At 75.0% G+C, this 53,651-nt stretch carries 32 protein-coding genes and 2 pseudogenes; 16 read left to right on the forward strand and 18 right to left on the reverse strand.

The window, feature by feature from the left end; all coding sequences use genetic code 11:
- The first annotated feature begins 370 nt into the window (after positions 1-370).
- The gene (locus I5Q34_RS25495) at positions 371-1,195 is read left to right on the forward strand and encodes an AraC family transcriptional regulator (RefSeq protein WP_199894764.1); all 825 of its coding nucleotides are present in this window, start codon (positions 371-373) and stop codon (positions 1,193-1,195) included.
- 48 nt (positions 1,196-1,243) lie between these two features.
- Here I5Q34_RS25495 and I5Q34_RS25500 read toward each other — a convergent pair whose 3' ends face one another.
- On the reverse strand, positions 1,244-2,692 hold the full coding sequence (locus tag I5Q34_RS25500; RefSeq protein WP_199894765.1) for an amidase: 1,449 nt from the start codon (positions 2,690-2,692) through the stop codon (positions 1,244-1,246).
- Positions 2,693-3,481: 789 nt separating this feature from the next.
- Here I5Q34_RS25500 and I5Q34_RS25505 point away from each other — a divergent pair.
- The 3 genes from I5Q34_RS25505 to I5Q34_RS25515 all read left to right on the forward strand — a co-directional run bounded on the left by I5Q34_RS25505 (position 3,482) and on the right by I5Q34_RS25515 (position 16,148).
- Positions 3,482-5,506, forward strand: coding sequence for an AMP-binding protein (locus tag I5Q34_RS25505; RefSeq protein WP_199894766.1), 2,025 nt, complete (start codon positions 3,482-3,484; stop codon positions 5,504-5,506).
- Entirely contained in the window at positions 5,503-14,532 is a 9,030-nt protein-coding gene (locus I5Q34_RS25510) for a non-ribosomal peptide synthetase (protein ID WP_199894767.1), read from the forward strand. The genes I5Q34_RS25505 and I5Q34_RS25510 overlap by 4 nt, the downstream gene beginning before the upstream one ends.
- An 845-nt stretch (positions 14,533-15,377) precedes the next feature.
- The gene (locus tag I5Q34_RS25515) at positions 15,378-16,148 is read left to right on the forward strand and encodes an aminotransferase class IV family protein (RefSeq protein ID WP_199894917.1); all 771 of its coding nucleotides are present in this window, start codon (positions 15,378-15,380) and stop codon (positions 16,146-16,148) included.
- A gap of 6 nt (positions 16,149-16,154) precedes the next feature.
- Here I5Q34_RS25515 and I5Q34_RS25520 read toward each other — a convergent pair whose 3' ends face one another.
- The 6 genes from I5Q34_RS25520 to I5Q34_RS25545 all read right to left on the reverse strand — a co-directional run bounded on the left by I5Q34_RS25520 (position 16,155) and on the right by I5Q34_RS25545 (position 20,764).
- Positions 16,155-17,009 (reverse strand): alpha/beta fold hydrolase, encoded by an 855-nt coding sequence (locus I5Q34_RS25520; protein ID WP_199894768.1) that lies wholly within the window; start codon positions 17,007-17,009, stop codon positions 16,155-16,157.
- Between the two features lie 151 nt (positions 17,010-17,160).
- A complete protein-coding gene (locus I5Q34_RS25525) occupies positions 17,161-17,628 on the reverse strand; it encodes a hypothetical protein (RefSeq protein ID WP_199894769.1) in 468 nt (155 codons plus the stop codon).
- On the reverse strand, positions 17,625-17,972 hold the full coding sequence (locus I5Q34_RS25530; protein WP_199894770.1) for a DUF6415 family natural product biosynthesis protein: 348 nt from the start codon (positions 17,970-17,972) through the stop codon (positions 17,625-17,627). The genes I5Q34_RS25525 and I5Q34_RS25530 overlap by 4 nt, the downstream gene beginning before the upstream one ends.
- A gap of 12 nt (positions 17,973-17,984) precedes the next feature.
- Positions 17,985-18,422, reverse strand: a complete 438-nt coding sequence (locus tag I5Q34_RS25535) for a hypothetical protein (protein ID WP_199894771.1) — start codon at positions 18,420-18,422, stop codon at positions 17,985-17,987.
- A gap of 415 nt (positions 18,423-18,837) precedes the next feature.
- Positions 18,838-20,019, reverse strand: a complete 1,182-nt coding sequence (locus I5Q34_RS25540; RefSeq protein ID WP_199894772.1) for a helix-turn-helix transcriptional regulator — start codon at positions 20,017-20,019, stop codon at positions 18,838-18,840.
- A gap of 97 nt (positions 20,020-20,116) precedes the next feature.
- A complete protein-coding gene (locus I5Q34_RS25545; protein WP_199894773.1) occupies positions 20,117-20,764 on the reverse strand; it encodes an HAD family hydrolase in 648 nt (215 codons plus the stop codon).
- Positions 20,765-21,054: 290 nt separating this feature from the next.
- On the opposite strand from I5Q34_RS25545, the gene I5Q34_RS25550 reads away from it, so the two are divergent.
- Positions 21,055-21,945 carry a DUF4232 domain-containing protein gene (locus I5Q34_RS25550; RefSeq protein WP_199894774.1) on the forward strand — a complete coding sequence of 297 codons (891 nt, stop codon included), beginning with the start codon at positions 21,055-21,057 and terminating at the stop codon, positions 21,943-21,945.
- Here I5Q34_RS25550 and I5Q34_RS25555 read toward each other — a convergent pair.
- On the reverse strand, positions 21,914-23,314 hold the full coding sequence (locus tag I5Q34_RS25555; RefSeq protein ID WP_199894775.1) for a cytochrome P450: 1,401 nt from the start codon (positions 23,312-23,314) through the stop codon (positions 21,914-21,916). The genes I5Q34_RS25550 and I5Q34_RS25555 overlap by 32 nt on opposite strands.
- Positions 23,315-23,842: 528 nt before the next feature.
- Between I5Q34_RS25555 and I5Q34_RS25560 the strand changes: the two genes are divergently transcribed.
- The 6 genes from I5Q34_RS25560 (at position 23,843) to I5Q34_RS25585 (ending at position 39,033) form a co-directional block, all read left to right on the forward strand.
- The gene (locus I5Q34_RS25560; protein WP_277965727.1) at positions 23,843-30,685 is read left to right on the forward strand and encodes a type I polyketide synthase; all 6,843 of its coding nucleotides are present in this window, start codon (positions 23,843-23,845) and stop codon (positions 30,683-30,685) included.
- 7 nt (positions 30,686-30,692) lie between these two features.
- Positions 30,693-35,105 (forward strand): beta-ketoacyl synthase N-terminal-like domain-containing protein, encoded by a 4,413-nt coding sequence (locus I5Q34_RS25565; RefSeq protein WP_199894776.1) that lies wholly within the window; start codon positions 30,693-30,695, stop codon positions 35,103-35,105.
- The gene (locus I5Q34_RS25570; RefSeq protein ID WP_374193058.1) at positions 35,102-35,428 is read left to right on the forward strand and encodes an acyl carrier protein; all 327 of its coding nucleotides are present in this window, start codon (positions 35,102-35,104) and stop codon (positions 35,426-35,428) included. Before I5Q34_RS25565 ends, I5Q34_RS25570 begins: the two co-directional genes overlap by 4 nt.
- 3 nt (positions 35,429-35,431) lie before the next feature.
- Positions 35,432-36,250 (forward strand): alpha/beta fold hydrolase, encoded by an 819-nt coding sequence (locus I5Q34_RS25575; protein WP_199894777.1) that lies wholly within the window; start codon positions 35,432-35,434, stop codon positions 36,248-36,250.
- The gene (locus I5Q34_RS25580) at positions 36,247-37,431 is read left to right on the forward strand and encodes a glycosyltransferase (RefSeq protein WP_199894778.1); all 1,185 of its coding nucleotides are present in this window, start codon (positions 36,247-36,249) and stop codon (positions 37,429-37,431) included. The genes I5Q34_RS25575 and I5Q34_RS25580 overlap by 4 nt, the downstream gene beginning before the upstream one ends.
- A gap of 90 nt (positions 37,432-37,521) precedes the next feature.
- The gene (locus I5Q34_RS25585; RefSeq protein ID WP_199894779.1) at positions 37,522-39,033 is read left to right on the forward strand and encodes a hypothetical protein; all 1,512 of its coding nucleotides are present in this window, start codon (positions 37,522-37,524) and stop codon (positions 39,031-39,033) included.
- Between the two features lie 56 nt (positions 39,034-39,089).
- On the opposite strand, the gene I5Q34_RS25590 is transcribed toward I5Q34_RS25585, so the two are convergent.
- The 4 genes from I5Q34_RS25590 to polX form a co-directional block, all read right to left on the reverse strand.
- On the reverse strand, positions 39,090-40,274 hold the full coding sequence (locus I5Q34_RS25590; RefSeq protein ID WP_199894780.1) for a GDSL-type esterase/lipase family protein: 1,185 nt from the start codon (positions 40,272-40,274) through the stop codon (positions 39,090-39,092).
- 4 nt (positions 40,275-40,278) lie between these two features.
- Positions 40,279-40,875, reverse strand: coding sequence for a TetR/AcrR family transcriptional regulator (locus I5Q34_RS25595; RefSeq protein ID WP_199894781.1), 597 nt, complete (start codon positions 40,873-40,875; stop codon positions 40,279-40,281).
- An 88-nt stretch (positions 40,876-40,963) separates the two neighbouring features.
- Positions 40,964-41,794, reverse strand: coding sequence for a pentapeptide repeat-containing protein (locus I5Q34_RS25600; protein ID WP_277965726.1), 831 nt, complete (start codon positions 41,792-41,794; stop codon positions 40,964-40,966).
- 71 nt (positions 41,795-41,865) lie between these two features.
- Complete coding sequence (gene polX / locus I5Q34_RS25605; RefSeq protein WP_199894783.1) at positions 41,866-43,590, reverse strand: DNA polymerase/3'-5' exonuclease PolX; 1,725 nt, start codon at positions 43,588-43,590, stop codon at positions 41,866-41,868.
- A 75-nt stretch (positions 43,591-43,665) separates the two neighbouring features.
- Here polX and I5Q34_RS25610 point away from each other — a divergent pair, with 75 nt between their 5' ends.
- The gene (locus I5Q34_RS25610) at positions 43,666-45,336 is read left to right on the forward strand and encodes a bifunctional 3'-5' exonuclease/DNA polymerase (protein ID WP_199894784.1); all 1,671 of its coding nucleotides are present in this window, start codon (positions 43,666-43,668) and stop codon (positions 45,334-45,336) included.
- Between the two features lie 4 nt (positions 45,337-45,340).
- On the opposite strand, the gene I5Q34_RS25615 is transcribed toward I5Q34_RS25610, so the two are convergent.
- Complete coding sequence (locus tag I5Q34_RS25615; protein ID WP_199894785.1) at positions 45,341-46,246, reverse strand: squalene/phytoene synthase family protein; 906 nt, start codon at positions 46,244-46,246, stop codon at positions 45,341-45,343.
- A 185-nt stretch (positions 46,247-46,431) separates the two neighbouring features.
- Positions 46,432-47,022, reverse strand: coding sequence for a TetR/AcrR family transcriptional regulator (locus tag I5Q34_RS25620; protein WP_199894786.1), 591 nt, complete (start codon positions 47,020-47,022; stop codon positions 46,432-46,434).
- 128 nt (positions 47,023-47,150) lie between these two features.
- Here I5Q34_RS25620 and I5Q34_RS25625 point away from each other — a divergent pair.
- A pseudogene (locus I5Q34_RS25625) lies at positions 47,151-47,971 on the forward strand (NAD(P)-dependent oxidoreductase); the annotation flags it as partial.
- 36 nt (positions 47,972-48,007) lie between these two features.
- Here the strand turns inward: I5Q34_RS25625 and I5Q34_RS25630 are convergent.
- The 3 genes from I5Q34_RS25630 to I5Q34_RS25640 form a co-directional block, all read right to left on the reverse strand.
- Positions 48,008-48,628 (reverse strand): CBS domain-containing protein, encoded by a 621-nt coding sequence (locus I5Q34_RS25630; RefSeq protein ID WP_199894920.1) that lies wholly within the window; start codon positions 48,626-48,628, stop codon positions 48,008-48,010.
- Between the two features lie 336 nt (positions 48,629-48,964).
- Entirely contained in the window at positions 48,965-49,909 is a 945-nt protein-coding gene (locus tag I5Q34_RS25635; protein WP_234429546.1) for an alpha/beta hydrolase, read from the reverse strand.
- Positions 49,910-49,996: 87 nt separating this feature from the next.
- On the reverse strand, positions 49,997-50,890 hold the full coding sequence (locus tag I5Q34_RS25640; RefSeq protein WP_199894787.1) for a LysR family transcriptional regulator: 894 nt from the start codon (positions 50,888-50,890) through the stop codon (positions 49,997-49,999).
- 85 nt (positions 50,891-50,975) lie between these two features.
- Between I5Q34_RS25640 and I5Q34_RS25645 the strand changes: the two genes are divergently transcribed.
- Positions 50,976-51,344: a nuclear transport factor 2 family protein gene (locus I5Q34_RS25645; RefSeq protein WP_199894788.1), complete on the forward strand. Its 369-nt coding sequence runs from the start codon at positions 50,976-50,978 to the stop codon at positions 51,342-51,344.
- Positions 51,341-52,540, forward strand: a complete 1,200-nt coding sequence (locus I5Q34_RS25650) for a flavin-dependent oxidoreductase (RefSeq protein ID WP_199894789.1) — start codon at positions 51,341-51,343, stop codon at positions 52,538-52,540. Before I5Q34_RS25645 ends, I5Q34_RS25650 begins: the two co-directional genes overlap by 4 nt.
- Before the next feature lie 42 nt (positions 52,541-52,582).
- Here I5Q34_RS25650 and I5Q34_RS25655 read toward each other — a convergent pair.
- Positions 52,583-52,961: pseudogene (locus I5Q34_RS25655) on the reverse strand (ArsC/Spx/MgsR family protein).
- A 121-nt stretch (positions 52,962-53,082) separates the two neighbouring features.
- On the opposite strand from I5Q34_RS25655, the gene I5Q34_RS25660 reads away from it, so the two are divergent.
- Positions 53,083-53,391, forward strand: a complete 309-nt coding sequence (locus I5Q34_RS25660) for a hypothetical protein (protein WP_199894790.1) — start codon at positions 53,083-53,085, stop codon at positions 53,389-53,391.
- The last annotated feature ends 260 nt before the right edge of the window (positions 53,392-53,651 follow it).

The following is a 53,651-nucleotide window of genomic DNA, read 5'->3' on the forward strand; positions in this document are numbered from 1 at the left end:
GGGGGGGGCGGGGGGCGCCGGCCGGGGCCGGCCCCCCCCGGGGGGGGCCCCCCCCCCCCCCCCCCGCCCCCGGGGCCCGGGGGGGGGCCCCCGGACTCCCGGGCCTCCGTCGAGCAGGCCCGCCGCACCGGAGTGCCGCTCGCCGGAGGCCCGCGGGCCTGACCCGGGAGGTGCCGGCCGATGAGGAGACCTCGGTCCCGGCACCTCCTCCGGTGCCCCCGCTCTCGACACCCCGTCCCCCGTACGGGGTGTCGAGATGCCATCCTGACGCGACGCCGGCCCCCAACGCTTGTAACCTCTTGCTCATTCGCTTTCGGCCCTGGCAAGCGTTTACTTAATTTTGGCGCATCAGCTGCGTACAGTGGCAGGTGTGGCACTGGAACGGCACAGTCATCTGAGCACGGACGACGTCTTCGTGGCGGACGTGCGGTGCGGCGATCCGCCTCACGGCTGGAGCGAGGTGCGCCCGGCCGCGGTCTTCGGGCTGCTGCTGGTCAGACGCGGGGTGGTGCGCGGACGCATCGAAGGCGTCGAGCAGTTGCTGGACCCGACGACCGTCTTCGTGGAGCGGCTGGGCAGCGAGCGGCAGTTCGCGCACCCGTGCTGCGGCGTCGCCTACACCGAGATCGTGCTGTCCGAGCCGAGCATGGCCGAGGTCCTGGGCGGCGACCCCGTCGTGCCCGAGGGGTCGGCGTACACGAGCACCCAAGTCGACGTGATGCACCGGCTGTTACTGGCCCGGATCCGCGCCGGGGACGGCGACCCCTTCGAACTCGCCGAGCGCACCGTCGAACTCGTCAGCACCGTCTTCGGGCAACTGGCCCCGGCCCGGGTGGCCAGCGGCCAGCCGACCACGGCCGCCGCCCGCAAACAGGTGGTGGACGACACCCGGGAAGTCCTGGGCAAGGACCCGCTCATCGGGCTCGAAGGGCTGAGCAGGGCGGTGGGTTGCTCGCCCCACCACCTCAGCCGGGTCTTCTCCGCCATCACCGGTACGACCCTCACCCACTACCGCAACCGGCTGCGCGTCGCCGGCGCCATGGACCGGCTCAGCGAGGGCGAGACCGATCTGCGCCTGCTGGCCAACGACCTCGGCTTCACCGACCAGGCCCACATGACGCACGTCGTGCGCAAGACCGCCGGGCTTCCCCCGGGCCGGCTGCGCTCCCTGCTCGGGACGGGCGCCGGCCGGTAGGCGGGGCACCGGGAGGGGCGGGGCACCGGCCCCGCCCCTCCCGGCGGTTCAGGCGGCGTCCGCGCCCGCCCACACCTCGGGTACGCGCCCGGACCACGGGCGCGCCCGCTCCAGCTGGCCGGCCAGCCGGAAGAGGACGTCGTCCTGCCCGTAGCCGGCGGCGAACTGCATGCCGACCGGCAGCCCGGTCACCGGGTCCGACTCCAGGGGGACGGACATGGCCGGCGTCCCCGCGATGTTGAACACCGCCGCGAACGGCGCCCGGTCGAAGAGCCGGTCCAGCCAGCCGGGGGCGTCCAGTTGCTCGATGCCGTCGTCGTACGAGCCGAGCGGCAGCGGGAGTTCGGGCAGCGTCGGGGTCAACAGGACGTCGTAGTCGGAGAAGTGCCGGCCCAGGCTGCGGGAGACCTTGTTGCGCAAGGCGAAGGCGTTGACCAGGTCCTCCGCGGTCATCCGCCGGCCGTAGGCGTAGCAGGCCAGGAGCACGGGTTCGAGGGTGCCGGCGTCGACGGTCCGGCCGAGGGCGGCGGCCAGGTCGTTCGCCATCGCGGTCAGGTGCGCGCACCACAGGCGGGCATTGCCGACGACGAACTCCTCCCAGCTCGCCCCGAGTTCGACCGTCGCCTCCTCCACCCGGTGGCCCAGCCGCTCCAGCAGCGCCACCGTGCGGGCGACGGCGTCCGCGACGGGCGCCGTCGTGGCGCGCCCGCCCCAGGGGCGGGTGAGGACGCCGATGCGCAGGGAGCCCGGGTGGCGGGACACCTCGTCGAGGTACGGGCGGACGGGCCGCGGGGCGACGTAGGCGTCGCCGGCCTCCGGGCCCTGGATCCGGTCGAGCAGCGCCGCGCTGTCGCGCACGGTGCGGCTGACGCTGCCGTGCACGGCCAGGCCGCTGTACGCCTCGTCCACGTCGGGGCCCGGGGAGACCCGGGCGCGGGTCGACTTGAGCCCGAACAGGCCGTTGTACGCGGCCGGTACGCGGATCGAGCCGCCGGCGTCGGTGGCGTGGGCGACCGGGACGATCCCGGCGGCGACGGCCGCCGCGGCGCCCCCGCTGGAGCCGCCCGCGCTGCGGGTGGTGTCCCAGGGGTTGAGGGTGGCTCCGTGGAGGACCGGCTCGGTGGTGAGGCTGAAACCCATCTCCGGCGAGGAGGTGCGGCCGAACGTCACCAGGCCGGCCCGGCGGAAGCGCCGCATCAGGGACGAGTCGGCGCGGGCGGGGACGCCGGCGGCGAGGCGGCTGCCGAGCTCGGCCCGCTTGCCCGCCATGGTGACGCCCAGGTCCTTGATGAGGAACGGCACTCCGGCCAGCGGCGTGCTGCCCGGGACGGGCACGTCCTCGCCCGGCCAGGTCTCGACGACGGCGTTGATCCGCGGGTTGACCGCGTCCGCCGCGGCGAGTGCCGCCTGTTCCAGTTCCGGGGGGCTCACCTCCCCGCGGGCGACCAGGTCGGCCAGGCCGACCGCATCGAAGCTCACGTACTCGGACCGTTTCATGACGCCCCCGTTGTCCTGGAGTTCCGTGTGGTGGGATCGGTATCGCACGGAATTCGGGGTGCCACAAGAAGTTGGCAGGATGATGCAGGGGAAAAGGAATTTGAAGCATCATCAAAATCGCCGGAAGAAGGCGGTCCGAATTACCCGTGCGCGGCGGTGACTTCGAGGAACGGGCGGAATTGGTAATTCATTTCGCGGTGTGTCGCAAGGGAATCCGACCGGTCGGTCCCGGTTGTGGGGGCAGGGGTGGCGGCTTCCGGCGGTGATCGGAGCAGGGGATTCCGGGAGGGCGTTCATGCGAGTTTGCCGGTGCCCGCCGCGGTGTTCCGGCGGCGGAATCCGCGGAGCGCGGACGAGGGGAGCGCCGGCGTCCGGCGGTGGGCATTCCGGTGTCGGGAGAAAAGGGGAAGCGGGGCCGGATCGCCGGGATTTCCGGTCCGGGGCGTCGCGTCGCCCGCGCCTGGCCGGAATGAGCGGTGAACGGTGGGTACTTCCTCACCTTCCGTACGGTTCTTCCGGTTTGTGCGGAGTGTGGGCGACGTCAATTGGCCATTGACACGGTTTGCCGCCTCAACAATGATCGATGTGTCGCACACGTGATCCGTGCGAGCAAGGAAGTGAGTGCGCGTCATGAACAGTTGAGGCGGTGGCGAACCGACGCCCGCCGATGACGACGCCGCCGCTGCCGCCGCGCGTGAGTCCGGCCTTCCGGCGCGCCCGCCCCTCCCGCCGAGCACCCCGTCGTCACCCGCACCACACGAAAGTCCCCCGCCGAGGGAAGGGCGAGCTTTGCCGGCCGATCCAGCGTTCCACCACTCCGCCCCCGAGCCGGCGGCCGACCGTACCGCGCAGCCCGCGGGCCTGGTCGGGCGCTTCGCCGTGCAGGTCCGCGAACGCCCCACGGCGCCCGCGCTCGTGTACGGCGACGAGTGGCTCGACTACGCCACGCTGGACCGGCACGCCAACCGGCTGGCCCACGCCCTGATCGCCCGCGGCGTCGCCCGCGGCCGGCTCGTCGGCCTGCACGCGGGCCGCTCGGCCGCGCTCGTCGTCGGCATCCTGGGCATCCTCAAGGCCGGGGCCGCCTACCTCCCGCTCGACCCCGCCCCGCCCGGCGCGCGGCCGGCGGACACGGCCGGGGACGCCGCGCCGGCCCTGGTGCTCAGCGACGCCTGCGAGCCGCCCGCCGGCTGGGTCCCGCTGTCCGCCGTCGCGGCCGAGGGCGCCTGTGAGGCGGACCCCGGCATCGAGGCGGACCCGGACGACCTCGCGTGCGTCATCCACACCTCGGGCTCCGCCGGCCGCCCCGAGAGCGTCATGGTCACCCACCGCGGCATCCTCGACCTGCTCGACGACTGGACCGCCCGCTTCGGCACCACGCCCGGCGAGGCGATGGCCATGTGGCCCGGCACCGGCTCCGACGCCTCGGTGCGGGAGCTCCTGCTGCCGCCCACCACCGGGGGCGTCCTGCACCTGGTGCCCGACGGGGTGCGCGACGACCCCCGGGCGCTGGCCGACTGGATGCGCGTCCACCACGTCGTCCGGATCCTGCTGCCCCCGGCCCACGTCCGCCGGCTCGCCGAGGCGCCCGGGGAACACCTGGCCGGACTGGCCCTGCGCCACCTGCTGACCGGCCGGGAGCCGCTGCCCGAGGACACCCTGCACCGCCTGGAGCGCGCCCTGCCCGGACTGCGCGTCCTCAACGGCTACTCGCCCACCGGGACGGCCCTGTACTGCACCGTCCACCTCGGCCCCCGGCCGCGCCGTGCCCCCGTCGACACCCGGGTTCATGTGCTCGACGAGCGGCTCCGGCCGGTGCCCGCCGGGGTGACGGGCGAGCTCTACGTGGGCGGCGCGGGCCTGGCCCGCGGCTACCTGGGGCGGCCGGGGCTCACCGCGACGCGCTTCGTGGCCGACCCCGCCGCGCCGGGGGAGCGGATGTACCGCACCGGCGACCTGGTCCGGCGGCTGCCCGACGGGAGCGTGCGGTTCGTCGGCCGCGGCGACGACCGGGCCGGGACGCTCGGCTTCCGCGGCGGACCCGGCGAGGCCGGGGACCCCGGCGGGCTCCCGCGCCGGGAGGCCCCCTCCGGCCCGGGCGGCAGCCTCATCACCTTCCGCGACGGCGAAGGCCGGGGCCAAGTGGTCTGCGTCCACCCGGCCGACGGCACCGTCTTTCGCTACCTCTCCCTGGCCGAGGCCCTGCCCGGCGGTTACGGCGTCCACGGCATCCGGTCGCCCGGCATCAACCCGGGGGAGGAGCTCCCGCCCACGGTGGAGGCCATGGCCGAGGCGTACCTGCGCCTCGTCGAGCCGCTGCCCGACGGGCCGTTGGTGCTCACCGGGCTCTCCCGCGGCGGCCTGGTCGCCCACGAGATGGGCCGCCGCCTGGCCGAGGAGGGCCGCACGGACCTGAGCGTGGTTCTCCTCGACGCCCCGGCGACCGGCGACGAGGACGGGCGCACGGACGTCGAACTCCGCGACAAGGGCGACCGGTTGGACGGTACGCCCCCGCCCTCCGTGCCCATGAACACCGACAAGGCCCGGGAACCCGCGACCGCGGCCCGGCTGGTGCTCGTGCAGGCTGTGGGCACCGGCGGGGACACCCCGCTCCTGCGCGGCATCCGGGACCACTGGCACCGCCGTGCCGGGAACGGACTCGTCGTCGAACCCGTCCCCTGCGCCCCGCGGGACATGCTCGGGAGCGAGCACGTCCGGCAAGTCGCCGCCCGCATCGAGGCCGAACTCACCTTCCTGGCCGACCGGTCCGGCCACCCGAACGACAACCCGGCCGCCGGGTTGGAGGCACGTTGAACACCGCACCCACCACCCTCGCCACGGCCGTCCTCGACCAGGCCCGCCGCACACCCGGAGCGACCGCCGTCCGCGACGGCGACCACAGCCTCGACTACGCCGCCCTCGACGCGGCCTCCGCCGCCGTCGCCCGCGCCCTGCGCCACCGGGGCGTCCGCCCCGGCCAGGCCGTGGCCGTGTGCCTGCCCCGCTCCCGGCACCTGGTCTGCGCCATGCTCGGCATCCTGCGGCTCGGCGCCGTCGTCGTCCCGCTCGACGCCCAGAGCCCGCCCGACCGCCGCGCCCACATCCTGGCCGACGCGGGCTGCACGGCCCTGCTCCACGACGGCACGCCGCCCGCCGAACTGCCCGGTGACATCGCGTCGTCGGCCGTCCCCGAGCTGATCGCGGCCGGGAGCGCGGACGACGCCCCGCTCCCGGAACCCGCTCGCGCCGACGTCTCCTTCGTCTTCTACACCTCCGGAACCACCGGCCGCCCCAAGGGCGTCGAGGTCCGCGACGTCGGCATCCTGCGCCTGGCCCGGCCGGGCCGGCTGCGCCCCGGCCCGCCGGCCCGCCACGCCTGCCTGTCCAACCCGGCGTTCGACGCCATCAGCTTCGAGGTCTGGGTGCCGCTGCTGACCGGCGGCTGCTGCGTCGTCCTCGGCGACGAGGACGCCCGGACGCCCGACCGGCTGGCCGCCGCGCTGCGACGCGAGCGCGTCGACACCGTCTTCATCACCGTCGCCCTCTTCAACGCGGTCGTCGACCAGGTGCCGGACTGCTTCGCCGACGCCGGCCAGGTGCTCATCGGAGGCGAACAGCTCAACGCCCCGGTCGTCCGCGCCTGGTACCGCCACAACGCCGGTGCCGCCACTCAGCTGTACAACGTCTACGGCCCCACCGAGGCCACCACCTTCGCCCTGATCCACCCCATCCCCCGCGACTTCGACGGCGACGTGGTGCCCATCGGGCGCGAACTGCCCGGCACCGAGGCGCTGTTGGTCGCCGACGGCGAGCGGGCCGCCGCCCCCGGCGAACTCGCCGAACTCCACCTCGCCGGCGAGGCGCTCGCCGCCGGCTACCGCAACCTGCCCGAGGAGACCGGACGCCGCTTCGTCCACCTGCCCTGGCACGACGGCGGCGACCGGCGCTGGTACCGCACCGGCGACCTCGTACGCCTGGACGCCGCCGGGCAGGTCGTCCACGTCGGACGCGCCGACCGGCAGGTCAAGGTCCGCGGCTTCCGCATCGAACCCGGCGAGCTCGAACGGCAGATCCTCACCCACCCCGCCGTCCGCCGGGCCCACGTCCGCGCCCACCGCGACGAGACGCACGGCGTCAACGAACTGGTGGCGTACGTCGTCCTCGGCGCAGACCTCGACCACGCGGAGTACGAGCGCCACCTGGCCGCCACCCTGCCCTCCTACATGCGCCCGCACCGCACCCACCTGGTCGGGGAACTGCCGCTCACCGCCAACGGCAAGGTCGACCAGAAGGCGCTGCTCGCCCGCGCCGGCGAACCCTGGCGGCCCGACGGCGCCGGCGGCCCGGCCGCCACCGACCTCCAGCGCGACCTGCTCGCCCTCGCCGGCGAGATCCTCGGCGGCGTCCGGCCCGGGCTCGGCGACCGCTGGATCGCCTGCGGCGGCGACTCGCTCAAGGCCCTGCGCCTGCGCTTCGAGGTGCGCCGCCGCTGGGGCCGCGACCTGCCCCACCACCTCGTCCTGGCAGCCGACTTCGCCCGCCTGGCCGAGGAGATCGAGACGGGCCGCGACGCCTCCGTCCACCCGCCGGTGCCCGCCCCCACGGGCGCCCGCACCGCGCCCGCCACCTCCGAGCAGCAGCGCCTCTGGCTCCTGCAGCAGCGCGCCCCGCACTCCCGCGCCTACAACGTCGGCCAGCCCTTCCGCATCGACGGCACCGTGGACACCGCCGCGCTGCGCGAGGCCCTCCGCCGGCTCGTGGCGCGCCACGCGGCGCTGCGCACCGGCTTCACGACCGGCCCCGAGGGCCTGCTCCAGACCGTCGGAGACCCCTACGACCCGTGGACGGGGGCCGAACCGGAGGACGGCGACTGGCGCGGGACCGCCGGGCGCTTCTTCGCCGAACCCTTCGACCTGGCGCGACCCCGGATGCTGCGCGCCCGCTGGCTGGAATCCCCCGACGGCGGCGGCCACCTGCTGCTGCACCTGCACCACATCGCCGTCGACGGCTGGTCGTTGAGTGTGCTGTTCCGTGAACTGTCCGCGGAATACGCGGCGTCGGTGAACGGCGACGAGGCGCCGGAGCACGCCCCCGCGCCGCCCACCCCGCTCGACCACGCGGCCTGGCAGCACGCCTGGTCCGGCCAACCCGCGTATGCGGAGCAACGCGCCGCGCTGCGCGACCACTTCGCCGGAGCCGGCGAACCGGACGCCCCTCTGGAGCCCGCCCGCCCCGGGGCCGGGCCCGAAGGGCGGCTGCTGCACGTCCCGCTCGACGCCGGCCTGCGCGTCACCCTCGACCGGCTCGGTGCCGAACTCGGCCTCACCCGCTTCCAGTTGCTGCTGGGCGTCTTCGCCTGGAGCCTGTACGGCGTCACCGGCCGCACCCGGCCGCGCGTCGCCGCCCCCGTGGCGGGACGGCCCGTGCGGGAATTCGAGGACAGCGTCGGCATGTTCGCCAACACCGTGCTGCTCCCGCTCGACCTGCGGCCCGACGAGGACCTGCGCGCCCAGTTGCTGCGCCTGGCCGACGGCACCCGCACGGTCCTGGACCGGCAGGACGTGGCGCTCGCCGACGTCCTCGCCGACCGCGCGTTCCCCGCCGGACGGACGCCGTTCGACGTCCTGTTCGTCCTGGAGAACACCGACTTCGCCGCCCTCGCCCTGCCCGGCTGCCGCACCCGCCCCGCCTGGCTCGCCCCGGCCGAGGCCAAGTGCCCGCTGACGCTCTCGGTGATCGAGCACGAGGACGGCCTCGACTGCCTGTGGGAGTACGCCGCCGACCACTTCGCGGCGGCCGACGCCGAGGCCCTGGCCGCCCTGTTCCGGCAGGGACTGGACCGCCTCGCCGACGGCGGCACCGCCACCCTGGCCGAGCTCGTCGCCCCCCACCGGGCCGCCCTGCCCGACCACGGCCGCGGCGCACCGGTGGAGCCCGCCTTCACCACCGTCGCCGAAGGCTTCGCCCGCCAGGTCCGGGCCACCCCCGACGCCCCGGCCGTCGCCTGGGACGACCGCACCCTCACCTACGCCGAACTCGACGCCCACGCCGCCGCGTTGGCCGACGGCATCAGCGTCCTCACGGCGGACGGCGGCGGCCCGCGCCGCGTCGCCCTGCTCCTGGAGCCCTCGCCCGAGCACGTGGTGGCCCTGCTCGCCCTGGCCCGGCTCAACCTCACGATCGTGCCACTCGACCCCGCCTACCCCCCGGCCCTGCTGCGGCAGATCCTCGACCGGGCCCGGCCGCTGTGCGTCCTGCTGCCCCCGGACGGCGCGGGCGTGCCCGAGGGTGAGGTCGTCCCCGACGGGCTGCCGCGCCACCGCGTCGTCCTCCCCGACGACCCGGCCCCCGCCCCCGGCTTCGTCCCGCACGACGCCACCGAGCCGCTCTACCTGCTGTTCACCTCCGGCTCCACCGGCACCCCCAAGGGCGTCCAGGTGCCCGACCGCACCCTGTGCGACCTGCTGCACTGGCAGACCGCGGACGGCGGTCTGGCGCCCGGCGCGGTCACCCAGCAGTTCTCCGCGCTCTCCTTCGACGTCTCCTTCCAGGAGATCTTCTCCACGCTGTGCGGCGGCGGCCGCCTCCACCTGGCCCGGCCCGGCTGGCGGCAGGACGCGCCCGCGCTCCTGGAACAGCTCGACACGGCCGGGATCGAACGGCTCCACCTGCCCTACGTCGCCCTGCAACTGCTCGCCGAGCACGCCGTGCGCATCGGCGCGTACCCCGCGAGGCTGCGCGAAGTGGTCACCGCGGGCGAGCAGTTGGTGTGTACCGACGCCATCCGCCGCTGGTTCGCCGGCCTGCCCGGGGCGCGGCTGTTCAACCACTACGGGCCGACCGAGACCCACGTCGTCAGCGGCCTGTGCCTGGACGGCGACCCGGCAGGCTGGCCGGAACGCCCGGCCATCGGCCGGCCCGCCGCCGGGGCCCACCTGCGCGTCGTCGACGGCACCGGACAGCCCGTCCCGCCCGGCTGCCCCGGCGACCTGATCGTCGGCGGACCCATGGCCGCACCCTGCTACGCGGACGACGAGGAGCTCAACCGCGCCCGGTTCACCGAACTCCCCGGCCTCGGGCTCTTCTACCGCACCGGCGACCGGGCCCGCTTCGGCCACGACGGGCTGCTGCACTTCCTCGGCCGCGACGACCAGCAGGTCAAACTCAGCGGCCACCGGCTGGAACTGGGCCAGATCGAGGCCGCCCTGCTGCGCCACCCCGCGATCGTCAACGCCGTGGTCGTCCTCGACGACGGCCTGCTGACCGCCTGCCTGGAATGCCCGGACACCGTTCCCGGAGCGGGTGAACTGGCCGCGCACCTGGCCGAGTTGCTCCCCGGTCACGTCCGCGTCGCCCGCTTCCGCCGCGTCGACGCCCTGCCGCTGACCCCCAGCGGCAAGCTCGACCGGCGGCGCGCCCCGGCCGCACCCGGCGAGGACCTGCGCCCGGACACCGCCGCGCCCGCCCTCACACCGCGCGAGGCGCGGCTGGCCGAGCTGTTCGCGGCGGTGACCGGCCGGCCCGTCGGCCCCGACGAGCGCTTCTTCGACGCGGGCGCCACCAGCCTGGACCTGATGCGCTTCCACCTGCGCTGTACCACCGAACTCGGCCTGGACATCGCCATACCCGACCTGTTCGAGCACGTCACCATCCGCCGCCTCGCCGCCTTCGCCGACCGGGGCTCCGCCCCCGAGCCGTCGGCCCCGGCCGTCGCGGCCGGACCGGCCGACGAGCCGATCGCCGTCGTCGGCATGGCCGTACGGCTGCCCGGCGCCGACGACCTCGCCGCCTTCTGGTCCCTCGTGGAATCCGGCGGCCGCGGCATCGAGCACTTCGACGCCGCCGACGGCCTGGTCGGCGCCCGCAGCCGGATGTCCGGCCTGCTCGCCTTCGACCCCGAGCACTTCGGCATCAGCCGCCACGAGGCCCGGCTCATGGACCCGCAGCAACGCCACCTGCTGATGACCTGCGTCCAGGCCCTGGCCCACGCCGGCATCGCCGACCCGGCCGGACGCCGCGTCGGACTGGTCGCCAGCTGCGGCGAGAACACCTACTTCCAGTCCATGCTGCGCGAGGCCGACCCGGACCGGCTGCCGGACTCCTTCCAGATGGCCCTCCACCACGACAAGGACTTCCTCGCCACCAAGGCCGCCTTCCACCTCGGCCTGACCGGACCGGCGTTCACCGTCCAGGCCGCCTGCGCCAGCTCCCTGGTGGCCGTCCACGTCGGCGCCGGACTGCTGCGCCAGGGCGACGCCGACGTCGTGCTCGCCGGCGGCGTCCTCGTCGACACCCTGCTGGGCGACGGCTACCGGTACCGGCCGCAGCACATCTTCTCCAAGGACGGCCACTGCCGGCCCTTCAGCGACGACGCCAGCGGCACCATCGGCGCCAGCGGCGTCGGCGCGGTCGTCCTCAAACCGCTGCGCCTGGCCCGGCGCGACGGCGACACCGTCTACGCCGTCGTCACCGGCTCGGCCCTCAACAACGACGGCGCCGGAAAGGCCGGTTACAGCGCGCCCTCCCTCGCCGGACAGCGCGAGGTCATCCGCACCGCGCTGCGCCGCAGCGGCCGCACCGCCGCCGACCTCGGCTACGTCGAGGCCCACGGCACCGGCACCCAGCTCGGCGACCCGGTCGAAGTCGCCGCCCTGCGCCAGGCGTTCGGCCCCGACACGCCCGGCGACTGCGCCCTGGCGTCGGTCAAGAGCCAGATCGGCCACCTGGGCGCGGCGGCGGGCGTCGTCGGCATGGTGCGGGCCGCCCTCGCCGTCCACCACGGCGTCGTCCCGCCCAACGTCGGCTTCCACCGGCTCAACCCCCGCATCGAAGCAGGGCCGTTCACCATCCCGGCCGAAGCCCGGCCCTGGCCGGCCGGCCGCCCCCGGGTGGCCGCGGTGAGCAGCTTCGGCATCGGCGGCACCAACGCCCACCTGGTGCTGGAGGCCGGGACGGAGCGTGCTGTCGCCGACGCGGCGGCCGTGCCCTGCCTGACCCTGTCGAGCAGCAGCGAACAGGCCCTGCGCACCGACGCCGCCCGCATCGCCGACTACCTGACCGCCCGCCCCGAGACGTACGGACAGGTGCTGCGGCACCTCCAGGCCGGGCGCCCGGCACGGCGCCGGCGCGCCGCCGCCGTGTGCGCCGACGCCGCCGCGGCGGTGGCCTGGCTGCGCGCGGTCGCCGGGACCGAGGTGACCCCGGTCGGGGAGGAGGTCGCGGCGGAGGGACGCACCGCCGCGGAGCTGGCGGCCGCCTTCACGGCCGGCCGCGCCGTCCGCTGGCCCGCCGGGCCCGCCCAGGCCCCGTGGGACTTCCCGCCGCCCGCCTTCGACCTGGCCGACTACGACTTCGAACGGGCCGCCCCGGAAAGGCAGTCGGACGATCGCCCCGAGCGGCTGCCCGAGACCGACTGGCTCCACCAGCCGCAGTGGGTACGGCTGCACCGCGCCGGCACCGGCGTCGTACGGCGGCCCGGGGTGCTCGTCGTCCTGACGGACGGGCCGCTGCCGGAGGCGGCCCTGCGCCCGCTGACGTCCGTGTGGGAACGGGTGGTGCGGGTCACCGCGGCGGACGCCTTCGCCCGGGTGGACGACGACGTCTACCGGGCCGACCCCGCCGACGCCCCGTCGCTCCGCCGCCTGCTCGACGCCGTCGCCGGGGACGGCGCCGTCGACTGGCTGCACGCCCTGCCCCTCGCCGTGACCGGCGCCGTCGGCGAGGAATCGGCCGAACGTGCCCGATGGGCCTGCCTCGACACCCCGGCCGCGCTGCTCCGCGCCGTGACCGGCACACCGCTCGCCGCCCGGCTGCGGCCGTGGTGGCTGTCGTACGGCGCCCAGCCCGTCGAAGGCGCCGTCCACCGGCCCGAACTCGCCCTGCTGGCGGGCGCCGCCGAGATCGCGCCGCAGGAGTGCGCCGTCGACGGCCGCTGGCTGGACCTGCCCGGCGCCGACCCGGCCGACTGGGCGGCCCGCCTCCCGGACCTGCTCGCCCGGGCCGACGCCGAGGAGGAACTGCCCCGGCGGCTGGCGCTGCGCCGGGGCTTCTGGTGGCGGCAGGCCCTGCTGCCGGTCGCCGTACCGGCCGCGACCGCCCCGTCCGCGCTGCCGGAGGGCCCGGCCGTCCACGTCGTCCTCGGCGGCACCGGCGGCATCGGATCCAGCGTCGCCGCCTGGCTGCTGGAGCACTCCGACTGCCGCGTCGTCCTGCTCGCGCGCCGTCCCCGGCTGCCGGACGAGCTGGCTCCGTGGGCGGACCGCGTCGCCCTCGTCCCGGCCGACCTCGCCGAGGACGACCTCGACGCGCTCATGGACCGGATCGCCCGGCACGCCCCGCGCGTCGACGGCGTGGTGCACGCGGCGGGCGTGGCGGCCGGCTCTCTGGTCGCCCGGCGCGACGCGGCCGCGATGCGCGGGGCCACGGCCGCCAAGGTGCGCGGTGCCCTGCTCGTCGAGCGGATCGTCGAACGCCACGCGCCGGCCTTCGCGGCGTACTGCTCCTCGATGGCGGCGCTCTTCGGCGGCATCGGGCAGCTCGACTACGCCGCCGCGAACGGCCTGTTGGACGGCTTCGCCCTGTACGGCGACGGCGGGACGACGGTGCGCGTCGGTATCGACTGGGACATCTGGAGCGAGACCGGCATGGCCCTCGGGGCGCTGGAGACCGACGCCCGCCACCGGGCGCACCTGGCCGTCGGCCTGGCGACCAAGGAGGGCCGGCGTCTGTTCGGGCGCGCGCTGCAGCTGCAACTGCCGCAGGTGCTGGTCTCCACGACGGACATCGGGCGGGCCCGGGAGTTCTACGCGGGGTCCGCCGGGCGGACGGCCGAGGCGGCGGACGTCGTCGCGGACGCCGCCGGGCAGCTCACGCAGTGGCTCTGCCACTGGCTGGAGCTGGACGAGCTCGACCCGGCCGCCTCGCTCTACGACCTGGGCGCGGACTCGCTGACGATGATCGACCTGATCAGCACGGTGGAGGAGCGGTTCGGGGTCGAGCTGGAGCTGTCGCAGCTGAGCCACCGGGTGAGTCTGGAGGAGGTGCTGTCGCTGCTGTCCGGGTTGTCCGGTTCATCCGGGCGGGACGACGCCGCCGACGACGGTCCGGTGTCCGTCGAGGTCTGGCAGCGGGGCACCGGGCGCGACGTCCTGTGCCTGGTCCACCCGGTCGGTGGCGACATCCAGGCGTACCGGACGCTGGTCTCGGAGCTCGGCCCGGACCTGACCGTCTGCCTGATCGCCGACCCGGCGCTCTCCCGGCCCGGCCTGCCCGCCTGGACGCTCGCCGAGCGGGCACGCCACTACGAGGCGGCACTGGAGGCCCGCTTCCCGCACGGCGGTCGGCGCCGCCGGCTGGCCGGCTGGTCCTTCGGCGCGTGGGTGGCGCTGGGAATGGCCGCCGAGGCGGAACGCGCGGGCCGTCCCGCGGCCGGACTCCACCTCATCGACCCGCCGCCGCCGGGCGCGGGACGGCTCTTCCGCTCGTACGACGACGAACAGCTCGAAGCGGTCTTCGCGCACGAGCTGAGCCAGGGTGGCGACGGCGGCGGCCGGGAGGCGGCCGCCTACGCCGAGCGCCTGGCCCACTGCTGCCGGGCCAACCTGGCCGCGATGGCGGAACACGAGCTGCCTCGCCTGGCCGGGACACCGAGCCGGCTGTGGCTGGCGGGACGCCCGGTGTCCGGCCTTCCGGCGCCGGTGCCGGTGGAGGAGCAGCGGGCGCTGTGGGAACGGCAGTTGCCGGGTCTGCGGGGGGTGCGGTGTCTGGACACGACGCATTACGGCGTGGTGCGGGAGCCGCATGTGCGGGTGGTGGCGGAGGCGGTGAACGGGGAGGTGTGAGCGCCGGGGGGAGCGGGGTGGGGGATTGTGCCCCGGCCCCGCCCTCTCACCGTCTCTTCCGGGGCTCCGCCCCTCGGCCCGGACCGCCCTCCGGGCGGTGGCGGGGGCTCCGCCCCCTGCACCCCGGGCCCGCGCTCCCTCGGACGGCCCCCCCCGGGGAGGGGGACCGCCTCCGCCCCCTGCACCTCGGGCCCGCGCTCCCTCGGACGGCCCCCCCGGGGAGGGCGACCGCCTCCGCCCCCTGCACCTCGGGCCCGCGCTCCGCGCGGCGGGCGGGGCTCCGGTCCTGCGTCGCCTTTCGGGTCCGGCCTGGGCCACGAACCGCGTATCCGGCGTGAAGCGAACGGGCCTGGGCGGTTCGGGTTCGGGGGCTCCGCCCCTGGAACCTGCGCCGTGTGCCGGCGGTGACTTGTTGCCCCGGCCCCGCCCTCTCACCGTTTCCCCGGGGCAGGCCCCGGCCCCCGGGAGCGCGTCCCGCGCGATGGCCGGGGCTTCGCCCCGTGCCCTCGTCCGGGCTCCGCCCTGGGTTCGCACCCCGTGCGAGGTGGCGGCCTCGAAGGCCCTGGCCCGGCCCTGGCCTGGCCCCGGCCCCGGTCCCGGCCCCGGTCAGGCCTGCCCTGCCCCGCTCCGGCCTGCCACACCGCGCCCCGCTCCGGCCCGGCCCGCTCCGCCACGCCCCGCTCCGCTCCGGCCCGCCCCGCCCCGCTCCGCCCTGGCCCGGCCCGGCTCGCTCCGGGCGTGGCATGCCGGCTGCCCGGAGTGACGTCAGGACAGCCCCCGCCCGGCCGAGCCCCGTCCGTCCTGACTCGCCGTCACGCACTGGCCCCTGCCAGACTGACCCCGTGATGGAACTCAACGGCCGCCCCGCCGACCCCGACGCCCTCGCCACCCTCGCGCTCACCAACTACGGTCACTTCACCACCATGCGCGTCGACAACGGCCGCGTACGCGGCCTCGGGCTGCACATGGAGCGGCTGGCGGGCAACTGCCGGGATCTTTTCGGCGCCGAGCTCGACACCGGCCTCGTCCGCGCGTACGTCGCCCGGGCCGTGCCCGGCGTCGGGTCCCTCGTGGTCCGGGTGACGGTCTTCGACCCGGCCCTGGAACTCGGGCATCCCTCGGCGGCGGCCACCCCGCACATCCTGGTGACGACCCGCCCGGCCGGGCCCGCGACCGCACCCCCGTTCCGGGTGCGCACGGTGACCCATGTACGCGACGCGCCGACGGTCAAGAACGTCGGTCTCTTCGGTCTCCTCCGGGCTCGGCGCGAGGCCCAACTCGCCGGATTCGACGACGCGTTGTTCATCGGGCCCGACGGCCGCGTCTCGGAGGGCGGCACCTGGAACGTGGCCTTCGTCGACGCCGACGGGACGGTCGTCTGGCCCGAGGCGGAGGTGCTGCCGGGCATCACGATGGCGCTGGTGCGGCGGGACGAACACATCGTCGCGCCGGTCACCACCGGTGATCTGCCCGCCATGAGGGCCGCGTTCGCCACGAACGCGGCGATCGGGGTGCGCGCGATCGCCGCCGTGGACGACGTCCGGCTGGATGCCGGGCACCCGGTCGTCAAGGCCCTGCAGGAGGCGTACCTGGGGATCGAAGGGGAGCTCGTGTGACGCCCTTCATACGAGCTCGCGCAGGATCTCCCCGGCGTGCGTCCACAGCAGCGAGCCCCCGGCCCCGGGAACGACGTGCCGCACCGCCCCGGGGATGCGCGACGCCAGCCCCGCGCCCAGGTCGGGGGAGTGCCCGGTGTCGTCCGCCCCGTACCACAGGGTGACGGGGATCGCGATGGACGCCAGGTCGATGCCCCAGCGGCCCATGGCCAGGACGGTGTCCCGCGCGTAGCCCGCCGGGCCCTGGGCGAACGCCTCGTCCAGCGCCTCGCGGTACGCGGAGGCGAACGGCTCGCGGGTGTAGGCGGCGACGTCGCCCGCCGGGCTGCCCGCCATGACCAGGTCCCACATCGCCTGTGGGGAGAAGTCCGCGAAGACCGCCTCGGCGGCGGCCGGTTCCGCGACCGCGAGGTCCACCAGGCGCCGCAGCTCCGGCGGCAGGGCCTCGGCGAAGCGGGGATCGGCGACCTCGTCCGCCGCCGAGACCAGCGACAGCGCGCCGATCACCCCGTCCGCCGCGCAGGCCAGGGCGAACGGCGCGCCCTGCGAGTTGCCGGCCATGGCGGGCCGGCCCAGCTGCCGGAGCCCGGTGAACGCCCGGACGTCCGCGGCGAAGTCCGCGAGGGTCCGCCCGGGAGCGGGCGTGGAGGCGCCCAGCCCCGGCCGGTCGAGCGAGACCAGACGCACGCCGAGCCCGTCGAGGATGTCCGCGCCGAAGCCGAGCCGACGGCTCGTGGCCGCGCCGGGGGACAGGAGAACCGGCCGCCCGCCGGCCGGACCCCACTCGGCCCAGCCCAACAGCCGTCCGTCGGGCAGTCGTTGCTCGCCGGTGCGGACGGGGGCGGGGGTGTCGATGATCATGGGTGCCATCATGCCGTTCCTCCCGGACCGGGTCATCCGGATTTGCGGGCGATCCGGGCGCGGCAGCGGGCCCATAACAGTGTTCTGCGCACCCGAACTGCCCACTCTTCGCATCGCCGCACCACTTCGTGTTGTGCCGGGTGTCGCGTTCCTATGGACACCGGTCCTGGACCAGGGCGCGGACGCGCTCGGGCGCGCAGAGGCTCCGCTCCTCGCCGGGCGGGGACAGCAGCCAGAACGTGCCGGGTGGCTCGGCGCGGTACGGGGCCGGCAGGGCGATGCGGCAGGAAGGTGCCGGGCACTCGATGCCCCGGAGGTTCCATCGCCGATGGGTGCCGGGCGGTACGAGCACGCAGTAACCGCGCCGTGGGCGGTCGGTGATGACCGCGCTGGTGATGCCGTGCGCGGCGAGGACGGCCTCGATCCCCTCGCGGGTGGTCCCGCCCGCGGCGCCGTGGACGATCGTGGCGGGCAGCCGGATCGTGTCGAAGCGCGGACCGGCGGCGGGTACGAGCGCGGGCCGGTCCTGCGCCCATTCGCGGCGGACGCGACGCGGGTCGTCGCTCTGCGCGGCGAGCCACTCCACGGCCCGCCGCCGCTCGGCGTACGGCTCGTTCACGAGGTCTCCTTTGGCAGGTAGCCGAGCAGTTCGACGAGGATCAGGTGCAGGCTGAGGACGTGGTCCGCGGCGCCTTCCGGACTCTGCCCCGGCCGTTCGGCCAGCGCTTTCCGGGCGCGGTCCAGCGACGCCCGCCGCATGACGGAGTCGACGCTTCCGGCCGCGCAGGCCGCCAATTGGCCTTCCGTCATGCGCAACAGCGCTGTCAGGTGGCGGGTCAGCCGGGCGGTGAGCCTGCCCGTTTCCCGCGCCGGGGGTATCAGGACGTAGGCGCTGACGGCTTCGCGCAAGTCGGCGCGGATCCGGGCGCGGTCGAGGCGCCGGGCTCGGCCTGTATGGATCACTGTGCTATGCCTTCACAGTTGAGCGGGGATGGGTACCGCAGTCGCGGCCGGGAGTCCCAGCGCGGTGGCGAGGCGGGCGGGGTCGGTCAGTCGCCCGCTGCCGTCGGGCTTCTCCAACCAGCCGCGCCCGCACAGTGGTTCGTCGGCCGGAGGGCACGGCAGGGCCCGGTTTGCCGGGCGTGCGGTCAGCCCGGGGCAGCCGTCGAACGCGGCGGCCCGGCCGGGTGGCAGGAGCCACCAGACGCGCTTGCTCTCCGGGCAGGCGGGGACGGGGCCGGGGCGGCCCGTCCGCCGGAGGACGAGCAGGGCGTCCACGGCCCGGAGGAGATCGTTCATCTCGACGACGGACCACACGGTGGTGCGGATGGGTGCCAGTTCCCCCGCGGACCACTGCTGCCGAGCCGCCTCGGGCGAGGGGGAGCAGCGTGCGAGCCATTCGGTGCCTGTCACGGGCATCTGTTCACCGCCCGGTGGCAGGAGCAGGCACACGGCAACGGCTCGGTGCGATGGACGGTGTTGTCACCGGAGATGCGGCGGATGAACGTGGCGCCACGGCACAAGCGATGGCGGCCGATCCGGCATTCCCCTGTGATGTGAGGGGCGGAGCGGCGGGTCACGGGCACGGTTCCGTCACCTGCTCGTGCGGAAGGGCTCCGCATGCGGGGAAGTGGGTCGGGTGCGGAAGACGCTCGACAGCGCCACCGGGGGCGCAGGCTTCGCGGTGCGGGTGAGCGATGCTGACATCGGGCGGTAGATCGATGAATGCGGCCACTGCTGTCTCCACGTGCCGGTTGATGCGCGGGCACGGAGATGGTGGCTCACGGCAGAATGCGCAAGTACCCCTGCGAGGGGTAGGGCAGTGCGGCTATCCGGTGGCGTGGCACCACTCGGCGAAGCGAGTGAGCGACTCGGCGTCGGCCCGCTTCAGGCGCCGCAGGGTGCCCGCGACTTCGCGGACCCAACGATGCTCGCGCGTGTGCTGGGGAGCGATCCGGCGGGCCGTCCTGAGCGACTCGAATGCGTCGTCGGGCCGTCCCGTCCAGAGCTGTGCGCGCGCCAACTCGATGTAGAACCCGGAGCGCCGCTCTGCCGGCATGTCCTGTGGCGGGGCCCATTCGTGGGCCGCGTCCAGCGCGCCTTGGAGGTGATCGTCGCCCAGGCTCACCGCCACGGACACTTGATGGATACGTACGGAGTGGGGGCCGAAGGCGGTGCCCGCGTACACGCCTTCGCGCACGCGGGCGCCCAAGGTCCGCGCCTCGAGGAGGTGCAGGTTGGCGGCATTGGCGTCGCCTGCCCGCCCGGCTACGACCGCCGCGCGCATGTGCAGGGCCCCGCGGGCTGCCGTCGTATGGGTGTCCTGGGGCGGCGGAGCCGCGTTGATGGCGGCTTCCAGGGCCCGCAGACCGGTTCGGTATGCGCGTGCGGCGAAGTAGATCTCGGTTCCCACGTACGCGACGGTGGTGTCCAGCAATTGGTCGTCGGCTGCGGCAGCGGCCCACTTCATGAGGCCGATCAGCCGGGCCGACAGGTCCTTGGCGCCGTATTTGAAGGCGACGGCGTCCGCCGTGCGGTAGGCGGAGACCAGTAGGGCGGCCACCTCCTGTCGCTCCGCGCCTTGTGCGGCAACCAGCGCTCGTGACAGTTCGGTGAGCAAGCCGGGCAACTTACTTGTGATCAGAACGTATTGGGCGCCGAGTCTCCACTCCTCGGCCTTCGTCACGGCGTCCCTGAGCTCGCGCAGCGGGCGGAACGGCCCTTCCTCGGGCATGTCGTATGTGGCGAGAGCAGCCGAGAGAGCCGGCATGGCCGTGTGGACACGAGCGTCGGCGTGGGAGCGCTGGGGGAGGAGCTTCGACAGATCGATGCGCATCGCCTCGGCAAGCGCTTCGAGGACGGTGTCGCCTGCACCGCGCTCGTTGCGTTCGATCTTGCGGAGGGTGCCGAGCGCCACGCCCGCCGCGTCGGCCAGTTGCTGCTGGGTCAGCTTGGCGAGGCGACGCTGATAGGCAACGTACTTCCCCACCCCACTGTGTGATGAAGGCATGGCGAATCTCCGTCGTCGAGTCGCATTCCGGCATTCCGGCACGGTACCGGTGCGGTCACATACCGGGTGTCGTCTCACCTGTCATGGCCGCAGCGCCTCATCGTGGGGTCCGGCGGAGAAGACCGGGCAGCTCCATCAGTGACTCGATGCGCCAATCGGCCACGGCGGCTTCCGGGCTGTCCGCCCACAGATGGCCCAGTGGCCCGCGTCGAAGGTGCGCCGTACGCAGTCCTGCGGCCGCCGCCGGGACGCAGTCGTTGGCCGGGTGGTCACCGACGTAGGCGATGCGATCGGGTGCTGCCCCGGCAAGGGCGACCACGCGATCGAAGAAGGCGGCCGTGGGTTTGGCCACACCCCATTCCGCTGAGGTCGCAATGGCATCGACGGGCAGGCCCATGGCATTCAGCAGCTCACCCGCACGAGCGGTCTGGTTGCCGGCGAGGAAGACATTCAGGCCGACGGAGCGAAGCTCCTGGAGCGCCGGCCGGACGTCCGGGTACAGGTCGGTCTCGTCCAAGTGCTCGCCACAGCCTGCCGCTTCCTTGGCACGGGCCTCGGAGCAGAGATCGATTCCGGGCCGGATCAATCTGATGGCATCGGCGTTGTCCCTCCCCTGGGCCACGACGGCGCCTACCAGAGCGGAGAGTGTGTGGCGGGGCACCCCGAGCCAGTCGGCCCACGAAGCCCAGCCGCGGTCGTCCTTGATGATCGTCTCGCCGACGTCGAGCACCACTGCATCGATCACGCCCGCAGCCTACGGTGTCGTGGCCCATCTGATGGGCCCCCGTGCCCCCGGCGCTGACGGCGGCTGCGGCGTGCGGCGGCCTGCCTGACCGGAACTCCGGGGTCGCGTACGCCGGTCGGCCGTTCACCTGGGGTCCGGACTCTGCCGCGTGGCCGAGGAAGCCGCCGGCTTCGAGCTCTGGACGGCGATCAGAGGAGCAAGGTCTCGGCTCCGAGTGAGCGCCTGTGCAGGGCGGCGGGCCCCGACATACCGATGACAGCAGGCCACCCGGCCCATGATGGGATGACCGGATGCGCACCGCCACCCGTTCCCTCCTGCCCGCCGCCTTCGCGAGCGTCCTGCTGCTGACGGCGTGCGGAACCGGAACACAAGGATCCGGCGTGCCCGGGCCGGGGACCGCCGGGTCCGGGAGCGCGGCCCCCGTCCCCGGGGACCCCTCCGACCTGGAGAAGGACGGCGTGCGGGTCACCGGCATGGGCGGGCGGACGCGCAGCGTCGGACCACCGGTCGTCCCCGTCGAGTTCGCCGTCACCAACCGCGAGGACCGGCCGTTCACGTACACCGTCGCCCTCGACGTCCTGTCCGCGTCCGGCGAGGTGCTGGCCAACACAAAGGAGACCGTGCCGTCCGTGCCCGCCGGCCGGACCGTGCGGCGGACCGTCCGCATCGACACCCTGCGGTCGGGCGCGGAGCGGGTGCGGCTCGGCAAGGTCAGGCGCGTCCCCTCGGACGAGGCCCCGGCCGGGGCCCACTGCCCGCCCTCCGGGTTCCGCCTCACGGCGGACGACGGCGACGCCGCCATGGGCCTGCGCGTCGTGGGGCTCCACCTGGAGAACTGCGGAACCCGCCCCCGCCGCCTCGACGGCCACCCGCTCCTCGAACTGCTCGACGAGGACAGGAAACCGGTCCCCGGCGTCGACGTCCTGCGCGGCGGCGGCGACATCGCCCTCGTGACCGGCTTCGACGACCCGCCGCGCCCGGTCGACCTGAAGCCGGGCGAGACCGGGTTCGCCCGCCTGATGTGGCGCAACACCACCGGCGCGGGCGACCCCGTGAACGTCCCCTATGTCAGGGTGCGGGCCGAGCCCGGGTCCCGGCCCCTGACGGTGATCCCGGAACTCGACCTCGGCACCACGGGAAAGCTCGGCGTCAGCGCCTGGACGAAGGGTTCGCGGCCGTAGCGGAGCGGGCGCGCGCCACCGTGCGCATCGGCAGCTCCTGCGGGCTCAACGCGAGCCGGGGAACGGGACGGACGGGCCGGTCGTCCACCGGGCGCAGCTCCCAGCCGGCGGAGACCGTCGCCAGGACCAGGGTGGCCTCGGTGAGCGCGAAGACGTCCCCGATGCATTTGCGCGGCCCGCCGCCGAACGGCACGAACGCGGAACGCCGCGGCGTGCTCCCGGTCATCCACCGGTCGGGGTCGAAGCGTTCGGGATCGGGGAACAGGTCCGGCCGGCGGTGCAGGAGGTAGGCGCTGTAGACCACCGCGGTGCCGGCGGGGATGGGGTGGCCGCCGAGCCGGGTGTCCTCGGTGGTGGTGCGGGTGAGCACCCAGGCGGGCGGGTAGAGCCGCAGCGCCTCGGTGACCACGGCCGTGGTGAGCTTCAGTGCGGGCAGGTGCTCCAGGGACGCGGCCGGGGCCCCGTCGAGGACGGTGTCCACCTCGGCCCGCATCCGGCGGGCCACGTGGGGGTGGCGGGCCAGCAGGTGCAGGGCCCAGGCCAGGGTTGTGCCGGTGTTCTCCGTGCCGGCGGCGAAGAAGGTCACGAGCTGGTCGGCGATCTCCTCGTCGGTCAGGCCCGGGCCGCCGGGTCCGCCGTTCCCCGGCGGGTCGTGCCCGGCCGACAGCAGCATGGACAGCAGGTCGCCGTCGTGGAGTTCGCCGGAGCGCTGGCCGGCCACGATCCGGTCGATCGCGGTCCGCAGGCGGGCACGCGCCCGGTCGTAGCGGAGGTTGGCCGGGGTGGGCAGCCGGTCCGCCGACGGGGGCAGCAGCGTGCGGCGGGGGATGCCCGCCACGACGACCGTGAAGTCCTCCATGAGCCGGGCGAGATCGCCGTCCGCGGCCGCCCGGGCGGGATCGCGGCCGAACATCGTGACGATCGTCGTCCGGGCGCTGATGCCGTGCATCTCGGCGATGGCGTCCACCGCCTCCCCGTCGGTCCACGCGCCGGTGGCCGCGGTCACCTGGCGGCGCATCGTCTCGGCGTAGCCGGGCATGCGGGCGGGGTGGAACGCGGGCTGCAGCAGCCGCCGTTGGCGGCGGTGGTCGCTGTACGGGCAGCTGGCCAGCCCGTTGCCGGTCAGCTCGCGGATGCGGTCGTACAGCGGTCCGCCCTTGTCGAAGGTGCGGTCGTCGCGCAGGACTTGACGGGTCAGCTCGGGGTCGCAGACCACCACGGCCCGGTACCGGCCGACGCGGACCTGGACCAGGTCGCCGTGGCGGGGGAGTTCCGCGAGGAAGCCGAGGGGGTCGCGGAGCAGTGGGAGGGCGTGGCCGATGACGGGGAGCGCGCGGGGGGCGACGCCGTAGGCGCAGGTGCTCTTCACGCCATCCCCGTGCCCGGGTGGTATCGCCCGAATCCCCGGCAAGTGGGGTGTGCGGGGGCAAAAGGGGAGTGAAGCGGTGGGAAGGGTTCCGCGCCCTACGCCGGGCGCCGCACGTCGGCGCCCGAGCGCCGAGTGCCGCACCACTGCCCTGTGACGCACACCATGCGCGCGAGGACGCCGAACGGGGTGTTCCGTTTGCCTGCGCCGTGCAATGATCCGGTCAGGCCCGCCGGGGAAGCGGGCCTCGTCCTTCCGTCGCCGCGCCCAACGGCCCGGCGGTGCCTGCCTACGGACACTCGCACCTGTCCGCCCCCGCACCTCGTGGTCCCGGAAACACAGCGGTTTCCCGCCCGAGCCGTGCGCATCGCACCCATGACGACCCTCCGTTGACCGGTCCCCTGCCCGACGGGCGCCTCCGTCAGGGCCGTTGACCGGCACGTCCCCCCACCTCACCGAGCACGCCCCGGCCGCCGGCGCACCCGCGCGCGTCCCCGTGCCCCTGAGCGAACCCTTCTTCCCGGAGTGCCCGTGGCCACAGAAACAATCCTGGGCGTCAGCCCGTTCGGCGAACCCGACCCACGGCTGGTGGCGGCGGTCTGCCGCGCCGGCGCCCTCGGCGTGCTCGATCTCGGCAGGGTCCGGCGCCGCGCAGCCCTGGAGGCCCTCCGGCTGGTACGGCAGTGGGTGCCGGGCCCCTTCGGGGTCCGGATCGGGGCGGGGTGCGCGCTCGGGCCCGACGACCTGGCGGACGACGGGGAAGCGCTCACCGTACTGCTCGGCGCGGACGCCGAGTTGCTCCCCGGTGACCTCGCCGCCGGACGGCACCGCGTCCTGGCCGAGGTCACCTCCTACGACGAGGCCCTGGCGGCCGTGCGCGCCGGCGCGCACGGCCTCGTCGCCCGGGGGAACGAGGCCGGCGGGCGCGTCGGCGAGCTGAGCACCTTCGTCCTGCTCCAGCAACTGGTCGCGGCGCCCGAACTGGGCCTGCCCGTCTGGGCCTGCGGGGGCATCGGCCCGCACACCGCCGCGGCCGCCGTGGTCGGCGGCGCGGTCGGCGTCGTCCTGGACACCCAGCTGGCCCTGCTCGACGAATCCGACCTCGTGGAGGACGTCGCGGCGGCCCTGCGGACCATGGACGGCTCGGAGACCGTGCTCGCCGCCGGCCACCGGGTGCTGCGCCGCCGGGGCCCGGACGCGCCGCCCCCGCCGGACGCCCCCGCCGAGGCCGCCCGGCTGCTCGGCGCGGACGCCGGGCCCGGCCGGCTGCTGCCCGTGGGCCAGGACGGCTTCCTGGCCGCCTCGTTCGCGCGGCGGTGGGGCGACGTGGGCGCGGCCGTCCGCGGCGTCACCGCCGCCGTCGAGGACGCCGTACGCGACGACACCGCCGCGGACGCCCTGCTGCGCGGCTCCCCGATGAGCCGCGCCCTGGGCACCGCGCTGCCCGTCGCCCAGGGGCCGATGACCCGGGTCAGCGACCAGGCCCGGTTCGCCGGCGCCGTCGCCCGCCACGGCGGACTCCCCTTCCTGGCACTGGCCCTCGCCGGGCCGCTGGAGACACGGATCCTGCTGGAACAGGTCCGCTCCGAACTGGGCGAACGCCCCTGGGGCGTGGGCGTCCTCGGCTTCGCCCCCGAACAGATCAGGGCCGCCCAGCTGGAGATCGTCCGGGAACTCCGCCCGGCCTGCGCCATCGTCGCGGGCGGCCGGCCCGCGCAGGCCGCCGTGCTGGAGGAGGCCGGTGTCGCCACCTTCCTGCACGTGCCCTCGCCCGGGCTGCTCCGGCAGTTCCTGGCGGCGGGCGCCCGCAAGTTCGTCTTCGAGGGCGCCGAGTGCGGCGGCCACGTCGGGCCGCGCGGCAGCTTCGCGCTGTGGGAGGCACAGGCCGAGGTGCTCGGCGAATTCCTGGACGCGCACGGCGACGCGGAGCCGGGGGAGCTGCGGGTGTTCTTCGCCGGCGGCGTGCACGACAAGCGGTCGGCCGCGATGGTGGCCGCCCTCGCCGCACCGCTGACCGCCCGCGGCGTGGTCGTCGGCGTGCTCATGGGCACCGCGTACCTCTTCACCGAGGAGGCGGTGGACCGGGGCGCCGTGCGGCCGCTGTTCCAGCGGCAGGTCGTCGCGGCGCGGCGCACCGAACTGCTGGAGACCGCGCCCGGGCACGCCACGCGCTGCGTGCACAGCCCGTTCACGGACGAATTCCGCGGCGTCAAGGAGGAGTTGCGGACACAGGGCGTCCCGGACCGGCAGGCGTGGGAGCGGCTGGAGCAGCTCAACGTCGGGCGGCTGAGGCTCGCCAGCAAGGGCGTCGAGCGGTCCGGCGAGTCCCTGACGGAGGTGGACGAGGCCCGGCAGCTGGCCGAGGGGATGTTCATGGCCGGCCAGGTGGCCGTGCTGCGCAACGAGGTCACCACGGTCCCCGAACTGCACGCCGCCGTCAGCGCGGAGGCCGCCGGCTTCTTCACCGCCCGCGCCCGGCGGCTGCGCGCGGGCCTCCGCCAGGAGGCCCCGGCCCCCACCCCCGACCCGCTCGACGTCGCCGTCGTCGGCATGGCCTGCATGTTCCCCGGCGCGCCCGACCTGGCCGCCTACTGGGCGAACGTGGTCGCGGGCGCCGACGCGGTCGGCGAGGTGCCCGCCGAGCGGTGGGACGCCGACCTGCACTACGCGCCCGGGGCCGACGGCGACCGCACGGCGTCGAAGTGGGGCGGCTTCCTGCCGGACATCCCCTTCGACCCGCTGCGCTACGGCATCCCGCCGTCCTCGCTCGGCAGCATCGAGCCGGTGCAGCTGCTCGCGCTGGAGGCCGCGCGGCGGGCGCTGCGCGACGCCGGCTACGAGACGCGTCCCTTCGACCGCTCCAGGGCCTCGGTGGTGTTCGGGGCCGAGGCCGGCGGCGACCTGGCGAACGCCACCACCCTGCGCACGGTGCTCCCCGCCTACCTGGGAGAACTCCCGCCCGAACTGGAGGCCCAACTGCCCCGGCTGACCGAGGACTCCTTCCCCGGCATGCTGGCCAACGTCATCTCCGGGCGGATCGCCAACCGGCTCGACCTGGGCGGCGCCAACTTCACCGTGGACGCGGCCTGCGCCTCCTCCCTGGCGGCGGTGGACGCGGCGTGCAAGGAACTGTCCGCCGGCACCAGCGACCTCGTCCTGTGCGGGGGCGCCGACCTGCACAACGGGATCAACGACTATCTGCTGTTCTCCTCGGTGCACGCGCTGTCCCCGACCGGCCGTTCCCGCACCTTCGACAGCGCGGCCGACGGCATCGCGCTCGGCGAGGGCGTCGCCTGCGTGGTCCTCAAGCGGCTGGCGGACGCGGAGCGGGACGGCGACCGGGTCTACGCGGTCGTCAAGGGCGTCGGCAGTTCGAGCGACGGCAAGTCCCTGGGGCTGACGGCGCCCCGCCCGGAGGGACAGCGGGCCGCACTGGAACGGGCCTACCGCCACGCCGGGATCTCACCGGCCGACGTGGGCCTGGTGGAGGCCCACGGCACCGGGACCGTGGTCGGCGACCGCACCGAACTCACCACGCTCACCGAGGTGTTCACCGAGGCCGGGGCGGCGCCCGGCGGGTGCGCGCTCGGCTCGGTGAAGTCGCAGATCGGGCACACCAAGTGCGCGGCCGGACTGGCCGGCCTGATCAAGGCCGCCATGGCCCTGCACACCGGCGTCCGGCCGCCCACCGCGCAGCTGACCCGGCCCAACCCGGCCTGGGAGGAGGGGAGAAGCCCCTTCGCCTTCCACACCACGGCCCGCCCGTGGGCGGCCGGGCCCGGCGAACGGGTCGCCGGGGTCAGCGCGTTCGGGTTCGGCGGCACCAACTTCCACGTGGTGCTGCGCGGCCACGAGGCGGGACCCCCGCCCCGGCACGGGCTCGACGCCTGGCCGGCCGAGCTGTTCGTCTTCCACGGCACCGACCGGGCGGACGCCCACCGGGCCGCCGGCCGGCTGCTGGAGCTGGCCGAGGAGAACGACCGGCAGGGCCGTCCCTGGCGGCTGCGCGACCTGGCCCTGAGCGCCGCCCGGCGCGGCGACGCGTCCGGGAAACCGGCCCGGGCGGCCGTCGTCGCCCGCGACCTGGACGAACTGCCCGGGCTGCTGGCCCGGATGCTGGACGGCGAGGACGACCCCCGGTCCGGTGTCTTCGGCGCGGCGCCCGAGGGCCCGGACGGCGGCGAGGTGGCGTTCCTCTTCCCCGGCCAGGGCAGCCAGCGCCCGGACATGCTCGCCGAGTTGTTCATCGCCTTCCCGGAAGTGCAGCGGTACCTGCGGACCGGCCGCGAATGGGCGGACGTCGTCTTCCCGCCCACCGCCTTCGACCCCGCCGTCGCGGACGGACAGCGCGCCCGGATCACCGACACCCGCACCGCCCAGCCCGCCCTGGGCATCATGGGACTGACCGTCCTCGAACTGCTGGGCCGGGCCGGCGTCCGCCCCGGCATGACGGCCGGGCACAGCTACGGCGAGCTGGTCGCGCTGTGCGCGGCCGGGGCGTTCGGACCGGAGACCCTGCTGGAGCTGAGCGCGGCCCGCGCGGAGGCGATCCTGGCCGCCGCCGGCGACGAGCCGGGGACCATGGCCGCCGTGGCGGCCGGGCACCAGGACGTCGCCGAGGAGCTGTGGGCGGCCGGACTGGCCGACCGCGTGGTGGTCGCGAACCACAACGCGCCGCGCCAGACCGTGATTTCGGGCCCCGGCGAGGCGGTCGCGGAGGCGGTGCGCCGGCTGCGCGAGCGCGGCCTGGGCGCCAAGCCGATCCCGGTGGCGTGCGCCTTCCACAGCCCCGTGGTGGCACCGGCCGGCGAATCGTTCGCCGGGATCCTCGCGGAACGGCCGGTGGGCGCGCCCGAGATACCGGTCTGGGCCAACCGGACGGCCGCCGTCTACCCCGCGCAACCGGACGGCGTACGGGACGAGTTGGCCGCCCAGATCGGCTCCCCCGTGCGCTTCGCCCAGCAGATCGAGCGGATGTACGAGGCCGGGGCCCGGGTCTTCGTCGAGGCCGGGCCGGGCTCGGTGCTCACCGGCCTGGTCGGCAGGATCCTCGGCGACCGCCCGCACACCGCGGTGGCCTGCGAGGGCCCCGACGGCCCCGGACTGCGCGGCTTCCTGGGCATGCTCGCCCGGCTCGCCGTCGCCGGCGTCCCCGTCCGCACCGGCTGGCTGCACCGGGGACGCGACAGCGCCGAGGCCGTCCCCGGCGCCTGCCCCGCGCAGCCCGGCTGGATCGTCAACGGACAGCTCACCCGCACCCGTGACGGCGACCCGCTGCCCGGCTCGCTCACACCCGCACGACGCATTCGGCCGGAGGAGATGACAGTGACCCAGAACCGCGACGGCGACGCCATGGCCGCCGACCGCGACCGGATGGTCCACGAATTCCTGCGCACCAGCAGGGAGTTGGTCGCCGCGCAGCGCGACGTGCTGCTGACCTGGCTCGGTGGCGCGCCGGGCGTGCCCGCTCCCGCACCGGCTCCGGTGCCCGCCGTGCTCCCGCCGTCCGCACCGGCGGAACCGGCGGAGGCACCTGCCACCGCCGCTCCGGCTTCTCCGGAGCCCGCGGACGTGCTGGCGGCCGTCCTGGACATCATCAGCGAACGCACCGGCTACCCCCTCGACATGATCGAGCCCGGTCTCGACCTGGAGGCCGACCTGAGCGTCGACTCGATCAAGAGGGTCGAGATCGTCGGCGAACTGGCCGTACGCCTCGGCTTCGGCGGCGGGACGGGGCTGCCCCGGCTCGACGACGCGGAGCTGGAGGTGCTGTCCAAGGCCCGCACCGCGTCCGGCATCGCCGGGCTCCTGGAGGAGCGGCTGCCCGACGGGAACGCGGCCGACGGACGTCCGTCCGTACAGCCCCCGGCCGCCGTCACCGGCGGGACGCCCGGCCGGCTGGTCCTGCGCACGGCCGGACTCCCGTCCCCCACCGGCGAGTTCGCGGTCCTGGAGGGCCGGCGGTTCGCCCTGCTCGGCGGCGCGGGACCGGTGCCGGACGCGCTGGCCGCCCGGCTGGGCACCCACGGCGCCCAGGCGCTCGTCCTCCCGCCGGACCATCTGCTCACCGACGAGGACGGCCCGGTGGACGGCGTGTTCCACCTGGAGGCGCTGGCGAAGGGCGGCGGCGGTCCGCTCCTGCCGGACGCCTTCCCGGTGCTGCGGGCCGCGCTGCGCGGCGGGCCGCGCTGGCTGCTCGCGGCCGCGCCGGCCGCCGGCGCGGACGTCCCCGCCGCGATCGAGGGACGCGCGGACGGGCTGCGGGGCCTGTTCCGCAGCGTCGCGCGGGAGTACCCGGACACCCTCGTCCGGCTCGTCGAACCGGCCCCCGAGATGACGGCCACCGAGGTCGCGGCGGCGCTGGTGGGCGAGTTGACGGCCGAGGACGCGGCCCCGGTGGTGCTGCGGTCGCCGGACGGCGGCCGGTACGGCCTGGAAGCATCGCCCGCCGGCCTCGGCGCCCTGGGCGACCGCGGCGCGGGCCCGGCCGGGGACGGCGCGGCCGAGGCCGCCGCCCTGGGCCTGGACCGGGACGCGGTCGTGCTGCTGGTCGGCGGGGCGCGGGGCATCACCGCGCGGTTCGCCGCCGCGCTGGCGTCGGCCTCCCGCTGCCGGATCGAGCTGGCGGGCCGGACCGCCCTGCCGGACGACGCCCCCGAGGACGAGGCCGTCCGGCAGGCCCCGGACCGGGCGGCGCTGCGGGCCGTGCTGGCCGCGCGCGGGGAGGGCTCCCCGGCCGCCGTCGAACGGGCCGCCTCCGGGATCCTCGCCCGGCGGGAGGTCCGCCGCACCCTCGCCGCCCTGCGGGACCTGGGCAGCCCGGCGCGCTACCACGCGCTCGACGTCCGCGACCCCGGGGCCGTGCGCCGCCTGGTGGCGGACGTCCACGCCGAACACGGCCGGCTGGACGGCGTGGTGTACGCGGCCGGGGTCATCGAGGACCGGCTCCTGGCGGAGAAGGACCCCGACTCCTTCCGCCGGGTGTACGGCACCAAGGTCGACGGCGCGCGCACCCTGCTGGCGGCCCTGGACGAACTGCCGCACACCCCCCGCTTCGCCGTGTTCTTCGGCAGCGTCGCGGCCGTCTTCGGCAACCGCGGCCAGGCGGACTACGCGGCCGCCAACGACGCCCTCCAGTCCCTGGGCGGCCGGTGGGCGGCGCGCTCCGGGTGCCGGACGCTGACCGTCCACTGGGGACCGTGGGCACCGGACGGCGAGCACGCCGGCATGGTCACCCCGGAACTCGCCCGCGAGTACGCCCGCCGCGGCGTCGGACTCATCGACCCCGAGGAGGGGACGCTGTGCCTGCTGCGCGAGCTCGCCTGGGGCGAGGCATCGGCCGACGCCGTCGTCTACACCGCGCCGGGCCGGTGAGACGGGCATGACGGAAAACCTCCACGGCCGGCCCCCGGCCGCCGTCGTCGGCATGGCCGTCCTCTTCCCGGGGGCGCCGGACCTCGCGACGTACTGGCGGAACCTGACCGGCGGCGTCGACGCCATCACCGAGGTCCCGCCCGGGCGTTGGGACCCCGCCTTCTACGACCCGGCCGCCGCCGGCGACCGCGCGGACCGGGTGTACTGCCGCCGCGGCGGATTCGTCGACGACCTGGCCGAGGTGGAAGTGACCCGGTTCGGCATCATGCCCAGCTCGGTGCCCGGCACCGAACCGGAGCAGCTCGTCGCCCTGCGCGTGGCCGCCGAGGCGATCGCGGACGCGGGCGGCGAGGCACGGCTGCCCGACCGGGACCGGGTCGGGGTGATCCTGGGCCGGGGCGGCTATCTGTCCCCCGGCCTGTCCCGGGGCGTCCAGTCGGTCCTCACCTCCAACCAGCTCCTCCGCACCCTCGGCGAGTTGCTGCCCGAGCTGGGCGCCGACCGGCTGGAGCGGGTGCGGCGCGCGTACACCCGGCAGCTGGGCCCCGACGAGCCCGAGCAGGCCATCGGCCTGGTGCCCAATCTGACCGCCTCCCGGGTGGCCAACCGGCTCGACCTGCGCGGCCCGGCCTACACGGTGGACGCCGCCTGCGCGTCCTCGCTGGTCGCGGTCGACCAGGCGGTCGGCGAACTGGCCTCGGGGCGCTGTGATCTGGTGCTCGCCGGCGGCGTCCACCACTGCCACGACATCACCCTCTGGTCGGTCTTCTCCCGGCTGCGCGCCCTGTCGCCGAGCCAGCGGATCCGCCCGTTCCACCGGGCGGCCGACGGGCTGCTGATCGGCGAGGGCACCGGCGTGGTGGCGCTCAAGCGCCTCTCCGACGCGCTGCGCGACGGGGACCGCGTCTACGCCGTCGTCCGCGGCACCGGCGTGGCCAGCGACGGCCGCAGCGGCAGCCTCGTCAACCCCGACCCCTCGGGCCAGGTGAAGGCGGTGCGGGCGGCGTGGCGGGAGGCCGGACTGGACCCCGCCGCACCGGGGTCCGTCGGGCTGCTGGAGGCGCACGGGACCGCCACCCCCTCCGGGGACGCGGCCGAACTGGCCACCATGGCCGAGGTGTTCGGCCCGCCCGGGGGAAGGGAGGACCGGCCGGTGACCGGGTCGGTGAAGTCGATGATCGGCCACACCATGCCGGCCGCCGGCGTGGCCGGGCTCATCAAGGCGGCGCTCTCCGTGTACCACGGCGTACTGCCGCCGACCCTGCACTGCGAGGACCCGCACCCCGCCCTGGCCCGCACCCGCTTCCGGACGATCGACGGCGCGCGGGAGTGGGAGACCGGCGGCGGGCGGCCCCGGCGCGCGGGCGTCAACGCGTTCGGCTTCGGCGGCATCAACGCCCATGTGGTGCTGGAGGAGACGCCCGCCGCGGCCGGCCGGCGGGCCCGGCCGCCGGCCACCGTCCGGGAGCCGGAACAGGTGCTGCGGCTGGCCGCCGGCACCCCCGAGCGGCTCGCGGCGCTGCTGGACGCCGAGGACACCGCCGTCCGCGCGGCGGGCCACGGACGGCCGCCCGGCACCGGGCGCGTCCGGCTGGGCATCGTGGACCCGACCCCCAAGCGCCTCGCCCTGGCCCGGAAGGCCGTGGCCAAGGGCACCCCCTGGCGCGGGCGCGGCGACGTCTGGTTCTCCCCCGAGCCGCTGCTCGGCGGCCCCGGAGGCGGCCGGCTCGCCTTCGTCTTCCCGGGCCTGGAAGCCGAGTTCAGACCCCGCGCCGGCGACGTCGCCGCGCACTTCGGCCTGTCGGACCTGCTGCCTGCGGGCTTCGGCGGGCCCGGCACCGACGTGGCCGACGTCGGCCGGCACGGCGCCGGGGTCATCGCCGTCGGGCGGGTGCTGGACGCCGCGCTGCGCCGCATGGGCATCGTGCCGGACGGAGTCGCGGGCCACAGCATCGGCGAATGGACGGCGATGGCCACCGCCGGGCTGTACGACGCGGACGCCGTCGACGCGTTCACCCGCTCCTTCGACCCGGACCAAGTGCGGGTCGCCGGGCTCGCCTTCGCCGTACTGGGAGCCCCGGCCGGACAGGTCACCGCCGCGCTCGCGGGCCGCCCCGACGTCGTGCTGTCGCACGACAACGCCCCCGAACAGTCGATGGTCTGCGGCCCGCCCGGCCAAGTGGAGGAACTGGTAAGGGACTTCCGTGCCCGGCACGTCATCGGCCAGGTCCTGCCGTTCCGTTCCGGCTTCCACACCCCGATGCTGGCCCCCTACCTCGGCCGGATCCGGCACTACGCCGGGCAGTTCGAGCTGCGCCGGCCCACCGTGCCCGTCTGGTCGGCGACCACCGCCACGACGTACCCCGGCACGGAGGAGGAGGTGCGGGAGCTCTTCGTCCGGCACCTGCTGGAGCCCGTGCGCTTCCGGCCGATGATCGAGGCGATGTACGCGGCCGGCTTCCGGGCCTTCGTCCAGGCCGGTACGGGCCAGGTCGGCTCGCTGGTCGAGAACACCCTGCGCGGCCGTCCGCACCTGGTGGTGGCGGCCGACTCCCCGCACCGGGACGGGACGGCGCAGCTGCTCCGCGTCGCCACGGCCCTCTGGGCGGACGGCGGCGACCCGGACACCGGGGTCCTGACGGCCGGCGGCGCCGGTGACGTCCGCCGGATGCCGCCGTCGCGGCTGGACCTGGGCGGGAGCCTGGTGTCCCTGGACCGGGAGACGGTGGCCGAGGTGCGCTCGGTCCTCGCCGCCCGCCCCGACGCCGTGGCGGAGGGCGACTCGCCCCTGGCCGCCGAGCTGCGGGCGCTGCTGAAGGACACCGCCGACACCGCCGTCGCGGTCTCCCGCGCCGCGGCCGCGCGGACGGCCCGCACCGCGCTGCGGGTGTCCACGGACACCATGCCGTACCTGCGCGACCACTGCTTCTTCCGGCAGCGCCCCGGCTGGCCGGACGAGGCCGACCGGTGGCCGGTCGTCCCCGCCACGACGGTGGTCCACCACATGATCGAGCACGCGGAACGGGCCCGGCCCGGGGCGACGGCCGTGGCGGTGCGCGAGGCGCGGTTCGACCGCTGGGTGGCCGCCGCGCCGCCCGTCGAGGTGCCCGTGACCGTCGAGCCGCGCGGGACCGGGCGGGCACAGGTGACCTTCGGCGCGTACGCGCACGGTGAGGTGGAGCTCGCGGACCGGTACCCCGGCGACGCGCCCCGCCCCTGGCGGTGGCGGCCGGAGGAGGAACGGCCCCCGGAGATCACGGCCGCACAGCTGTACCGGGACGGCTGGATGTTCCACGGCTCCGCGTTCCAGGGCGTCACCGGGCTGACGGCGATCGGCGACGCGCACGTGCGCGGCGTCCTCACCACGCCGTCCGCGCCCGGCGCCCTGCTCGACAACGTGGGCCAGCTGCTCGGCTACTGGATCCTGTCCACCCTCACCGAGCGGACCCTGGTCTTCCCCGTACGGATGCGCCACCTCCGCTTCTTCGGCCCGCACCCGGCGCCCGGCACCCGCGTGGAATGCCTGATCAGAATCGCCTCCGTCACCGACGCCACGATCGAGGCGGACGTGCAACTGGTGACGGGCGACGGCGTCTGGGCGGAGATCGACGGCTGGCAGGACCACCGCTTCGACAGCCGCCCGGAGACCAAGGCGCACGAACGGTTCCCCGAACGGCACACCCTCTCCGGCGTCCAGGAGGGCGGCTGGGTGCTCCTCTTCGACCGCTGCCACGACCTGGCCTCCCGCGACCTCGTGATGCGGCGGCACCTCGGCACGGCCGAGCGCGAGGACCACGGGCGGCGCCCGCCGTCCGGCCGCCGCCGGTGGCTGCTCGGCCGCATCGCGGCCAAGGACGCGGTCCGCCGGTGGCTGTGGGAGCACGGCGAGGGGCCGGTCTTCCCCGCCGAGATCCGGGTGGACAACGAACCGTCCGGCCGGCCACGGGTGACCGGCGTCCACGGCCGCGTCCTCCCCGGGCTCGACGTCTCGCTGGCGCACCGGGCCGAGGCCGCGGTCGCCCTGGTCCGCCCGCGCGGCGCGGACGGGCGTCCGGCGGCGGTCGGCATCGACGTGGAAGAGGTCGCCGAACGGCCTTCCGGGACCCTCGCCGTCGCCCTCGGCCTCGCCGAGCGCGAGCTCCTCGCCGCCCTGTGCGCCCGGACCGGCGAACCGGAATCCCTCTGGTTCACCCGGTTCTGGGCGGCGAAGGAAGCGGTGTCCAAGGCGGAGGGCACCGGCCTGCGGGGACGCCCGCGGGACTTCGAGGTGGCCGAGGCGACGGCGGACCTCGTGCGCGTGGCCGTCAACGGCCGCCACTACCCGGTGCGTTGCCGGAACGTCCGCAATCCGGAGGACCTGCCCGGCAGGGAGTACGTGGTCGCCTGGACCACGGGCGACGAACAGGAGGGACAGCAGTGAACAGCAGTCAGGCAGCGGCACCGGCCGGTCCGGCCGAAGCGGCGGTCCTCGAGGAGATCACCGGCATGCTCCACGCCGTCCTCGGCGAGTACGGCGGCGTGGACGACGCCGGGATCACCATGGACACCCGGTTCCACGAGGACCTGGACCTGGAGAGCATCGACCTGGTCACCCTCGGCGGCCACCTCCAGGCGCGGTACGGGGAGCGGGTGAACTTCGCCGAGTACCTGGCCGGACTCGGGCTGGAGGAGATCATCGGCCTGACGATCGGACAGCTCGTCGCCTACATCGCCGACTGCTCCCGGGAACCGGGGGAGCGCTGACCGATGGCCATGATCGACGCCAACGGCCTCGCGGTGCACGTGGAACGCATGCCCGCCCGCACGACCGGAACGGCCCCGCCGCCCACGGTGGTGCTCATCCACGGCATGCTCATCGACAGCCTCGTCAGCTACTACTTCACCCTGGCCCCCCGGTTCGCCGCCGCCGGGCTCGACGTCGTCATGTACGACCTGCGCGGCCAGGGCCACAGCGAACGGCCCCCGGACGGCTACCGGTTGGAGGACCACCTCGACGACCTGGAGGCCCTGCTCGACCGGCTGGACCCGCCCGGCCCGGTGCACCTGGTGGGCAACTCCTACGGCGGCACCATCGCGTTCGGCCACGCGGCACGGCACCCCGGCCGGGTGGCCAGCGTCTCGATGATCGAGTCGGAGCCGGCGACCGCCGCCTGGTCCCGCAAGATGGCGGACAACCTCGCGCGCGGCGCCGAGGAACTCGCCCGCGACGGCCTCTTCGAGGAACTCACCGGGAAATACGGCCGGCTCGTGACCAGACGCGTCCGGTCCGCCGCCCGGCTACTGCACTCCACCACCACGGCGCTGGACGTCCCCGCCAGCCGGGTGCTCGACGAGGACGCCATCCGCGCGGTGGGCAGCCCGGTGCTCGCCCTCTACGGCGCCGAGTCCGAACTCGCCGCACAGGAAGGCTGGTTGCGGTCGCTGCTGCCCAACTGCCGTACCGTCGTGGTACCGGACCAGGAACACTGGGTCCTGGTCGGTGCCACCGACCTGGCCGGCGACCTGATCCTCGAATGGATCCGCGCGCACACCCCCGTCCCGGCGGCCGGGGAGGCGGGACGGTGAGCCGCTTCCTGTTCGTCGTGCCGCCCCTGGTCGGACACGTCAACCCCACGGTCGGGGTCGCCGCCGAACTGACCCGGCGCGGCCACACCGTGGCCTGGGCCGGTCTGCCGGACGTCGTGCGACCGCTGGTCGGCGACGGCGCGACCGTCTTCCCCTGCGCCTCCCCGGACCTGACCGACCCCGCCCTGCTGCGCCCGCCCACGCTCCGCGGCCCGGCGGCGCTGCGCTTCCTGTGGGAGCGGTTCCTCGGGCCGCTGGCGGAGCACATGGCGCCGGGGGTGCGCGCGGCCGTCCGGCAGTTCCGGCCGGACGTCCTGGTGGCCGACCAGCAGGCCGTCGCCGGCGGCCTCGTGGCCGAGCGGCTGGGCGTGGTGTGGGCCACCTCGGCGACCACCACGGCCGGATTCACCTCCCTCGCGGGCCTGCCGAAGGTCGACTCCTGGATCGCCGGGCTGATCGGCGGGCTGCGGCACCGGATCGGCAACCCGCGCGGCACCGCCGACCCGCGCATGTCCGACCGCCTGGTGCTGGCCTTCAGCACCGAGGCCCTGGCCGGATCCGCCGCCGTCGGCGAGCGCGTGCGGTTCGTCGGCCCGTCCCTCGCCTCCCGGCCGGCCGCCGACGACTTCCCCTGGCACCGGCTGGACCCCCGGACGCCCACCGTGCTGATCACCCTCGGCACGGCCAACGCCGAGGTCGCGCCCCGCTTCCTCGCCGCGTGCGCCGAGGCGGTGCGCGGCCGGGCGGACCGGGCGCAGGCGGTGATCGTCGACCCGACGGGCACGGTGCCGGAGTTCGCCGACCGGGTGCTGGTCCGGCCGCGCGTTCCCCAACTGGCGCTGCTGGAACGCTGCGACGCGGTGATCTGCCACGGCGGGCACAACACCGTGTGCGAAGCGCTGTGGCACGGCCTCCCGCTGGTCGTCGCGCCCATCCGGGACGACCAGCCCGCGATCGCCGCCCAGGTGACGGACGCCGGGGCGGGCGTACGGGTCCGGTTCAACCGGGCGACCGCCGGCCTCCTGGGCGAGGCGCTCGACACCGTCCTGCGCGAACCCTCCCACCGGGAGGCGGCCGGGCGGGTGCGCGAGTCCTTCCGCACCGCGGGAGGCGCGGCGGCCGCGGCCGCGCACCTCGAAGACCTGGCGGCGGAAGCGGGACGACTCCCGCGCGGCCGCTGATCCCCCCGTGCTGCCGAAAGAGGTGTACCGCCGATGTCATGACGTGACATGGTCCCGCCAACCCTGAAACCCCCCACACCGAGGAACCACATGCGCAACTTCCGGAAAAGAGCACTGGCACCAGTGCTGCTCACCGCCTTCTCACTCGCCCTCGCCGGCTGCTCGACCTCCGGGGGCGGTTCCACCGCCGCCTCGGACGAGGTGGCCAACGCCGGCCAAACAGGCGCCCCCAGCGTCGACTTCAGCCTCGAAACCCCCTCACCGGGGAAGGCCTCGCCGGGCGCCGTGGCCATCCCGGCCGGAGGCGGCCTCAAGGCGCAGAAGCCGGCGGTGAAGGTCGACTCGATCGACGAGAAGAGCGGACGGGCCGTCATCACCGACACGGTCCCGCCGGACGCGCCCGGCCCGTCCGGCAAGCCCGCGCCGTCCGCGCCGTCCACGACACCGGCGGCGAAGAAGAAGCCCGTCGCCGTCGGCGACATCATCGCCAGCAAGCCCGTGCCCGGCGCCCCCAAGGGCGTCCTGGCCAAGGTGACGAAGGTGGAGAAGAAGACCTCGAAGGGCACCGAGGTCCGTACCGCCCCCACCGATCTCTCCACGGTGCTGGGCGACTCCAAGGTCAAGAGCAAGCTGCCCGTCGACCCGTCCGGTTTCAAGGCCGAACCGCTCGTCCCGGGCGTGAAGTTCTCCTATGCCAAGCGCGGCAAGGTCCACGCCGGGCCGGACGGGCTCAAACTGCCCTTCGGCAGCCTGCGCGTCGACGTCGACACCAAGCTCGACACGGAGAAGAACGCGAAGAAGGACGGGCCGGACAGCCCCACCAAGGCGGCGTTCAAGGGCTTCGTCCAGCTGGCGCCGGAGATCGACTTCAACTACTACGGCCGCGGTTCGGGCGACGGCCCGTCCGGCGCCGGCCTGCGGCTGACCGGTGACTGGTCCTCGGGATTCCACTTCAAGGGGCGGACGTCCCCCACGACGAACGGCAAGCCGGTGCGCGTGCCGTTCGTCGTCCTGCACGCCAACCCGACCTTCTACATCGGCGAGCTCCCGGTGACCGTCAACATCGACCTCACCTGCTACGTCCTGATCGACGCCGACGGAAAGGTGAGCCTCGACGTCCAACAGGACCCCGTCAAGGGCGACTTCACCCTCGGCTCCGCGTTCGGTCTGAAGGAGGGCTGGCAGCCGGAGGCCAAGGCGAACTTCACCCCCGCGACGCTGAAGGCGAGCACCTCGGCCGCGGCCGACGTGAAGGTCAGGTTCGGCACGGAGGCCAACCTCGGGCTGTACGGCAGCGTGGGCGTGAAGGGCGATGTCGCCGCGCCGTACGTCCGGACCGAGGTCAAGGGCGGGGTCAGCGGATCGACCGAGGGCAGGGCCGCGGCCGACGTCGACTGGAAGCTGTTCGCGGGAGTGGATCTGGAGGGATGGGTCATGCCGTATCTGAAGATCGGCGGCGTGCAGGCGCTCGCGATGCGCCTCCCGATGCCGAAGGTGCAGCGCGAGGTCCAACTCGCCCACGGCAAGGGAGCGATACGCGTCCCCCAGCCGCGCACCCCGCAGGACGACAGCGCGTCCGGCCGGAAACCCTCGCAGGGCTGACGGCGTCAACGCCCTTCCTCCTCCCCGCAGTCCGCGAGGAGGAGGAAGGGCATCTGTCAGACGCCGCGGTCCGCGAACGGGCCGTCGGCCGCGAAGGCCAGCCCGGCGAAGCGCTCGCCGATGCGGCGGTGCGTGACGGCGTCCGGGTGGAGCCCGTCGGGCAGCGGCAGTTCGGCGAAGTCGGCCTCGCCGTAGAGGGCACGGCCGTCGAGGAGGTGCAGGTTCGGGTCGTCCGTCGCGCGCTGCCGGACGATGCGCGCGAGCTCGTCCCGGATGACGCCCAGCGTCAGCTTGCCGCGCGCGGCCTCCGCGGGGTCGCCCGCGGCCACGAAGCGGAGCGTGCCGTTTCTGATGGCCTCGAAGTCCGGCATGGTGGGGCCGGGGGTGTCCTCGTGGACGGGGCAGTGGATCGGCGAGACGACCAGCAGCGGGGTGGTGGGGTGGCCCTCGCGGACGGTGTCGAGGAAGCCGTGCACCGCCGGGCCGAAGGCACGCAGGCGCATCAGGTCGGTGTTGACCAGATTGATGCCGATCTTGACGCTGATCAGGTCGGCGGGGGTGTCCCGCATCGCGCGGGCGGTGAACGGGTCGAGCAGCGCGTTGCCGCCCAGGCCCAGGTTGACCAGTTCCACGCCGCCGAGCGAGGCCGCGCGCGCGGGCCAGATGGTGCTGGGGCTCGCGGCGTCGGTGCCGTGGCTGATCGAACTGCCGTGGTGCAGCCACACCTTGCGGCCCCGGTCGGGCGCGGGCTCGACGGGGGCGTCCGTGCGCAGGGCGACGAGCTCGGTGATCTCGTTGTACGGCAGCCAGATCTCGACGTCCTTGACGCCCTCGGACAGACCGGCGAAGCGGACGGTGCCGGACGGCCCGGGGCGGAGCTCGGCCGCGCCGGTGGCGAAGTCGACGGTCAGGGTGTTGCCGCCGGCCACGCTCGCCGAGCCGGCCGGGCGGCCGTCGACGAGCAGGTCGTACACGCCGTCCGGCCGGGGCGGGACGCCCACGATGACCCGCTTGGTGGCCAGGACGTCCAGTTCGACGGCGGTGGCCCCGGTGCGGAAGGCCAGCCGCACGCCGGAGGGCTGCGACTCCATCATCGCGAGCTGCCCGTCGGCGCACTGGGCGCGGGCCCGGGCCGGCAGCCGGTGCGGCAGGACGCCGTGCTCGGTGAGCTCCAGGTCGAGGGCGCCGCGCAGTATCTCCGCGGTGATGGGGGTGGATATCCAGTCGTGCTCGGTGCTCATTGCCTCAGCCTGTCGATCGGGGGTCCGGCGGTCGGTGCGCGGGCCAGTTCCGCAGCAGGGCGTCGAGGGCGTCCACGATGCGCGACCAGGACTCCTGCGGGCCGGGGGCGCTGTGGTCGAAGCCGCCGCCCGCCTCCAGGTCGACGAAGCCGTGGAAGACGCTGCCCAGCAGCCTGACCGCGTGGGTCCGGTCCGGCTCCCGGAGGTCGTAGCCGCGCAGGATCGCCCGCATCATCCCGGCGTGCCGCCCGCCCGCGCTCGCGGCCGCCGTCTCCGGATCGAGCCTGAACCGCGCCGCGGCGTAACGGCCGGGGTGCTCCCGGGCGTAGTCGCGGTAGACGTCCGCGAAGGCGCGCAGGGCGTCCCGGCCGGACCGCCCGGCGAGGGCGGAGGCACCCCGGTCCGCGAGCTCCTCCAGCGCCAGCAGAGCGATCCTCGTTTTGAGGTCCTCCGCGTTCCTGACGTGCGAGTACAGGCTCGCGACCTTGACGTCGAACCGCCTGGCGAGCGCGGAGGGCGTCACCCGGTCGAAGCCGGCCTCGTCGGCGAGCTCCGCCCCCGCCCGGACCAGGCGCTCCGCGGTCAGTCCTGCGCGTGCCACGACCTGCCCCTCTGTTGCCTGAAGCGATTATGCAGCTGCCTAAAGGTTTTAGGCAAGAGGTTTTGGTCAGGCGAGGGGCGGCCGGGACCTACTGCCAGTGCCCGGGCCGGCTCACGCCCTCCGGCAGGCGCGTCCGGGCGTCCCCCCGGGCCGCGTTGACCTGGGGCTGCGTCAGGAAGACGGCGTCCGTCAGGTCGGCGCCGGACAGGTTCGCGTCACGCAGGTCCGCGCCGATCAGGTCGGCCGAGCGCAGGTCGGCGTCGCGCAGGTCCGCCGCGATGAGGCAGGCGCCGCGCAGGTTCGCGCCGCCCAGGTCCGCGCCCCGCAGCTTGGCGCCCATCAGGTTCGCGCCCCGGCGCTCCTTCTTCTTGCCGCCCTTGCCGCCCCGCACCAGCTCGCCGGCGCGCAGCAGCACGACGTTGACGTCCTGGCGCAGCGCCATGACGTCCAGCTCCAGGATCGCCTCCGGCGAGGACTCCGTCAGGCGCTCGGTGCGGCCGAGGAGACGGCGCGCGTCGCGGTGGACCGGGCGGGCCTTCGGCAGGGACAGCACCTCGGTCAGGTACCGGAGCAGCTCGTGCAACTGCCGCATCACGGGGAAGACCTCGAACATTTGCCGCGCCGAATCGGGGTCCTCCCGCCAGCCGCGGCCGCCGTAGGTGACCTGGGAGACCTTCTGGCCGGCGCCGAAGCAGTCGTAGACGGTGCAGCCGGAGAAGCCCTTCTCGCGGAGCGTGGTGTGGGTGCCGCAGCGGAAGTCGCCGCGCAGGTTGGGGCAGGGCTTGCCGGCGTCCTTGTTCAGGGCGAAGTCGGCCGACTTCGCGAACGGCAGGGCCACGCAGCACAGCCCGAAGCAGTTCCCGCAGTCGGCGCGCAGGGCGCGGTTGTCGGGGGCGGGGGCTTCGCTGATGTCGGGCACGGTGCGCGCGTTTCCTTGTCGTTCCGGGAGGTTGATCGTGAACGCCCCATGGTATCCGGCGTCGTCCGAGGTCATCGGGCCGACGGCCGCAGGAAGCGGCGCAGCCGTTGCAGCGGCCAGGTGTTGATGACGTCGTCCGCGGTCAGCCAGCCGCGCTGGGCGGTCCCCACGCCGAAGCGCATGTAGGGCAGGTGCGTCACGGAGTGCGCGTCGGTGTTCACGGCGAACTTCACTCCGTGCCGCCTGGCCCGCAGGATCTCCTCGTCGCCCAGGTCGAGCCGCTCGGGATGCCCGTTGATCTCCAGGGCCGTCCCGGTCCGCGCGCAGGCCGCGAACACCGCGTCGAAGTCGGCGTCGATCCCCGGCCGTCTGCCGAGCAGCCGGGTCGTGGGGTGGCCGATGATCGCGACGTGGGGGTTCTCGCAGGCGCGGACGAGCCGGCGGGTGAGCTCCTCGCGGGACTGGCGGAAGTGCGAGTGCACGGAGGCGACGCACAGGTCGAAGCCGGCGAGGAAGTCGGCGGGCCAGTCCACCTCGCCGTCCGGCCCGATGTTGAGCTCGGTCCCGTGCAGCAGCCGCATCCGGCCGTGCCTGCCCTCCAGGGCGCGCAGCCGCTCCCGCTGCGCGAGCGCCTTCTCGCGGGTCATGCGCTGCATGGCCAGGTCGGGGGCGTGGTCGGTGACGGCGTAGTACGCGTAGCCGCGTCCGGCGGCCGCGGCGACCATGTCCTCCAGCGGCGCCAGCCCGTCGGTGAGGTCGGTGTGGGTGTGCAGGTCGCCGCGGACGCTCTCCTCGGTGATCAGGTCCGGGAGTTCGTCCGCGAGCCCCGCCGCGACCTCGCCGCGGTCCTCGCGGAGCGCCGGCGGGATCCACGGCAGCCCGAGCCGGGCGTAGATGTCCTCCTCGGTCCGGGAGGCGACCTTGCGGCCGCTCCTGACGCGGAAGAGCCCGTACTCGGAGAGCTTGAGCCCGTGCCGCACCGCGATCTCGCGGATGCGGATGTTGTGGGCCTTGGACCCGGTGAAGTACAGCAGCCCCGCGCCCCACGCGTCGGGCGGCAGCACCCGCAGGTCGACCTGGAGGCCGTCGACCGTGCGGACGGACGTCTTCTTCGGGCCCCGGGCGATGACCTCCGCCGTGTACGGGAGGGTGCTGATCGCCTCCATGAACGGCTCGGCGCGGGCGGCGGCCACCAGGACGTCGACGTCCCCGATGGTCTCCCGCATGCGGCGCACCGACCCGGCGCAGGCACAGCGCTCGCAGCCGTCGATCCGCGAGAGGTCGGCGACGATCCGCTCGGCGGCCTCGGCGGCGGCGGACAGCAGGATCCGGCCGCCGGCCTTCTTCATCAGCTCGATGCCGTGCAGGATGTTCTGCTCGGTCTTCTCGCCGAACCCCTTGAGGTCGCGCAGCCGTTCCTCGTGGATGGCGTCGAGGAGTTCGTCGACGGAGGAGACGCGCAGTTCCTCGTAGAGGACGAGGGCCTTGTGGGGGCCGAGGGTGGGGATGGTGAGCAGCTCGCGGACGCCCGCCGGGACGGACGTCCGGGTCTCCTCGAAGGCGGCGACCCGGCCGGTGCGCAGGTACTCGACGACCTTCTCGGCGATCGACTTCCCCACGTTGGGGATCTCGCGCAGGCCGTCGAGGTCCAGCTTCGAGACGTCCGAGGGGTGGCCGCCGATCGCGCGGGCCGCCTTCTCGTAGGCGCGTGCCTTGAAGGCGTCCCCACCGGTGATGGCGACGAGATCGGCGTACTCCTGGAGCACCGCGGCGACCTCTTCGTTGGGCCGGGCCATGGGTTCAGCGTGCCACCGGGGCGGTTCCGGGGCGAGGCGAGGGGCGTTGTCAGACCCTGCTGCGAGACTGCGGACGTGAGATGGGCAGTGGCGGAAACGGGGGACGGGTCCGTGCGGCTGTGCCCGGTCGGGCCCGGGGGCGACCCGGCCGGGCCGGTGGTCGCCGAGCGGAGCCTGGCCGAGGCGGTCCGGGCGCGGCCGGAGGCCGGCCGGTGGGTCTGGCGTGCGACGGCACAGGGATACGGGCGGCTGCTGGACGCGGGGATCCGCGTCGAGCGGTGCTACGACGTGGAGGCCGCCGAGGCGCTGATCACGGGCCATGAGCAGGGCCAGTCCGGCCGGCCGCGCTCGCTCGCGGCCGCCTGGGCACGGCTGAAGGGCCTGCCCGTGCCGGAGGACCCGCCGCCGCGCGCGGCCGGCGGTCAGCCGTCGCTGTTCGAGCCGGGGCCGGTGCCGCTGCCGCCCGGCACGGATCCGCTGACGGCCCTGCTCGAGGTGTACGCGGACCAGCAGGCCCGGATGAAGGACACGGCACACCCCGGCCGCGTGCGGCTGCTGACCGCCGCCGAGTCGGCGGGCACGCTGGTCGCGGCCGAGATGGGCCGGGCCGGGGTGCCCTGGCGGGCCGACGTGCACCGGGAGCTGCTCACGGCGCTGCTGGGGGAGCGCTACCCGGGCAGCCAGGAGACCCGGCGGCTGGCCGAGCTGGCCGACGAGGTCTCCCGGGCCTTCGGCGACGGCGTGCGCGTCCGGCCCGACCTGCCCGCCGACATCGTCCGGGCCTTCGCCCGGGAGGGCATCGCCCTGTCCTCGACCCGCGCCTGGGAGCTGCGCGGGCTCGACCACCCCGCCGTCGCGCCCCTCCTGGAGCACAAGAAGCTCTACCGGCTGCACACCGCGCACGGCTGGTCCTGGCTGCAGACCTGGGTGCGCGACGGCCGCTTCCGCCCGGAGTACCTGCCGGCCGGCACGGTCACCGGCCGGTGGACCACCAACGGCGGCGGGGCGCTGCAGATCCCCAAGGTGGTCCGGCGGGCGGTGGTCGCCGACCCCGGCTGGCGGCTGGTGGTCGCCGACGCCGACCAGATCGAGCCCCGGGTGCTCGCCGCCGTCTCCCGCGACCCGGGCCTGATGGAGATCGCCGGCAGCGGCCTCGACCTCTACGCCGACCTGGCCGAGCGGGCGTTCTCCGGCGACCGCGACCGGGCCAAGCTGGCCGTGCTGGGCGCCATCTACGGCCAGACCTCCGGCGACGGCCTCAAGCACATGGCCGACCTGCGCCGCCGCTACCCCCGGGCGGTCGGCTACGTCGACGACGCGGCCCGCGCGGGGGAGGAGGGCCGCCTGGTGCGGACGTGGCTGGGCCGTACGTGCCCGCCCGTCTCCACCGCCGTCCCCGACGAGGCGGGCCTGCCGCAGGAGGACGAGGCCGCCGGGCCCGGCGGCTCGGCCGGGGCGCGGGCCCGGGGGCGGTTCACCCGCAACTTCGTGGTGCAGGGGAGCGCGGCGGACTGGGCGTTGATCGTGCTGGCGCTGGTCCGCCGGCGCATCGCCGGGCTCCGGGCCGAGCTGGTCTTCTTCCAGCACGACGAGCTGATCGTGCACTGCCCGCAGGACGAGGCCGAGGAGGTGGCGGAGGCGGTGCGGTGGGCCGGGGACGAGGCGGGGCGGCTCGCGTTCGGCGAGACGCCGACGCGGTTCCCGTTCACCACGGCCGTGGTGGAGTGCTACGCGGACGCGAAGTGACGCCTCACCGCCCCCGGTGGCGGAGTTCGCGGGTCAGCACGCCCAGCGCTCCGGCCAGCGGGGGGCGGGCCGGGCGGCGCAGCAGGCCGGTCCCGGCGGCCAGGGCCCGGTCCGCCGTCAGCGTCTCCAGCGCGACGACCGCCCGGGTGAAGGCCCGGTGCCCGGGCGGCGCGAAGGCGACCAGGCGGCGGGCGGCGAGCAGGTCGCGGCGGGCCTGTTCGAGCTGGGTGCGCAGGAGGGCGCGGGTGCCGGTGGTGTCGCGGGCCCGCTCCAGATCGCCGCGGGTGACGCCGTGCCGCTCCAGCGCCTCGTCGGAGAGGCCGAGCCGGCCGTCGCGCAGGTCCTCCGACAGGTCGTTGACGAAGTCGAGCCGCTGACTGCCGTCGATGTAGGTGCGGCAGACCTCGCGGGAGGCGACGGGATCCGCGCCGGGGGAGAGGAGCAGGGACGCGATCAGCATGAACGCGGGGAGGGAGTAGGCGTCGACGTACTTCTGGTACGCGGTCTCGGTGGCGAACCCGGTGGACTCGCGTTCCAGGGGTGCTCCGTCGAGGAAGTCCGTGACGTGCCCGGTCAACTGGGGGTGCGTGGAGATGGTCCGGAGCAGCGGTCGCAGCACCGGGTGAGTGCTGTTCCCGCCGTCCAGGCCGGTCCGGGCCTCGGCCTCCCAGGCGGGCCAGCCGTCCTGACCGTCCCGGCCGTTGGTCTTGTCCAGCACCGTGTCCGTGTGGTGCATAAACGCGGTCGCGGCGATGACGTGCGGGACGAGGGCGGGAGGGAGGAGGAGCCGGACGGCGAGGTAGGCGTGGCGGCGATAGCCGGCGACGACGGTTCGCTGCGCGGTGTAGGCGGCGCGGAGTGACGGGTCGTCGATGTGCGCGGTGGTGAGGGTGGTGTCCCAGGTGTGCATGCGGCTTCCTGCGGGTGGGGGTGGCCGTTGGGGGTGTGCCCCGGCCCCGCCCTTTCACCGTTTCTTCCGGGGAGACCCCGGACCCCGATCGCCCTTCGGGCGATGTCCTCAAACGCCGGACGGGCTGATTCAGCGCGCGAGAAACGGTGAAAGGGCGGGGCCGGGGCACAACTCCCCGCGACACCCTACCGATAGCTGCGCACCAGCCGGGCCAGATGCTCCCCCGCGGAGCGCAACGGCTCCGCGTCCCGCGACACCTGAGCCGCCAGCTCCGCCCCCTCCAACGTGGAGATCACCGTGTGCGCGAGCGCCCGCGCGTCCTCCTCTCCGACCCCCGCCCCGCGCAGCTTCGCGAAGACGAGCTCGCGCCAGCGGGCGAACGCCTCGGCGGCGGCCTGCTGGATGTCGGGGGCGCGCCCTGCCGTGCCCAGGGCGGTGGCGGTCACCGGGCAGCCCTCGATCCAGTCCGACGCGCTCAGTTCCTCCACGAGCACCCGGGCGCAGGCGACGAGCGCCTCGGCCGGGTCCGGCTCGCTGTCCAGCGCCCGGCGCAGGAGGCCGGCGAACTCCTCGTCCCCGTGCCGGATCGCGGCGACGGCCAGCTCCTGCTTCCCGCCGGGGAAGAAGTGGTACAGCGACCCCAGGGTCGCCTCCGCCTCCTGGGAGATCTGCTTGATCCCCGTGCCGTCGTAGCCCTGCCGCTGCATCAGCCGTGAGGCCGCCCGGACGATCCGCTCGCGGGTGTCGAGCGCGGGCTTCTCTGACGTGGTCTTCATCCTCCGAGCCTACCTGAGTAGAGCGTTCGTTCCGGAGCCGTGCTACGGCGATCACTAAGTAGAGCGTTCGTTCTAGAGGGGGATCTTCCGTGAACCGGCAATCCGTGACCGTCGTCGGCCTCGGCCCGATGGGCCGGGCCATGGCCCGGGCGTACCTGAACAAGGGATACGAGGTCACCGTCTGGAACCGCACGGCCTCGCGCGCCGGCGAACTCGTCGCCGAGGGCGCCGTCCTGGCCGCCTCGGTCGAGGAGGCGCTGGCCGCCAACGAGTTGGCCGTGCCGAGCATGACGGACCACGACGCCGTCCTCGCCGTCCTGGGGCAGGCCCCGGACGCGCTCCGGGCCGCGTCGTCGCCAACCTCGGCTCGGACACCCCCGAGAAGGCGCGCGAGGCGGCGAAGTGGGTGGCCGGGCGAGGCGGGGCGCACCTCACCGGCGGTGTCCAGTGCCCGCCGTCCGGCATCGGCGACCCGGAGTCCGCCACCTTCTACAGCGGCCCCCGGGAGGCGTTCGAGGCACACCGGGAGGCGCTGGAGGTGCTCACCGGCGCCGACTGCCGCGGCGAGGACCCGGGGCTGGCGGCGCTCTACTACCAGATCATGATGGACATCTTCTGGACCGGAGTGGTCAGTTACGTGCACGCCCTGGCCGTGGCCGGACAACACGGCATCTCCGCCGCGGAGTTCCTGCCCTACGCCCGGTCCACGGCCGCGTCGCTGCCGAACTTCTACGCCTTCTGCGGCCCGCGCATCGACGCCGGCGAGCACCCGGGCGACGTGGACCGGCTCACCATGGGCACCGCCGGCGTCGAGCACATCGTCCGCACCACCCGTGCCGCCGGCGTCGACAGCACGCTGCCGGGCGCCGTGCTCGACGTCTTCCGGCGGGCCTTCGAGGACGGGCATGCCGAAGACAGCTTCACCAGCGTGATCGACGTCTTCCGCAAGCCCGTCGTGCAGGACGGCGCGGAGGTCGGCGGAGGCTCACTCCTCGGACAGGTGGTGATCGACGCTCACCACGCCGTCCACGCTGCGGCACAGCCGCACCAGCACCGGGACCAGGCCCTCGTCCCGCACCGAACCGCTCAGCCGCACCTGGCCGTTGGCCACCTCGACGCCGATGCCCGACGGCGGCTCGTGCAGCGTCCGCACCAGCACGTCCTCGATGATCTCCTGCCGGATGGCGCGGTCGTCCCGCAGGAACACCCGCAGCAGATCGCTGCGGCTCACCAGGCCCACCAGGCGGCCCGCCGCGTCCACCACCGGCAGGCGCTTGACGTGCCGTTCCTCCATGGTGCGGGCGGCCTCCACGACGCTCCACTCCGGCCGCGCGCACACCGCCGGGCTGGTCATCAGCCCCTCGGCCGTCGTCGCGTCGTGCTTCGCCGGAGCCTGCGACGGACCGGACTCCTCCAGCCGCTTGGCCGCCTTGGCCAGCAGGTCGGCCTCCGAGACGACGCCCACGGGACGGTCGTCGGCGTCCACCACCGGAACCGCCGTGATGTCGTGCTCGTGGAGGACGTGCACGATCTCCGTGAACAGGGTGCCGCGCTGCACCCTGACCACCGAGTGGGTCATCAGGTCGCCGACGGTTCTGTGCTGCAACATGTCCCAGTCCCTTCAGGTACGCACCCGGTGGACGGGCGCGCGGCCACGATGACCACCGGGATCACCACCAGCCTCGCATATGCGCGGAGGGATCGGAGGCGGGGCCTTCCGGGTGCACACCGCAGGGTGAGGGGGCGGGCGGGGGTGACCGGGGAGGGGGCCGGTGTCCCGGGAGTTCGGGGGCCCCGGCCCCGCCCTTTCTCCCCCAGAGGGGGTGCCCCCAGTTTCTCGCCACGCTCCGCGCGGTTTGTCGCCCGAAGGGCGATTGGGGTCCGGGGTCTCCCCGGAAGAAACGGTGAAATGGGGGTGCCCCCTCTGGGGGAGGGCCCGGGGCTAGTCCCCCACCACCCGCGCCACGAACTCCCGCGCCCGCGCCAGCTCCCGCTCCGCGACCTTGATCGGGAACATCGTGAAGCCGTGCACCGCCTCCGCCACCACCTCCAGGTCCGTCCCGTTCCCCGCGGCCCGCCACCGCGCCGCCATGAAAGTCGAGTCGTCGAGGAGCGGGTCGCGGGTGCCGACGACGAAGCGGGCCGGCGGGAGGTCGTGGAGGTCGGCGTACAAGGGGGAGACGCCGGGGTCGCGGAGCTGCTCCGGGGACAGGCCGGGGAACGCGTGGGACAACAGCCAGCGGATCACCGGCGTCGTGATGAGCGGACCGTCCTCGTCGAACGAACGGGCGCTGGGCGTCAGCGACATGTCGTAGTAGCCGTAGGCCAGGTACGCGCCGCGGAAGGCCCGGTGGGAGCCGTCGGCGTCGCGCAGGCGCAGCAGGGTGTGGACGGCGAGTTCGGCGCCGGACGACTCCCCGCCGATCACGAGCCGGTCGGTGCCGAACTCGTGGCGCGCGTGCCCGACGAGCCAGCGGGCCGCGTCCTCGCAGTCGTCGGGGGCGGCGGGGTGGGGGTGCTCGGGCGCCAGGCGGTAGTCGACGCTGACCACGGCGACGCCGGCGCCGCGCGCCAGGTCCCACAGCTGTGTGTCCTGGTGCCCGGCCGAGCCCACGACCCGGCCGCCGGCGTGGAGGAAGAGGTACACGCCGTGCACTACGGGCGGGGTGAAGACCCGTACGGGGACGCCGCCCGCGCGGCCGGGCACGACGCGGTCGCGGCCCTCGGCGAGGACGGGCGGCGCCGGCCAGGGGCCGTCGCCGGAGCGGGCGAGGGACACGTCGTCGATCTTGTGCAGCGGGGGGAAGCGGCCGAGGATGCGCGCCATCCTCGTGTTGAACGCCCGGGTCTCCTCGACCACGTCCTGTCCCGTGGTTGCCATCGTCATGACGGGATCATGCGGCAGCATCCGGCCGTACGTCCCGGTGTCGGCGGCACATTGGCCACTTCCTTGCGCCCGGGGGCGCGTCCGGTCTCAGCCCGCTCCGGGCATTTCCGCCCGCGCGCGGGCCACCAGCGCCCGGCCGGCCGGCCCGGACGGGCCCCCGGAGCGCCAGGCCAGGGCCAGGCGGCCGCGCAGCGCGGGCGGGTCGATGGTCAGGATCCGCAGGCCCAGCGTCCCGGCCCGGTGCTCGGCGACGCCCCGGGGCAGGATCGCGGCGCCCATTCCATGGGCGGCGAGCTGGGCGAGGACGCCGGGGTCGCCGGCCTCGAAGGCGATGTGCGGCCGGAATCCGGCCGTGGCGCACGCCTCGTCGAGCCGGGCCCGCAGGCCCGTGCCGCGCGGCAGGCTGATCAGCGGCCGGCCGCGGAGGGCGTCGAGGGAGACGACGGGGTGGGGGGCGAGCTCGTGGCCGGGGGCGACGGCGGCGACGATCGGCTGGTCCTCGACCACGTGCAGCTCGACGCCGGAGGGCGCGGTGGCGCCGATGCTGATGATGGCCGCGTCGTACCGGCCGGTGCGCAGCCCTTCGACGAGCTGGTCGGTGCTGTCCTCGGCGAGGGTGATCTCGACGGCGGGGTGGTCCTCGTGGAAGCCCACGAGCAGGCCGGGCAGGTCGGCGTTGTGCGTGGTGACGGTGCCGACGGCGACGTGGCCGCGGACGAGTCCGGCCAGTTCGTCGACGACGAGGCGGGCCTGCTCGACGGCGGCGAGGGCGGCACGGGCGTGCGGGAGGAACGCGGCGCCGACCTCGGTGAGGCCGACGCTGCGGCCGGAGCGGTCCAGCAGCTCCTGGCCGAGTTCGCGCTCCAGCTTGCGGATCTGCGCGCTCACCCCGGGCTGGGCCACCCGGACCTTCTCGGCGGCGCGGGTGAAGTTCCGCTCCTCGGCCACGGTCACGAAGTACTCGAGCTGACGCAGTTCCATAACCAGTGATGCTAGCGGCCAGACCTACCATGTCTTGGACTTCTCGTCCCTGCTGACGGAGGGTGGAGGCGAGCGAAGGAGACCGATGACCGACAACCGTGAACGCGCCGCGACGCCGGAGGACTTGACCCGGCTGTTCGTGGAGCGCGTCAACTCACGGGACGCGGAAGGCATGGCCGCCCGCTGCGTCCCCGACGCCGTGCCGGCATGGCCGCCGGGGAGCGCGACGGTGGGCCGCGAGGCCATCCGCGCCGTGTGCGAGCGGCTGCCGGCGGGGGCGAACGAGCCGTTCGCCCAGGAGGAGCCGCTGCCGACGGTCCGGTACGGCGACCTCGCCCTGACCTCCACCCCGTCCTCCGACAACACCGGCGGCCGGGTGCAGGTGGCCCGGCGCCGGGCGGACGGAACCTGGCTTCGTATCATCGACCGCCCCGAGCAGAGGAGTTCCCGATGACCGTGCTGATCGCCGGAGGAGGCATCGGCGGCCTGACCGCCGCCCTGAGCCTGCATGCCGTGGGCATCGAGGCGCGGGTGGTGGAGAGCGTGCGGGAGATCCGCCCGCTCGGCGTCGGGATCAACCTGCTGCCGCACTCCGTCCGCGAGCTGACCGAGCTCGGGCTCGGGGACGAGCTGGCCGCGATCGGCGTGGCCACGGCCGAGAACGTCTACGCGGACCGGTCCGGCAAGGAGATCTACTCGGAGCCGCGCGGCATCGCCCAGGGCTACAAGTGGCCGCAGTACTCGGTCCACCGTGGCAAGCTGCAGCTGATGCTGTTCGACGCCGTGCGCGAGCGGCTGGGCGCGGACGCGGTCCGCACCGGGGTGCGCCTCGAGGACTTCACCGACACCGGGGACGCGGTACGGGCCGAGCTGGCCGACCGCGGGACGGGCCGCACCGAGACCGTCGAGGCCGGCGCCCTGATCGGCGCGGACGGGATCCACTCGGTGGTCCGGGCGAAGCTGCACCCCGACGAGGGGCCGCTGCTGTACTCCGGGATCCGGATGTGGCGCGGCGTCACGGAGACCGAGCCGTTCCTCACCGGCCGCTCGATGGTCATCGTCCGCGAGGGCGGCGTGGAGATCATCGCCTATCCGATCAGCCCCCGGCACGTCAACTGGGTGTGCCTGGTGCGGATGTCCGAGCCCGGCCCGCTCGTCGAGGAGGAGGCCGGCTGGAACCGCCCGGGCCGGCTGGAGGACCTGCTGCCCTACTACCAGGACTGGAACCTGGGCTACCTGGACGTCCCGGCCCTGCTCGCCGGCAGCGAGGTCCTCCTGGAGTACCCGATGGCCGACCGCGAGCCGCTGTCGTCCTGGGGCCGCGGCCGGGTGACGCTGCTCGGCGACGCCGCCCACCCGATGTGGCCGGTGGGGGCCAACGGCGCCTCGCAGTCGATCCTGGACGCCCGGACCCTGGCCGCCGAACTGGCCCGGGCCGACGACGTGCCGGCCGGACTGGCCGCGTACGAGGACGTCCGGGTCGAGGCGACCGCGAAGGTCGTCCTGGCCAACCGGAACATGAACAAGGCCGCCGAGAAGGCCCGGCTGGCCCGGCAGGAGTTCGGCCGCATCACCGACACCTACCGGCGCGAGACGGGCGCCGAGGTGCACGTCCTCAACGAGCGCGCCTCACTGACCCCCGGCGGATGACCGGGCCGGTGCGGGGCCGGCACCCCCGTCCGGCCCCGCACCTCACTTCTTCGAACTCTCCGAGCGTGCCAGCGCCTCGCGCACCGCTTCCTCCGTGCGCGCCACCAGCGCCGTCCCGTCGTCGGCCGTGATGATGGGCCGCTGTATTCAGCTTCGGGTGGCGCGTGAGCGCCGCGATCCAGCGGTCGCGGGCACCGGCGTCGCGCGGCCACTCCTTCAGGCCCGGCTCCTCGGCCTCCGCCTCCTGGGTGCGGGTGATGTCCCAGGGCTCCGGGCCGAGCCGGCCGAGGACGGCGCGGATGCCGGCCTCGCCGGGCACGTCCTCCAGGTAGCGGCGGACGGTGTGGCCGGCGCCCTCGGCGTCCAGCAGGCCGATCGCCGAGCGGCACTTCGAGCAGGCGGGATCGATCCGGATCTCCATGCGCCCACCGTACCGGCGGGGCCGGGCAAATCCCGTCTGAGCTGGGGCGATTGTCAGTGCCCGGCGGTAAAATCGAAGGGTAGTGAAGAGGTCGCAACGACCCCTCATCCGGAGGACGCCGATGACCGCAGCAGCCACCACGATCCCCGACATGCCCGCCCTTCCCACCCTGCCGAAGAAGCGTCTGCCCGCGGGCCACCCGCGCGACTGGTACGAGTCCCACAACCGCCGACTGAAGGCCATGCGCCTGGCCATCGCCCTGCTCCACAGCGGCGCGTACCGGCCGGAGCAGGCCACGAACCGCCGCATACGGCGCACCGCCGAGCGCATCGGCGTGCGCACGCCGTCCAACGCGACGTGCCGGATGGTGCGCTCGCTGATCCTCGCGGAGGCGCCGGTGCGTGGGGGCGGGCGCCGCGGGGCGGTGTAGCCGGGCGGCCCGGCGGTCCCGTCGGGGACGGTGTTGCCCCCGCCCCGCCCTTTCACCGTTTCCGCAGGGGCTGCGCCCCTTCGCAACCCGCGGGTCGGGCGCGGGTCGGGCGCGGGGCGCGCCGGGCCCGCGCTCCGCGCGGTGAGCGGGGGCTGCGCCCCCTGCACCCCGCTCCGGGGCTCCGCCCCGGGCCCCGCAAAGCGGCTGCGCCGCTTTGTCCTCAAACTCCCCGGAGGGGGCAACCCCCAGACGGGCTGGAT

The sequence above is a fragment of the Streptomyces sp. AV19 genome (assembly GCF_015999245.1).
In the GTDB taxonomy this organism is placed as follows: Bacteria; Actinomycetota; Actinomycetes; order Streptomycetales; family Streptomycetaceae; genus Streptomyces.

Excerpts from the sequence above, each read along its gene's own strand:
- I5Q34_RS25500 (WP_199894765.1), bottom strand. The coding sequence starts at position 2,692 with ATGAAACGGTCCGAGTACGTGAGCTTCGATGCGGTCGGCCTGGCCGAC.
- I5Q34_RS25515 (WP_199894917.1), top strand. The coding sequence starts at position 15,378 with ATGGAACTCAACGGCCGCCCCGCCGACCCCGACGCCCTCGCCACCCTC.
- I5Q34_RS25520 (WP_199894768.1), bottom strand. The coding sequence starts at position 17,009 with ATGATCATCGACACCCCCGCCCCCGTCCGCACCGGCGAGCAACGACTG.
- I5Q34_RS25540 (WP_199894772.1), bottom strand. The coding sequence starts at position 20,019 with ATGCCTTCATCACACAGTGGGGTGGGGAAGTACGTTGCCTATCAGCGT.
- I5Q34_RS25550 (WP_199894774.1), top strand. The coding sequence starts at position 21,055 with ATGCGCACCGCCACCCGTTCCCTCCTGCCCGCCGCCTTCGCGAGCGTC.
- I5Q34_RS25565 (WP_199894776.1), top strand. The coding sequence starts at position 30,693 with ATGACGGAAAACCTCCACGGCCGGCCCCCGGCCGCCGTCGTCGGCATG.
- I5Q34_RS25575 (WP_199894777.1), top strand. The coding sequence starts at position 35,432 with ATGGCCATGATCGACGCCAACGGCCTCGCGGTGCACGTGGAACGCATG.
- I5Q34_RS25585 (WP_199894779.1), top strand. The coding sequence starts at position 37,522 with ATGCGCAACTTCCGGAAAAGAGCACTGGCACCAGTGCTGCTCACCGCC.
- I5Q34_RS25590 (WP_199894780.1), bottom strand. The coding sequence starts at position 40,274 with ATGAGCACCGAGCACGACTGGATATCCACCCCCATCACCGCGGAGATA.
- polX (WP_199894783.1), bottom strand. The coding sequence starts at position 43,590 with ATGGCCCGGCCCAACGAAGAGGTCGCCGCGGTGCTCCAGGAGTACGCC.
- I5Q34_RS25615 (WP_199894785.1), bottom strand. The coding sequence starts at position 46,246 with ATGCACACCTGGGACACCACCCTCACCACCGCGCACATCGACGACCCG.
- I5Q34_RS25620 (WP_199894786.1), bottom strand. The coding sequence starts at position 47,022 with ATGAAGACCACGTCAGAGAAGCCCGCGCTCGACACCCGCGAGCGGATC.
- I5Q34_RS25635 (WP_234429546.1), bottom strand. The coding sequence starts at position 49,909 with ATGACGATGGCAACCACGGGACAGGACGTGGTCGAGGAGACCCGGGCG.
- I5Q34_RS25640 (WP_199894787.1), bottom strand. The coding sequence starts at position 50,890 with ATGGAACTGCGTCAGCTCGAGTACTTCGTGACCGTGGCCGAGGAGCGG.
- I5Q34_RS25645 (WP_199894788.1), top strand. The coding sequence starts at position 50,976 with ATGACCGACAACCGTGAACGCGCCGCGACGCCGGAGGACTTGACCCGG.
- I5Q34_RS25650 (WP_199894789.1), top strand. The coding sequence starts at position 51,341 with ATGACCGTGCTGATCGCCGGAGGAGGCATCGGCGGCCTGACCGCCGCC.
- I5Q34_RS25660 (WP_199894790.1), top strand. The coding sequence starts at position 53,083 with ATGACCGCAGCAGCCACCACGATCCCCGACATGCCCGCCCTTCCCACC.